This window comes from Luteolibacter pohnpeiensis (genome assembly GCF_016595435.1).
Classification (GTDB): Bacteria; Verrucomicrobiota; Verrucomicrobiia; order Verrucomicrobiales; family Akkermansiaceae; genus Luteolibacter; species Luteolibacter pohnpeiensis.
In genome coordinates this window covers 1-44,026 of sequence record NZ_JAENIJ010000032.1, presented here as the reverse complement: position 1 = coordinate 44,026, position 44,026 = coordinate 1, and the positions used below count along the sequence as shown (strand labels likewise).

The 44,026-nt window shown below is 54.5% G+C and carries 47 protein-coding genes and 1 tRNA gene; 37 read left to right on the top strand and 11 right to left on the bottom strand.

Annotated elements, in window-relative coordinates; all coding sequences use genetic code 11:
• The first annotated feature begins 282 nt into the window (after positions 1 to 282).
• The 10 genes from JIN85_RS16525 (at position 283) to JIN85_RS16480 (ending at position 6,171) form a co-directional block, all read left to right on the top strand.
• The gene (locus JIN85_RS16525; protein WP_200272808.1) at positions 283 to 528 is read left to right on the top strand and encodes a hypothetical protein; all 246 of its coding nucleotides are present in this window, start codon (positions 283 to 285) and stop codon (positions 526 to 528) included.
• An 18-nt stretch (positions 529 to 546) separates the two neighbouring features.
• A complete protein-coding gene (locus JIN85_RS16520; RefSeq protein WP_200272806.1) occupies positions 547 to 1,029 on the top strand; it encodes a hypothetical protein in 483 nt (160 codons plus the stop codon).
• Positions 1,030 to 1,329: 300 nt separating this feature from the next.
• Positions 1,330 to 1,656, top strand: a complete 327-nt coding sequence (locus JIN85_RS16515) for a hypothetical protein (protein WP_200272804.1) — start codon at positions 1,330 to 1,332, stop codon at positions 1,654 to 1,656.
• 230 nt (positions 1,657 to 1,886) lie between these two features.
• A complete protein-coding gene (locus tag JIN85_RS22320; protein ID WP_425494633.1) occupies positions 1,887 to 2,057 on the top strand; it encodes a hypothetical protein in 171 nt (56 codons plus the stop codon).
• A gap of 97 nt (positions 2,058 to 2,154) precedes the next feature.
• Positions 2,155 to 2,826, top strand: a complete 672-nt coding sequence (locus tag JIN85_RS16505; RefSeq protein WP_200272800.1) for a hypothetical protein — start codon at positions 2,155 to 2,157, stop codon at positions 2,824 to 2,826.
• Positions 2,827 to 2,878: 52 nt separating this feature from the next.
• Positions 2,879 to 3,334: a hypothetical protein gene (locus JIN85_RS16500; protein ID WP_200272798.1), complete on the top strand. Its 456-nt coding sequence runs from the start codon at positions 2,879 to 2,881 to the stop codon at positions 3,332 to 3,334.
• 34 nt (positions 3,335 to 3,368) lie between these two features.
• Positions 3,369 to 3,812, top strand: coding sequence for a hypothetical protein (locus JIN85_RS16495; RefSeq protein WP_200272796.1), 444 nt, complete (start codon positions 3,369 to 3,371; stop codon positions 3,810 to 3,812).
• Positions 3,809 to 4,159 carry a MotA/TolQ/ExbB proton channel family protein gene (locus JIN85_RS16490; protein ID WP_200272794.1) on the top strand — a complete coding sequence of 117 codons (351 nt, stop codon included), beginning with the start codon at positions 3,809 to 3,811 and terminating at the stop codon, positions 4,157 to 4,159. The genes JIN85_RS16495 and JIN85_RS16490 overlap by 4 nt, the downstream gene beginning before the upstream one ends.
• A 683-nt stretch (positions 4,160 to 4,842) precedes the next feature.
• A complete protein-coding gene (locus JIN85_RS16485; protein WP_200272792.1) occupies positions 4,843 to 5,313 on the top strand; it encodes a hypothetical protein in 471 nt (156 codons plus the stop codon).
• Positions 5,314 to 5,742: 429 nt separating this feature from the next.
• Positions 5,743 to 6,171, top strand: a complete 429-nt coding sequence (locus JIN85_RS16480; protein WP_200272791.1) for a hypothetical protein — start codon at positions 5,743 to 5,745, stop codon at positions 6,169 to 6,171.
• A 317-nt stretch (positions 6,172 to 6,488) separates the two neighbouring features.
• Here JIN85_RS16480 and JIN85_RS16475 read toward each other — a convergent pair.
• A tRNA-Tyr gene (locus JIN85_RS16475) sits at positions 6,489 to 6,574 on the bottom strand.
• 303 nt (positions 6,575 to 6,877) lie between these two features.
• On the opposite strand from JIN85_RS16475, the gene JIN85_RS16470 reads away from it, so the two are divergent.
• Positions 6,878 to 7,627, top strand: a complete 750-nt coding sequence (locus JIN85_RS16470) for a hypothetical protein (RefSeq protein ID WP_200272789.1) — start codon at positions 6,878 to 6,880, stop codon at positions 7,625 to 7,627.
• 75 nt (positions 7,628 to 7,702) lie between these two features.
• On the opposite strand, the gene JIN85_RS16465 is transcribed toward JIN85_RS16470, so the two are convergent.
• The 6 genes from JIN85_RS16465 to JIN85_RS16440 form a co-directional block, all read right to left on the bottom strand.
• Complete coding sequence (locus JIN85_RS16465) at positions 7,703 to 8,086, bottom strand: hypothetical protein (RefSeq protein ID WP_200272787.1); 384 nt, start codon at positions 8,084 to 8,086, stop codon at positions 7,703 to 7,705.
• Between the two features lie 48 nt (positions 8,087 to 8,134).
• Positions 8,135 to 8,665: a GNAT family N-acetyltransferase gene (locus JIN85_RS16460; RefSeq protein WP_325109707.1), complete on the bottom strand. Its 531-nt coding sequence runs from the start codon at positions 8,663 to 8,665 to the stop codon at positions 8,135 to 8,137.
• A 25-nt stretch (positions 8,666 to 8,690) separates the two neighbouring features.
• On the bottom strand, positions 8,691 to 9,500 hold the full coding sequence (locus JIN85_RS16455; RefSeq protein ID WP_200272785.1) for an SDR family NAD(P)-dependent oxidoreductase: 810 nt from the start codon (positions 9,498 to 9,500) through the stop codon (positions 8,691 to 8,693).
• A gap of 26 nt (positions 9,501 to 9,526) precedes the next feature.
• Positions 9,527 to 9,958 carry a DUF6941 family protein gene (locus JIN85_RS16450; RefSeq protein WP_200272783.1) on the bottom strand — a complete coding sequence of 144 codons (432 nt, stop codon included), beginning with the start codon at positions 9,956 to 9,958 and terminating at the stop codon, positions 9,527 to 9,529.
• A 125-nt stretch (positions 9,959 to 10,083) separates the two neighbouring features.
• Positions 10,084 to 12,207 (bottom strand): penicillin-binding transpeptidase domain-containing protein, encoded by a 2,124-nt coding sequence (locus JIN85_RS16445; RefSeq protein WP_200272781.1) that lies wholly within the window; start codon positions 12,205 to 12,207, stop codon positions 10,084 to 10,086.
• Positions 12,208 to 12,250: 43 nt separating this feature from the next.
• Positions 12,251 to 12,919: a hypothetical protein gene (locus JIN85_RS16440; RefSeq protein ID WP_200272813.1), complete on the bottom strand. Its 669-nt coding sequence runs from the start codon at positions 12,917 to 12,919 to the stop codon at positions 12,251 to 12,253.
• Between JIN85_RS16440 and JIN85_RS16435 the strand changes: the two genes are divergently transcribed.
• The 4 genes from JIN85_RS16435 to JIN85_RS16420 all read left to right on the top strand — a co-directional run bounded on the left by JIN85_RS16435 (position 12,918) and on the right by JIN85_RS16420 (position 16,793).
• Positions 12,918 to 14,153 (top strand): M48 family metallopeptidase, encoded by a 1,236-nt coding sequence (locus tag JIN85_RS16435; protein WP_234047481.1) that lies wholly within the window; start codon positions 12,918 to 12,920, stop codon positions 14,151 to 14,153. The genes JIN85_RS16440 and JIN85_RS16435 overlap by 2 nt on opposite strands.
• Positions 14,154 to 14,214: 61 nt before the next feature.
• Positions 14,215 to 15,210, top strand: a complete 996-nt coding sequence (locus JIN85_RS16430; RefSeq protein WP_200272777.1) for an aldo/keto reductase — start codon at positions 14,215 to 14,217, stop codon at positions 15,208 to 15,210.
• A 37-nt stretch (positions 15,211 to 15,247) separates the two neighbouring features.
• Positions 15,248 to 15,766: a hypothetical protein gene (locus tag JIN85_RS16425; RefSeq protein WP_200272775.1), complete on the top strand. Its 519-nt coding sequence runs from the start codon at positions 15,248 to 15,250 to the stop codon at positions 15,764 to 15,766.
• A 172-nt stretch (positions 15,767 to 15,938) separates the two neighbouring features.
• On the top strand, positions 15,939 to 16,793 hold the full coding sequence (locus JIN85_RS16420; protein WP_200272773.1) for a transglutaminase family protein: 855 nt from the start codon (positions 15,939 to 15,941) through the stop codon (positions 16,791 to 16,793).
• Positions 16,794 to 16,800: 7 nt separating this feature from the next.
• On the opposite strand, the gene JIN85_RS16415 is transcribed toward JIN85_RS16420, so the two are convergent.
• On the bottom strand, positions 16,801 to 17,529 hold the full coding sequence (locus tag JIN85_RS16415) for a uracil-DNA glycosylase family protein (RefSeq protein ID WP_200272771.1): 729 nt from the start codon (positions 17,527 to 17,529) through the stop codon (positions 16,801 to 16,803).
• A gap of 35 nt (positions 17,530 to 17,564) precedes the next feature.
• The gene (gene cyoE, locus JIN85_RS16410) at positions 17,565 to 18,449 is read right to left on the bottom strand and encodes a heme o synthase (protein ID WP_200272769.1); all 885 of its coding nucleotides are present in this window, start codon (positions 18,447 to 18,449) and stop codon (positions 17,565 to 17,567) included.
• 259 nt (positions 18,450 to 18,708) lie between these two features.
• Here cyoE and JIN85_RS16405 point away from each other — a divergent pair, with 259 nt between their 5' ends.
• From JIN85_RS16405 to eutC, 10 genes are all read left to right on the top strand, one after another.
• Positions 18,709 to 19,563, top strand: a complete 855-nt coding sequence (locus JIN85_RS16405) for a hypothetical protein (RefSeq protein ID WP_200272767.1) — start codon at positions 18,709 to 18,711, stop codon at positions 19,561 to 19,563.
• A gap of 3 nt (positions 19,564 to 19,566) precedes the next feature.
• Positions 19,567 to 20,091 (top strand): hypothetical protein, encoded by a 525-nt coding sequence (locus tag JIN85_RS16400; RefSeq protein WP_200272765.1) that lies wholly within the window; start codon positions 19,567 to 19,569, stop codon positions 20,089 to 20,091.
• Positions 20,088 to 21,260, top strand: a complete 1,173-nt coding sequence (locus tag JIN85_RS16395; RefSeq protein WP_200272763.1) for a hypothetical protein — start codon at positions 20,088 to 20,090, stop codon at positions 21,258 to 21,260. Before JIN85_RS16400 ends, JIN85_RS16395 begins: the two co-directional genes overlap by 4 nt.
• A gap of 57 nt (positions 21,261 to 21,317) precedes the next feature.
• The gene (locus tag JIN85_RS16390; RefSeq protein ID WP_200272761.1) at positions 21,318 to 22,505 is read left to right on the top strand and encodes a M48 family metalloprotease; all 1,188 of its coding nucleotides are present in this window, start codon (positions 21,318 to 21,320) and stop codon (positions 22,503 to 22,505) included.
• 52 nt (positions 22,506 to 22,557) lie between these two features.
• Positions 22,558 to 23,268, top strand: a complete 711-nt coding sequence (locus tag JIN85_RS16385) for an HAD family hydrolase (protein WP_200272759.1) — start codon at positions 22,558 to 22,560, stop codon at positions 23,266 to 23,268.
• Positions 23,269 to 23,283: 15 nt separating this feature from the next.
• On the top strand, positions 23,284 to 24,396 hold the full coding sequence (locus JIN85_RS16380) for a DEAD/DEAH box helicase (RefSeq protein ID WP_200272756.1): 1,113 nt from the start codon (positions 23,284 to 23,286) through the stop codon (positions 24,394 to 24,396).
• Positions 24,397 to 24,490: 94 nt separating this feature from the next.
• Positions 24,491 to 25,825 (top strand): hypothetical protein, encoded by a 1,335-nt coding sequence (locus JIN85_RS16375; RefSeq protein WP_200272755.1) that lies wholly within the window; start codon positions 24,491 to 24,493, stop codon positions 25,823 to 25,825.
• 92 nt (positions 25,826 to 25,917) lie between these two features.
• Complete coding sequence (locus JIN85_RS16370) at positions 25,918 to 28,146, top strand: NADP-dependent isocitrate dehydrogenase (RefSeq protein ID WP_200272753.1); 2,229 nt, start codon at positions 25,918 to 25,920, stop codon at positions 28,144 to 28,146.
• A 113-nt stretch (positions 28,147 to 28,259) separates the two neighbouring features.
• Entirely contained in the window at positions 28,260 to 29,651 is a 1,392-nt protein-coding gene (locus tag JIN85_RS16365; protein WP_200272751.1) for an ethanolamine ammonia-lyase subunit EutB, read from the top strand.
• Positions 29,648 to 30,406 (top strand): ethanolamine ammonia-lyase subunit EutC, encoded by a 759-nt coding sequence (eutC, locus tag JIN85_RS16360; RefSeq protein WP_200272750.1) that lies wholly within the window; start codon positions 29,648 to 29,650, stop codon positions 30,404 to 30,406. The genes JIN85_RS16365 and eutC overlap by 4 nt, the downstream gene beginning before the upstream one ends.
• Here eutC and JIN85_RS16355 read toward each other — a convergent pair.
• Both JIN85_RS16355 and JIN85_RS16350 read right to left on the bottom strand, forming a co-directional pair.
• Positions 30,388 to 34,104, bottom strand: a complete 3,717-nt coding sequence (locus JIN85_RS16355) for a LamG-like jellyroll fold domain-containing protein (RefSeq protein WP_200272748.1) — start codon at positions 34,102 to 34,104, stop codon at positions 30,388 to 30,390. The genes eutC and JIN85_RS16355 overlap by 19 nt on opposite strands.
• 371 nt (positions 34,105 to 34,475) lie before the next feature.
• Complete coding sequence (locus JIN85_RS16350) at positions 34,476 to 34,886, bottom strand: DUF3127 domain-containing protein (protein ID WP_200272746.1); 411 nt, start codon at positions 34,884 to 34,886, stop codon at positions 34,476 to 34,478.
• A gap of 104 nt (positions 34,887 to 34,990) precedes the next feature.
• Between JIN85_RS16350 and fabG the strand changes: the two genes are divergently transcribed.
• The 12 genes from fabG (at position 34,991) to yidC (ending at position 43,868) form a co-directional block, all read left to right on the top strand.
• Positions 34,991 to 35,737, top strand: a complete 747-nt coding sequence (fabG, locus tag JIN85_RS16345) for a 3-oxoacyl-[acyl-carrier-protein] reductase (RefSeq protein ID WP_200272744.1) — start codon at positions 34,991 to 34,993, stop codon at positions 35,735 to 35,737.
• 18 nt (positions 35,738 to 35,755) lie between these two features.
• Positions 35,756 to 36,223, top strand: a complete 468-nt coding sequence (sixA, locus tag JIN85_RS16340) for a phosphohistidine phosphatase SixA (protein WP_200272742.1) — start codon at positions 35,756 to 35,758, stop codon at positions 36,221 to 36,223.
• Positions 36,224 to 36,373: 150 nt separating this feature from the next.
• Complete coding sequence (locus JIN85_RS16335; protein ID WP_200272740.1) at positions 36,374 to 37,195, top strand: DUF4114 domain-containing protein; 822 nt, start codon at positions 36,374 to 36,376, stop codon at positions 37,193 to 37,195.
• A 109-nt stretch (positions 37,196 to 37,304) separates the two neighbouring features.
• A complete protein-coding gene (locus JIN85_RS16330; protein ID WP_200272738.1) occupies positions 37,305 to 38,426 on the top strand; it encodes a phosphopentomutase in 1,122 nt (373 codons plus the stop codon).
• Between the two features lie 53 nt (positions 38,427 to 38,479).
• Positions 38,480 to 39,223 carry a GDSL-type esterase/lipase family protein gene (locus JIN85_RS16325; RefSeq protein WP_200272736.1) on the top strand — a complete coding sequence of 248 codons (744 nt, stop codon included), beginning with the start codon at positions 38,480 to 38,482 and terminating at the stop codon, positions 39,221 to 39,223.
• Positions 39,224 to 39,287: 64 nt separating this feature from the next.
• Positions 39,288 to 40,265, top strand: a complete 978-nt coding sequence (locus JIN85_RS16320) for an ABC transporter ATP-binding protein (protein WP_200272734.1) — start codon at positions 39,288 to 39,290, stop codon at positions 40,263 to 40,265.
• A gap of 122 nt (positions 40,266 to 40,387) precedes the next feature.
• Entirely contained in the window at positions 40,388 to 40,600 is a 213-nt protein-coding gene (locus JIN85_RS16315) for an addiction module protein (protein WP_200272732.1), read from the top strand.
• Positions 40,600 to 40,899 carry a type II toxin-antitoxin system RelE/ParE family toxin gene (locus JIN85_RS22130; RefSeq protein ID WP_343225494.1) on the top strand — a complete coding sequence of 100 codons (300 nt, stop codon included), beginning with the start codon at positions 40,600 to 40,602 and terminating at the stop codon, positions 40,897 to 40,899. The genes JIN85_RS16315 and JIN85_RS22130 overlap by 1 nt, the downstream gene beginning before the upstream one ends.
• Positions 40,900 to 41,061: 162 nt before the next feature.
• Entirely contained in the window at positions 41,062 to 41,247 is a 186-nt protein-coding gene (gene rpmH, locus JIN85_RS16305; RefSeq protein WP_200272728.1) for a 50S ribosomal protein L34, read from the top strand.
• A gap of 42 nt (positions 41,248 to 41,289) precedes the next feature.
• Positions 41,290 to 41,655, top strand: a complete 366-nt coding sequence (gene rnpA, locus JIN85_RS16300) for a ribonuclease P protein component (RefSeq protein WP_267906680.1) — start codon at positions 41,290 to 41,292, stop codon at positions 41,653 to 41,655.
• Positions 41,652 to 41,957 carry a membrane protein insertion efficiency factor YidD gene (gene yidD / locus JIN85_RS16295; RefSeq protein ID WP_325109686.1) on the top strand — a complete coding sequence of 102 codons (306 nt, stop codon included), beginning with the start codon at positions 41,652 to 41,654 and terminating at the stop codon, positions 41,955 to 41,957. Before rnpA ends, yidD begins: the two co-directional genes overlap by 4 nt.
• An 18-nt stretch (positions 41,958 to 41,975) precedes the next feature.
• Complete coding sequence (gene yidC / locus JIN85_RS16290) at positions 41,976 to 43,868, top strand: membrane protein insertase YidC (protein ID WP_200272724.1); 1,893 nt, start codon at positions 41,976 to 41,978, stop codon at positions 43,866 to 43,868.
• Positions 43,869 to 44,026 lie beyond the last annotated feature (158 nt).

Here is a 44,026-nt window from a genome sequence, read left to right as displayed (position 1 = left end):
TGGATCTAAGATGCTGCTCGGACTTGAAGGCCGTGGGAGCCGCGTGATGCCTGATCTTGTTCACAGACTCATCCGTTGGAGCGGAGGTCTTGGCGTCACATCAGATTGCATCACGCGGCCGTTTTGAGTTCCATTTGGGAACGAGTGGTGTAGCCTTTGTTGTGGCTGAAATCTAACTTATGAGATGTTACTGCCAACGACGAACAAGCCCGATGATTCGCTTCGCTCTGGTAGCTCGACACCGCCGTTGGCGCCGCTTTAACGTTAGGCAGAAACAAGACCATGGGACGCGAATACAAGATAAAGTGTGCACCATTCAAAGACTCGGACCTTGCGAATCTGCTGCATAAGCTCCCTTCGCCTATCGCCAGGCCGAAACTCCAGGAAATCTACAATTATCGGATCGATAACGACGGGTATTACCTGATCGATCACTTCGTGAATCGGTCCGTCGCAGCGCAGGCGTTGCAGTTATTTCTCGATGCCGCGCTTTCGAGTTCTGATTCCGTCAGCATTGAAGAGCCCTAAAAGTATAATACACAGGAAATGAAAACTGTCATCTGGCTCATCGCCGCCCTATCAACTTTCATTCTTACGGCATGCGGACAGGAAGGCGCTACTGCCCCAGAGAAGACAATGACGTTGACCGGCTATCCAGTTTACAAGTTTGTCAACCTTTCTGGAATCGATCAGAAGGCTCTAAAGGCCAACGAGAAGAAAGCTCGCGAAGCTCTGGGCGAGAACTACGATGGCTACGTGAAGTATCACGAAGCGATGGTGGCGGCTGGGTTTGATCAACACGAGGCGCTCCGCGTTATGGGTCGCGATGCTAAAGAGATTGAAATCTACATCCCGAACGCCGACTACAAGAAGCTGTGGGAAGTGAACCCCCGCGACCTGAGGAAACAAGGCAAGTCGCATCTCGTCACAATTGAATACGAAGCGATTGTGGTGGGCGAGCAGATCGTCAACCGCGCAACTTCTTTTAAAGCCGAATTGGTGGACCACGAGCCGACCATAAGGAAGTAAGAAGCAAAGCAGAACAAGATGCTGCAGTCAACGCGGGCAAGCCGCGTGAATGACCTCGACGTTCATGACAAAATGAAGAAACTCACCGTTCATCTCCATTAGCCCAACATGTTGAAGCGCCGAATCGTTATCATTGTGATCCTGCTATTGGGAGTCCTCGGGCTTCTACGATTCATGTCTGGGCCTCAATTCCATCGAACTGTCGAACCCTCCTCTGAGGCAAGCAGAGGCCAAGGCGGAGCTGTGCGATCTCTAGATGCACACGGGGCGACCCTAGGCACCAAAACCCGTGAACGGGAGATGAAGAGGACGGTTGGGGTCGATGAGATGTTAGCTGCCTTGAACACACCCCTCCCGGGGCTAACCGAGTTCCCGGAGCAGACCCTGCAAGAGCGCATCCTCGCGACGAACGCCTCTTTAAAAAAGGCTGGCAATTTCGTTCGCTTCAACGTTGACGAAAAGATGTACCCTTCACAAATCCTTCTCGAAAAGACCTTGCCTGCATTCTCGCAAGAGGGAGCTACCCCCAACGACATCATCCACCACGCACAGCGTACGTTGAAGCAGCATCACGTTCTGGATTCGGATGGGGGCAGAGTATTGTTCCAAGAAGGAAGTGGTGGATGAGTTTTCTCCCCTTCCCCGGCCATGGAGCCGGCCAGTGGCAGCGGATATTTCTGACAACAGGGATTTCGGAAGCCACCACCACAAAACAGAAGAACACGAACAAGACGCTCAAATTGAGTTCGGGCTTCCTGCCCCGCCGTGGATGAGCTAGATGTTCGGCAGAAAATGAAGATGATCTCACGTCTATTTGCTGAATCTGCCATCCAGATTCGAGATGGTCGGCGCACCGCTTGAAGGGAAGAGCAATGAGCCGCCTTTTGCGTGAGATTTCCACCTTGGCCGATGATGCCGGGATTGTCACTGGCGAGATTTGGATCGAGCATTCAGGGAGAGTCCGATTCTCAAGAGAGATCCCAGAAGCGCTTCACCAGAGATTCAGGAATGTGATTTTCTCGCAGTGAACATGTGACGGATTTATCGATATAAATCGAACTTATGGGATGTTACAGGCAACGGGCAATCGCCCGTGCCTGAACTATGAACGTTAGCCGAGAAATCATGAAACGCTTCCTCACAGCAATCGCATCAGCTCTTGGACTCACAGCAGTCGCCGCGCCCGAGATAAAGATGATCGATCCCAAGACGATCTATTTTTCTCTGGCGACGATTAATGACACGCTGCCAGAACTCGATCAAGTCGCGGAGCGCCGTGAGACTGATTTCGTGCTGCACGAAGACGATTGGCGACAGTTTGAGGCGGTATCACATGCTTTCGACGCCGAGATCAAGGAAGAGATTTCTGGTGTGCAACGTATCTTCAGTGAGAGGAGTAAGCCATCAGGTGAGTATAGAATCTTTAGCGAGATTCACATTCGAAAGCAGATCACTCAGCCCTTGCCTTCGCCTCTGGAATGGAGCGAATTATTGGCCGCGTGTAGAGTGCCGCCTGCGAGTGTTGCGCGCGTCGGTCTGCAAGGACAAGGACTGATTAAGGACGGCTTTTCGTTTCGCGTCGGCAGCCTGACACTGTTCGGCATTCGGCATGACAGCAAAGTCGAGATTCTATGTTTTGATCTCACTAGCACTCCTAGTCTCAGCGACGCAGAAGCGCAGCGCTTGGCATCCTTCTTCGACAAGAGCCACCTTGTTGCCGTGCATTGGCCGAGCGCGACAGTGCTCGCCGAAAAGCAGGCATTGGTCAGCTTCCTTATGCAGACGGATGCAAAATAGGGCTAACCAGGCGCTATTGCCAAAGAATTGTCGCTGCACGGGCTAAAACGAGATGAATCCGAAATTAACTTTCAGCAAGGTGGACGGTTGGAGAGATTCCGTTTGGATCCACGGATCGCACGATCTCGAGCTTCCTTTATGTGGGAGAGTTTTTGCGACCAACATGTCAAAATGGGAATCCTTCAATGCAGATGCGCTCCTAATGAAGCGAATCGCTGGGACGGAGGGCTGGGGCGTCTATAGTTGGTGCTTCCACCGATCACTCAATTCGGAATGGGTTGAATGCCATCGGGTCTTAGATCTGGTGAGCGCCGTGGGCGAGATGACGCACCCGGGCAAATCAGTTATTCGAATCTACGCCAACCATGAAGTGAGCGTTGAGGTCCACGATTATGACGAGAATATCGAGAGACTTAGCACAATGGTTCAGAAGGGTCTTTTTGGTTCGGATCGACTCTTCGGGATAAAGGGAAGTGGCGAACAAGACGCACCATCCAACGGCGGGTAACGCTCTAGTTTGAGTTCGGGCTTCCTGCCCCGCCGTGGATGAGCTAGATGTTCTGAAAAATATGAAAGTTAACCTCCTAATAGGTGCGTTCTGCTTCGCCGCAGTCGCTACAATTCCTGCTGAGGAAATCGTTATTCCACCGAGCGCTGACTGGCAGCAGCCAATACTATCTAGCGTAAAGTTTTCTGCTGAGACCAAAAGCGCGGACGAGCTGCTCGGGACTCACATCAAACAACCTAGTGGCCGCTGGGTCGGCTTTGTCGTTTTCACATGTGAAGCGACTAAGAATTTAGGTAAAAGACTGATGTGGATTGATGCCGACGTGACTTTTTCAAACGGTTACGTGCGAGAGTTCACTGGAGTCAGTTTCAATATTCTCACGGAAGGGACAGAAATAGATATTCATAAGATACCCTTCGAAGCCCCAGCACCTGTTACAATCTCGAAGGTAGTGATTAAAAATGCAGTAATCAAATGAAGCCGAACCAGCCGCCTCAAGCACCGCTAACCTCAGGTGCGACCGACGAACAAGTGAGGCTACGCCGGAGGTTCTGGCTTCGAGCCATTTGGATTTCGATCGCTGGTGTGATCATCCCGCCGATGTTAGGTTTGGCTGGAACGGTCATAGGGATGCTCGGCGCATTCGGCGAACTTTCGGAGACTGGCGAAGCGGATCCCGAAGCCCTAGCCGGAGACATTTCGGTTTCACTGCTAACTACCGCGTGGGGATTGGTCGTTTCGGTGATTGCCTTACTTATTCTTATCGGAGTTCTGATCCGTTTCTTCACTCTTCCGAAGGCGGCAGGTGCACCAACCCAAAATTGAGATGCAACGGATTATTGGACCGTTTTTGGTTTAGTTAAGACAGAGAATGTTCACCTCGAATTGGAATGGGATTTGGTATCCGAGGGAGGAGTGCAGTATTGACTCAGACGCCCGAAAGTGCAGCATGGTTGGGGCATCCTCCTGATACAGGAAGCGCCCCCATCCAATAGGCTCGAGCCAAGGCCTACATCTCAGTCCTGTCTTAGCTTAGATATTCAGTAGAAAATGTCATTCTTACGCCATCTAATCACATTGATTCTACTTTTGTTCATCACTGGCGAGTCTGGATGGACATCAACATCAAGAACAGATCTGCAACATCATAATGATGGCAGAATAGCAATCATCGCACAGCTTATGGTAATTACACTTTACCTTGTTGGTGTAGCACTTGAGAACACAAAGATGAACTCAAATCGAAATTGGGCTGTGATTTGGATTTCAATCATTCTGACCATGATCTCTCTCCCCATGATATTAAAATTGTTGATCGGATCTACATTGAGAGTCCGTCACGAGTGTAGTTGTCCGAATTCAGACGTTGGGCATAATGAAATCGAGACTGACGAGCTGCGGCCTAGCTGTAAGATCGCCACCAGGATCAGGAATGCCTTCAATGCGGATACCGCTTCGTCAGCTAGCCGCAATCAGCACTGCTTTGAAAATCTTTAAATCATCTATATATGCCAACATCAATTAATGGAATCGGAACACGCTTTTACGGTGCAGCCTCTCCACAGGCCGACGGAAGTGTGATTACAACAAAGTGGTTTGCAGTGATCTTCATTCCGTTAATCCCTTTATCTTCATACCGTGTGAAGCGACATACCCATCGGGATCGGTTTTGGATTTTCGGACACTCGGCATCATATTCGATTATTAAGAAACTCCCAATCCAATGGAGGCAGGTGCTGAAGACTTACTCTTTTGCGCTGTTCTTCGCAGTTTGGCTTGGAACCGTGTGCCTTGGGTCTGGATTGGCGATCGATAAATGGCAACTTCCATTGTGGGTCATTGGGGTGGTTCCGCTGATTCTTGGAACGGTTCCTTTCATTGCGCTAGAGATCATCCGAGCAAAAGCAATGAAGCACGCGAGGAGCTATGGATCAGCCGAAGAAGCGCACCTAACCGACAGTGATAGCGCCATACTCTGAAATCAATTTTGATCCGCCGTCGACAGCAAAACTAGTTCTATTGCAATGGATTCTGGCACAGAATACCAATGATCACTTCCTCCAGCTCTTCGGGCGTAGCCACGAAGTTTGGAGGGGTGAGAGTTACAAGGTCTGGCATGCGGATTCTCGAAGGAGTACACCAGCTGCTCGGATCACGCAGCATCTAGATCCGCCTTGAATGCCTATAGGCCTCAGCCACTAGCTAAATGAGAATGGTGGAATCGTGATGCTCTTCGGGGTGAGTATTTGGACTTTCATTCCAGCATCAAAGAATCGAAAAGGCAGTGGTAGCAACAACGACGCTAATCCGCTTCATACTGGAAACTCGACTCCACCAAGCCACAACTCTACTGTTCCCCAATGATGAAGAACCTCACTCTGACTCTTCTTTTTCTCATGGCAGTACCGATGGCCCAATCGAAAGATGCCGGCAAAGCTCTCACCTTAAAATCGGTTTTGGGTGCTGGTTTCGGAGAGATCATTGAGATCGAAGGAAAAATGATTGATGACAGTGACACCCGAACACGCGCCCACCTAGGTAAGAAGCTGATGTCGGTCACAACCATCGGCGACAAAGAACTTGAGAATCCAGTGATGATCGAGCTTCAGGCGTTCTCATTCTCGAAGTTCAAGTTCCCCGAACATGGGGCGACGATGAGGATCAGAGGATACGAGACGGGAACCTTCGTTGGCATACCACAGCGAGCATTCGAGGATATTCCTCAAGTTGCGACCACCGATTACCATTTCGAAAGTCATTTCCAAGTCATCGCCTTACTCGCAAAAAATAACCCAGAACAAACCGACGCAGCCGAGCACGAGATCGCGCCAAATTGAAATCGAGCTGCTCAGAACCGCCGGATAGCCTAGAGGATTTTTCCAAAAGAATGACCTCTGATTTTCATCAGCGACGGACATCGAGCCATGACTCACCAACGAGGGTATTGAAACTTCGGAATCCGAAGAAGCGGTGCTCGAAGGGTGTCATTCCAGTTGCCAAATTCCCGCAAAGCCATTGTTAGGGGTCAGAGGATGCCTAATGTGGCCCTCTATCGAATTTCGCCTGAGGCAAGGCGGATCGGGGTCTGACGGAACGCGAAATCGGCAAAACAAAAAAGGGAGCCTTTCGGCTCCCTAAGTTGTTGAAAAAGAAATGGTGGGCAGAGCTGGATTCGAACCAGCGTACTCAAATGAGAGCAGATTTACAGTCTGCCGCCTTTAACCACTCGGCCATCTACCCATTCGCTTTCGCGGGGCGCGATGTATGTAGAATGGACCGGATTTTGACAAGGGAAAATCCTCAATTTTTTCGAGATTTCTTACATCACCCCCCTATCCTCCTCACTGGCATCTTGGAATCCACCCAATCCGCTGCAACTTTTTGCCGAAATACTGGTTTTCACTTCGATATCTGCCTTTTGTGCTGCCACGGGAGGCATTCTTACCTGCCAGCACGTCTGGAGATTGAAGTTCTGTTTTCAGGCTCGCCAACCATGGTTTTTTTGAAGAAACCCGCTGCAGGACACGTCAACTCAAACAACTCATGTTCCGCTCACTTCCCCTGCTCTGCTTTTTCTTTTCCAGCGTTCTACTCCATGCCGAGGTGCGTGAGTGGAAAAGCGCCGACGGCTCCCGCTCATTCAAGGGCGAATACGTCAGCCGTGATGGAGATGAGATCACCATCAAGCGAACCACGGGGGGCGAAATCACCTTTGCGATCGAAAAACTCCACTCGGACGACCAAAAATGGATCGAGGCCAACTTTCCCATCGCACCGAAAGTTCCTGAATCATCGAGTGTATTCGGGAATCTGAATTTCGGCGACACCCACGATGCGGTTTACGAGAAATTGAAGGACGGCACGCTGGTTGAGACGCTTCCCGAGGTTTCGGTATTTGGTTCGATGGGCTTGACTGATAATCTCAAAACCAAGGTCCAGCTCGGCGGACTTGATTGCTTCATCACCTTTGGATGGGCCGACGACGACACCTTAAACGAGATCAACCTGAAAACCTCAGCCATTTCGGCCCAGCTATACCAAACCAAGCTGAAAGAAGTCTGGGAAGAATGCACCCAGCTGATCTCCGCACTGCACGGCAATCCTGTTCAGGCCGCGGATTTACCAGACAGCGCCGCCATTCCTGCTGAAATGGCAGTCGGCACGCACCTTTGGAAGCTCGAGAATGGCGGCAGCGCGATGGTCGGGATCACCCGAAAGAACAGCGGATTTGCAATCTTGATCCGCTTTACCCAAGAATCGATGATTCCCGCTTCGGATTCATCAGAGGAATAGTCTTTCTTTAGAACCGTTAATGCCCAACCACGAGCTTTTGCTGGTTTCATGCGATGGGTTCACGATTTTTTTAATTCAAAAAATTATGGTGGCTGCGAAAATTATGTCACCATCCATCAATTCAAAATCCTTGGTGTTGGCATGCAGTAGCTGTTCGACATTAATACTGAATGTCTTGATCTCACCAGCAACAGAGCGTTGAATTTTGAAACGCTTTGGGGGAATTCCTCCAAAATCCCCTTCAGGTCCATTACCTCCACATATTCCGTAGAAAAATTTTAACCCTACGCCTTCCGGAACAAAATATACCCCTTTGAAGCGAAAATCTCCTTGAGCTTCTACTCGGATCTTTCCGACACCAGGCTTTCCGTGTTCAACCTGTTGCCTATCATCGTCGCCACTCCCCAACGCGAAGAATGAACTAGCGATAATGATTAATGAAATAAGAGCGATACGCATTTCTAGACGGGTGATTGCCAATCGTTAGAATCATTTTATCCGATCCACTCAATCAATCATCAAGCGCATCGGGATCATCGTGGAATAGGTGAACCCGTGCTTGGCGAAAAACTGTTGCGATTCCTCGCTCAATTTATCGGTGAGCAGTGTGATCCGCTTGAAATTCTTTTGCTGGGCAAATTCCACCACGTGCTTCAGCAGCATCGTGCCGTAACCAAGGCAACGATGGCTTGGATGGACGATGACGTCTTCCATCATAATCACAAATCCGCCCCGGGCGGTGGAAATGGTAAAAAGTAAATTCACCATGCCGAAAATCCGGTGATCGTTCCTCAGAACGAAAATCCGACCACGACTGGGCTGCTCCAGAATAAGCTGAAGCCCGCGCTCCTGGACCGCCCGATCCGGAGTAAAGTCGCCAGAGTCGCTGAACAACTCGACCACCAACTCCGTCAGGGCAGGCAAATCCTCAATGGTTGCGGGCTCAACCCGGGGATGATCGCTTCCTAGCTCGTGATTCGTTTGATCGGCTAAAATATCCACGTAGGAAAACCTGACACGATTCCGGGGCAGGATCACGAAATTTCCCGAACATTACAAAAATTCAGCTTCGCCGTGGCCGAAAACTCATGCCGATGCGCAAGAGAACGATCGGAATCGCACTCACCAGCAGCGCCGCAGCGGCCATTTTCATGCTCGGGTAAACCCTGGCCCGGTTTCTCGTCAACGCAGTCAGAGATTCGCTGACGACCTGCTCCTTCGGCACATACAAGAACTTCGGACTGGGCAATGCCTGATTGTCCGAGCTGCGGCGTGCGACGTCGCCAAATCCGGTTTTCACCGGTCCGGGGCAAACTGCAAGCACCGGGATTCCGTAATCGCTGAGCTCCACCCGCAACGCCTCGGAAAAACTCGTCACGTAAGCCTTTGAGGCCGCGTAGACCGCGAAATCCGGCATGGGCATCAAGCTCGCCACCGAACTGACATTGATCACCGCGCCGATTCCACGGCGGATCATGCCAGGCACCAACGCATGGGTCAGATGGGTTAGCGCCTCGATGTTGAGGTGCAGCATGGCTTCGATGCGGGACCAATCCGCTGTGGCAAATTCGCCGTAGTCACCGAGGCCGGCATTGTTGACCAGCAGGTCTGGAAGAAAATCCGCAGATTCGAGCGAAGCGATCAACGCGTCACGCTCGGCGCGTTGGTTCAGATCGGCGGCAAATACCGCTACCGCCACGTGGGGGAATCGATTGCGGATGCGTTCGGCGATCTGGTCTAAAAGAGACTCGCGCCGGGCCACCAAAACCAGTTTGGAGACAGACGGCGCGAGTTGAAATGCGAATTCCTCACCTAGACCGGATGAAGCACCGGTGATGAGAGCGCAGGAATAGTAACTGGGGAAATCGGACATGGCGGCAGCTTACGCCACCTTGTCGATCAGGCCAGTTGAGATTCGCCATTGGCGTTCTGATTCACCTGCACCACGCGGAGTGGCAGGCGGACAAGCACTTCACCATCGCAACCGATGTCGACGGAGTAGATGCCAGCGCTTGGGAAACGAAGGCCTTGGAGGTTGAGAATGATGTTCCGGGTAAGGAATGGAACATTCTTTGGAAGTTGGACTTCGAACTCAGGCTCGATCGGCATGTTGTTTGGATCCAATGCCTCACCGTCTTCGTTGATGATGGTGATCGAAAGTTTGTGACGGCCGCCATCTTCAGGCATGAAGCAGAAACGAAGCGCCAGAGCGCAGGATGGATGGACCACTGGCAACGTGCGAGCAGCAAGGGTATCAAAGGTTCCAGAAATGACGAGCTTGCCGTTATAGTCGGCTGCAAAGTCGGCGAGAGTGGCGATTTGGATATCCATGAGGTTATTGATCTGAATGCGATTTTATTTCTGCATGGCATGAGCCAGCAGGCATTGCCCTTGTCTGAAGGGATCGTCCGAAGAGGTCCAGCGCAAAGCGAAAATCCGCGACTGCGAGCTGCAACTCACGGTTCTTCAGTCCCGTCATCAATGATTTCGTCCGGATCAACCGGTAGAGCACGGGGCGGTGCTTCTTCTGCCGGTTGCGCAACCGGCACATCAGGAGTCTGGGCCGGGTCAGCAGGCGGCACATTCAATGGCTCGACCGGCAAAGCGTGGAGAGGTTCGCCGTCTGTCCCTGATTGGTCGAGTGGCGCGGCTTGCAGGGCCGGGTCCGACTCATCGACCACCACCACTGCGCGTTCCGGCGGTTTGATGGTTTCTTCAATATCCTCACGAACCCCTTCGAAAAACTTGCGCACCATGGGAGCGGCCATCCGCCCACCCGACACGGTTTCGCCGGGACGACCTTCGTAAACCACTGCAAAGGAATAACGAGGATTGTCGTGAGGGAGAAATCCAGCGAACCAAGCCAGGCGTTGATTTTTGGAAGTCGGCCCCCATTGTGCGGTTCCGGTTTTTCCGCAAAGTTCCGTGTAATCCAGGGCAGCACCCCGGCCGGTTCCGTAGCCGGAATTGACCACATCACGCATCCCGTCCCGAACTGCCTGCAAGGCGATATCACTGATGCCAAGCCAATTGCGACGCTCAGGCATCGTAGCATTTACCACCCGTCCCCGGGTATCCTGGATTTGACGGATGAGATGCAACTCGGGCAACACACCACCATTGGCGATGCCAGCCATTGCCTGCGCCACCTGAAGTGGCGATGCCAGAAGCGGCCCCTGGCCAATCGACATGTTCGCCGTATCCCCGTCCAAGATCGGCCGTTTGTGAACTCGCCGCATGTAGGCATCATCTGGAACTAACCCAGAAGACTCGCCGATCAGCGGCAAGCCGGTCACTTTACCAAATCCCAATCGTTTCGCGGTCGACAAGAACGCCGCCGGGCCGGTCTTGACTCCGACTTGGTAGAACCACGAGTTATTGGAGCGGGCCAGGGCTCGCTCGACGTTGATGTCTCCTTCCGGGATTTTGCTCCAGTTTTTGAAGACATGGTCACCGATTTGCACCGCAGCCGGGCAATAAATCGTCGAATCGGGAGTCACCACGCCATTGTTGAGAGCCGTAAGGGCGACCACAGGCTTGAAGCATGAAGCCGGTGGATACACGGACTGGAATGCTCGGTTAAACAATGGGGTCGCCGGATCATCGTTCAGAGCCTTGTAGTCTTTTTCTCCGATCCCGGGGATGAACATGTTGAGGTCAAAGGACGGGCGGGATGCCATCACCAGAACCTCCCCTGTGGCGGCGTCCAAAACCACAAACGCGCCGCGCTGCGCGCCATCCTTGAGAATGCTTTCAGCCAACTTTTGCCATTTCAGGTCAAGTGTCGTCACGACCGTGCCACCCGGCAGCGGGCGTTTGAGTTGCTCCTCCAACAACTTGTTGCCGTTTTCGTCGAAAATCAGGCGTTTCATGCCCGGATCGCCACTTAGCTCCTTGTTGAAAAGTTTCTCAAACCCGGCGCGGCCTTCCGATTCTTCAAAAATCGGCTCGTTGTAGCTGATGGGGCCGGTAGGCAGTTTCCCGACGCTCCCGGAATAGCCGATGATATGGGCCGCCAGGTCATCGTTTGGATAATAGCGCTCGTAAAGCGCCTGCAAAATCAGACCGGATGGCAGCTTCGGCTCCAAGGCCCGAGCCTCTTTTTCCTGAAGCTCACCGGTTGCCAGAAGTGGCAGCCAGCGGCGATTTTCGTAGTGATCGTAAAGCTCGTCATCCGTGAAAGTCCGAATGTTCTTCTCAATCGCCTGCAGGGCGTCCAGGCGTGTCCGCGCCCAGTTGACAACAAAATCCCGATCCGCGTTTTCGAACTGGCTGTATTGCAATCCGACCTGATAGGCCACGCGATTTTGCGCCAGAGGTTCCCCCTCCCGATCGACGATTTGCCCGCGAGGCGCAGGGATTTTCAGCGTAATCGTTCTGGCATCCCGCCGGGTAAAAATTGATCCATCGTTCACCGACCGCCCTGGGACCATTGGCTCCGGGGTGACCAGATGGGTCGGAGATGAAGGCGTGTCCGCGACCGCGAGATCTTTGGCAGCACCGAGATCCTGAGCCTGCAAAAGCGCACCGCTGACCGCCGCCAGCGCAAAGAATTGGGAAATTGGACGCGGATTCAGCATGTGGAAGTCACGATCGTAGCGCAATTGCGGCAACCGGCAACGCTCAATCCCAATCACTTTCCCCCCAATCTTCCGGCGATTGGCCGATGCCTTTGACGATCTCGGTAGGAACGAAAATAAATTCATTCTGCTTTTTCTTCGATGGCTCCAGTTTGAACCGGACCGTTTTACGCACACTCTTCTTCGCTGCCACCACCGTCAGATCCGCCAAAACTTCCAGCTCACCATCCTCCTCCGGTTTCACCACGAGCAGACCCGGTATGTCGTAAACGGCGCGGACTTCCCCATCCGTCCCCTTTTTCCGGACAAAATCGACCCGATTGCCAAGGCGTTCCACCGGATACCACTCATCCCTCTTGGTCTTGCTCGTCTTGGTGCGGAGTCGATGCAGAACCAGCTGCTCCTGCTGGCCCAGTTTTCCTGTCGCTTCCATGCGCCAGCGGAATGGCCCGTCCAGTTGCACCACCGCAGCGGAGTAGACCATGGCTGTCAACGCATAGGCCCCGCTGCGGGTTCCCTCCGGCTTGAGCTGGAGGCGGATTTTCGCACCATTCACCACCGCTGCGGGTGACGAGGCTTCCGGAGCGTAGCTGTGCTTGGTCGATACAAAATTGGCACAGCCGCACAGCAAAATCGCGATCATCAAAAGCACTGCTCTTGTCGGTCGGTTAGAGACATGCATGATGCTCGAAATGAGCGAGGGGAATTTCATGACAATCGTTGTTCTAATCAGTTTATTCGTGCTGTGGAAGCTGGAAATTGTCGCCACCATTTTGAATCTGAAGGCCTTCCCTCGCGCCGTCCCGCCGCGCCTTAGCGACGTGATGGATCAGGAAAAGCTGGATCGCGCACACGCCTACTCACGCGTCAGCGCCAAGTTCAACATCATCCAATCCACCGCAAGTCTCGCACTGCTGCTCACCTTCTGGTTCTGTGGGGGCTTTGCCTGGCTGGACGGTTTTGCCCGCTCCTTTTCGGATCAGGGAGTCGTGGTCGGGTTGATTTTCCTTTCACTTCTGTTTCTCGGGCAGTCGCTCTTTTCCCTGCCATTCTCGATTTACGACACGTTTGTCATCGAGCAGCGATTTGGATTCAACAAATCAACACCTGCGGTCTTCCTGATCGATCGCCTGAAGGGCCTGCTGCTGGCCGCAGTCATCGGGCTACCACTCACCGCCGGAATTTTGTGGATTTTCATCAACGTCCCGAATGCCTGGTTGTGGGCCTGGGCGTTTGTCACGGTTTTCCAGTTGGTTCTCACCTATCTTGCGCCCTCGTTGATCATGCCGCTGTTCAACAAATTCACGCCGATGCCGGAAGGTGATTTGAAAAACGACATCGAATCCCTCGGCCAGAAATGCGGCTTTCCGCTTGATGAGGTGTTTGTCATGGATGGCTCGAAACGCTCCACCAAGGGCAACGCGTTTTTCACCGGCCTCGGAAAGCGCAAAAAAATCGCGTTGTTCGACACCTTGATGGAAAAACACAGCCGCAAAGAGCTGCTTGGGGTTCTCGCCCATGAGATCGGCCATTTTCGTTGTGGCCATATCAAGCAACGGCTCATGGTCGGCATTCTGCAAATGGCAGCGATCTTTTTCCTTCTGGGCATGGCAACCGATCCCCATGGCCAGTTTGCCCGCCTGCTATTTGATGGATTCGGCGTCTCTTCAATCTCGCCTCATGTCGGACTGGTCCTGTTCGTCATCCTTCTCGAACCCGTCAGCAAGCTTCTCGGAGTCCTGGCACACGCCTGGTCTCGTAAGCATGAATTCGAGGCAGACGCTTACGCCGCCAAGATGACCGGGGAAAGCCAGCCGCTGTCTGAAGCCTTGAAAAAACTTTCTGCGGACCATCTGTCTCACCCGACCCCATCCGCGTTGCGAGTCTGGCTCGACTACTCACATCCTCCGCTTCTGCAGCGCCTGGATGCCTTGGAAAAAGCCTGATTCCTCCATTTGTCACAATCTCGCCCTTTTCATTTCCTTCGCATTTTTCCATCCTCCAGCCATGTTCGACCCCAACCGTTACGACGGCCGCATGCCTTATCGCCGCTGCGGTGACTCCGGCCTCCTCTTCCCTGCTATTTCACTCGGCTTCTGGCACAACTTCGGTCACGTCGACAATTTCCAGGAATCCCGCAAAATGATGCATCGCGCGTTCGATCGCGGCGTCACCCACTTTGACCTGGCGAACAACTACGGCCCGCCGGCTGGCTCCGCCGAAGAAAACGTCGGTCGCATCCTGATCGAGGATTTCGTCTGCCACCGCGACGAGCTACTCATTTCCACCAAAGCCGGACACGACATGTGGGCCGGTCCTTACGGAGAATGGGGATCGCGCAAACACCTCCTTTCTTCCCTCGATCAATCCTTGCGCCGCCTGCGCCTGGATTACGTGGATATCTTCTATTCGCACCGGCCAGATCCGGACACCCGCTTGGAAGAAACCATGTCCGCGCTCGCCACCTCGGTCCATTCCGGCAAAGCGCTCTACGTCGGGCTTTCCAAATATCCGCTGAAAAAGCTCAAGAAAGCGGTGAAAATTCTCAAACAAATGGGCATCCGCACGCTCATTTACCAACCACCTTACTCCATCCTCAATCGCTGGCCGGAAGCCAATGGCATCCTCGATTGGCTTCAGGAAGAAGGCATCGGCTGCATCGTATTCAGCCCGCTTGCCCAAGGCATGCTGACACCGAAATACCTGGACGGCATCCCGGCTGATTCCCGCGCCGCACGTCCGGAAGGTTTTCTGCAAACCGAGCAGGTCGAGGCTCAACAGGAGAAAATCCGCTCGCTCGGTGACCTCGCAGCCGCTCACGGCATGCCGCTCCACCATTTGGCCATGAAATGGTCCCTGCGCTCATCCGCCGTGACGTCTTCGATCATCGGCGCGCGCAATGTGGCTCAACTCGACGACACGCTGGATTCCCTGAAATGCCCGGACCTCGAGGGCGGATTGCTGGAAGCGATTGATGCGATTGCCCCGATCGACAAAAAATAAAGATGCCGCTTGGTAAAATCCATCGTATTGCAAACTTATGACCTGGAACGATCAATTTCTCACCCTGTTCGACCGCTGCGTTGCCGCCTATCAGGGTGGCGACAAGGATTTTGAAAATTACTACAGCGAGGTGGACCTCAGCTTCCTCGCATCCATCGGCTATCAGCCGCGGGAATTCTTCGATTTTGTCGAAGACTACTGTGAATACGGGGTTCCTTCCATCTCCACCGCATTGCTGGTGGCGGCTGCTCGCCGCGATTTCTTCCTCACCGTGCAACACGGGGTTCCAAGCACGAACCGGGTAACTGCAGACGATGTTCCTGCAAAGACTGCGGAATTTCACGGCATCCCCTACTTCGCCCGCATTATCCCGAAAGCTAAAGCAAAACTGCGCGGCGAACTGGATCCGGACCTCATGTTTGGCTGTGGTGGTGACCGCCGTTTCCTTGCCAACAATGGTGATATTCCACTCGCCGATTTCCTCCGCAACGTCTGGGCCTGCGGGGACGACGACGAAAAACTCGCCACTTGGGTGAAAGACCAGATCAAAGCCTGAGGCCACAGACGCTGTGAAATTTACCGGAGGCTCAAACTACGACTTTTCTCGTAGTTTTTGAGCCTCCTTCTCACACCACCTTCCCCGGTTTGAACCAGCGTTCACGACACGCTCCAACCGGGCTGATTCTTGACGATCCGGGGATTAAGTTTAGGCTGAAGTCGTTCCGCAAATGCCAACTTCACCCCTTCCACCCGCCAGCGATGAACTCGACGCATTGCTCCGGCTGATCGATGACGATACGCCGGAAGTCAGGCGCTGGGTAGCGGATCGTTTCGCAGATTCCACAGGCGATCTGAGCGAGTGGTTGGCAACCCGACCGCATAAGCTGGATCACCATGAGCGTGAACTGCTCACCACCATGCTCGCTCCACCGCGTCGTGCGGCTCTTGCACGCGAATGGGTGGTCCCGACAGGTGGAGCCAAGGCAATGCGTGAAGACTGGGATTCATTCGAAGCCCTGCTGCGTGCTCTATCGGATTTTCTCCACGATGGCATCACCCTGCGCCAGCCACTCTCGGACGCCTTGGATCTTCTCGCCGAAGAAGCAACGGAGGAAGGTGTGTACAGCGAAAACGAACTGCGGGGATTTCTTTTTGAAAGCAAACGACTGGTGGGAAATCGCGCCGACTACTACGATCCCCGTAACTCTGACCTCGCGTGGGCAATTTCAGAAGGAAAGTCGAATCCACTCGGGCTGTGCCTGATCTACATTTTGCTCGCCCGCAGACTGGATCTGGAAGTGCAAGGCATCAATTTCCCGGGACATTTCCTTTGCCGATTTTATGAGGACGGCTTGGCCTACATCGTCGATTGCTTCGATGGTGGCCGACTTCACCCGCAGGATATTTTGCTGGCCAATGCAGATGAACTCACTTCGTCCCAAAAACAGCAACTCCGGCAAACCACAGATCCCGGAACGATCATGATCCGCTTGCTGAACAATCTGATCGGTTCACTGCAAAACGCAGGCCGCTCTGAAGACGCCGGATTGATCGAGTCGCTGCGGTCGACCCTCGGTCAATAAACCGCTCTCAGGCCCAAACGCCTTGGGCGAGCAATTGCTTCGTGGCAGCTTCCGCCCAGCCGCGATTCGCCGCCGGTGATGCGGGTGACGGATGCAGCACCTTTCCGATAGATGCTTTGCTTCCGACCGTTTCAGCAGCCGTGCGGATTCGTTGTTCGGCAAAGGCACCGACCCCGATGAGAAACTCCGGCTGCAATGCCAGGATGGTGCTGGCAAGATGCCGCAGACAGGCGCCCTCGACTTCCACCATACTTGCCGCCGCAATTTTATCCGGTGTTAGATTTGCCCCGGTGGCGCTCATCCAGACGAGCGGGCAATAATTGGTGACGAAATGATCTTCAAAAAAAGCGTCTGCGGTGCCGAACCGATCCTGAAACAATCCCCACAGCCTCCGGCCGCTCACTTCAGAACGCTGGCAGGCAAATCCTTCGATCGGCCGTTTCGGATGCTCATGAGCGGGCTTGCCCACCTCACCTTGAATGCCCATCCAGTCTTTGACCGCCGCAATCTCACCAAACGGAACGCCAGTCTGGGCCATGCCGAATGGGCCTGGATTCATTCCAAGAAACAACACCCGCTTTTTGCCGGAGCCGAATTTTTTCAGGTAATCCTCGTGTGGCTTCCAGGCGTATTCCAGAGGCAAATAGGTATAGGCCACCGGTGCCGGAAATTCCAAATCCCGCAATTCATCCGTCAATACCCGTGCCGCTTTGATCAGTTTGCTCACGGCGCGCATCCAAGCGGATCACCCAGTGCGTCAAAAGCGATTTCTCAGTTCTTCCACGAAATCAGCAACACCGCGAGGGCGATTGGCAGATAGATGAGGGTGGAGAAAAACAAGCGTCGGGCTGAGGGTCTATCACCTTCATTGCGGAACTTCATGGCTAGCACAGCCATCACCACGCCAAGAATCGGGCCGATGATTGCCCACAGGATATTGGAAAATCCAAGTGCCCAAGGAATCAGGGAAACTACCCCTAGAACGATGGAAAAGATCGCTGCCAAAATGCCACTTTTGCGGCCTGAAACATCTCCATTCGACCACATCTGATAGCCGGCGCTTTCGTATTCTTCACGGCACAGCCAACTGATGGCGATGAAGTGTGGAAGCTGCCAAAGAAACAGGAGTGCGAACAAAAACCAAGCCTGCCAATCGAGGTTTCCGCCCGCGCCCACCCAGCCGATCATCGGCGGGATCGCCCCGGGGATGGCACCGATCAAGGTATTGGTGGAGCTGAATCGTTTGAGCGGCGTGTAGATAAAGACGTAAATGGCGATCGTTCCAGCCGCGAGGTAAGCCGTGTGAACGTTGACCTTTACCGCGAGGTGAATGATCCCGACCGCTGAGAGAAGCCAGCCGATGCCGAATGCGACCAGCGGATCCATCCGGCGTGATGGCAATGGCCGGTTCGCGGTGCGGCGCATCCGGGCATCCAAATCCACTTCCATCAATTGATTGAATGCCGCTGATCCAAATGCCGCAGCTGCCGTTCCGATCAAGGTGTTGATGAGCTGAACCCATTGCATGGTTCCGCCTTTCGAAGCCAACAAGAATCCGAACAGCGTGGTGACCAACACGAAGGTGTTCAGTCGCACTTTCATCAAAACCGCCAAATCCTGACGCAATCCCGGAACAACTTCCGCAGCTTCGTTCATCAAGATCGGCTCATTTGTATCCCGCTCATCCATGTTTCCGGGGGAATAGTGCCCGGGATTTCAACCAATCCAAGCGGCGACTTCAGAAACCTGCATTTCGAGCCCGTTTTGAGGGATATCGACAATTCAGTTTTCGGCTCATCACAAAATTGACTCTACCATTTATTGAACGTTTGCCACCTCGGTGAAATGTTCAGTGTTACTTTCAAACGAGCAGTCCCGAGCTTGTGTGAGAGCCAAATTCCCACACCCAACCGCCATGAGCACCCGCTCACATCTTCAGGCACTAGCTTTCGCGCTGGTATCGCCATTTTTCATCCCATCCGCCACAGCCCAGGTATCCTGCTGGGCCCCCGGAATGTCGTCTCCTGTCACCTTGAAAGGTGATGCAGGCTCTACCTCAGTTTCTCTTGGGAAACCGTATCGCTATGAAATCCATGGCGTTGCTGGAAGAATCGAACTGGGAAACAGTGCCTCAGGTGCCGTTCTGGTGGATGGGCAATTTCGTCAAAAATACCTCGTGGGATATGGTCCGGTCGTGAGTTCCACGGCATTTATCAAGCTGCAGACGAATCTTCTGAACGTCTATCCGAAGTATATCGGCGTTACCGGCACCAGCCCGGGAAATCCAGCAAGCCCGGTTGAAGATTACGGTCCAACCTGGACTCTGGCTGACCCAAAAAATCCGGCATCGGTCAATCTGACCTTCCATTCCGCATCATCCGGGCTTCTTGGAAGCCTACTTCCCGGCGTGCTGGCTCCCGCCTACTACAATATCAATCCGACCGGGTATTTCTATGTTTTGGGAATTTGCCACTGGTCTCCACCACCGGTAACCGGCACGCTGGAATTTTCAGCATCCGAAGTGCTGAACGGTTATCCCGTCAATGTAAGTTACTCGATCCAAAGAGACTCAGACGACGTCTACCGGCCTCCTTTCATCCAGGCGATCCTCGGCAATACCAGCGTCACCGTGCTGGGAACTCCACCCTCATCCGGCTCGGCCCCAACGGTATCGCCAGCTCCGACACCGAACTCCGGATCCGGACTCTCGGTAAATGTTCAAATCGACCTCGCGGCAAATTCCGGCACCGGATGGACGCGGATTCCCTGAATCATGAAAACCATGCTCTATTTCCCGTTTATCGCACTCACGATGACACGCATCGTTTGGGCCGAGGAAAAAGCCGCATCTGCCGCGCATGCAACTGCAGATGCCATCACCGATCAGGAGTTCATCGCGCGTCGCAATGCCAGCCGTAAAAACCTTCCTGCTCCTACCCATCTGCCACCACAGAAATCGAAGTTCAGTTTGATGAATCTCTCCACCTTCGTCGGTGATGGAGAACACTTCGCCATTCTACCCCAAGGCTCGGTGCTTTACTGCCCGGAGCCACTCGCTACCCGAATTCTCGCGTCACCAGGTGGCAAGCTGATTTCCTTCCAGGAATTCCTTTCCCGCAACCGCCAATGGATCACCCACGCGGATGTCACCTCAGACCAAGTTTCAGGAAAAACACCGATCTCCGATGCAACCCTCAAGGCGTTCGAAAAGAACGCCCAGATCGTCATCGCAACATACCAAGGTGCGCCCATCACCGTGCTCAAGGGCAAGTCAACAGCTTCGGTTCCACAACCATGAAATCCCTAGTTTTATTCATCTTTACCGCAGGCTTGCTGGTTCAGTCAGCCGCTGCGGTGGACTTCATTCGTCAGGTTCAACTGATCGAAGACCAAACCATTGTCTACGACACTCCAGTTGCTTGGGAAACGGGTGAAATTCGATCACAACCCGTCTTCGGCACCGGCGCGATTTTTCAGCTCTATGCTTATAACGATCCTGCTTATAGCCCCTATTCAATCCTGGATGCCCAGGCTGGATCCATTCTGAGTGCGAATGTTTCATTGGACTCTCATTTGGTCGATCTCGACCTGTTAGGAATTCATTTGGACATCACGCTCGGCAGTGACAGCACGGAAGATTCCCTGCCGAATCTGGTTTATGAAAAAACCGTGGGAGCCTATTTGCCGGAAGCGACGGTGACACTCAGCTCTGAAGACACCTATGTTCCAATCAGAACCCGGGCCGACCAACCTTATGGCGTTTCGGTCGCCATCAGCCGCTTGCCGGATGCAGATGCCGATGTCCCGGAAACGGCTCCGACCAGTGTGCGGCTGGCCAAAAGTTATAAGCTCTATCACCCGACTCTTCACGTCCCATCCGATAATGGCAGCGGCCAGGGAGTGTATGGCGGGGCCTATGAATTAAGCCGCAACGGCACCTTCTCCATTCCAACTGTGTATCAGGAACTTCCTGCCGAAAGCCCAACCCGGGCGATTGGCGAAGAAACGCACTTTGTGCAAGTCGCTGTCGGTCCCGACAAAGCACTGGCAACGATTGGTTCCGCCACGATCCAAATCTGGCCGGTGGCGGTTGCGAAAATCGAAGGCATCCCGGAGCCTGCCAAATTCACCGGCATCCCGGCCAATCTCACGATGGAGGTGACCGATCCCTATCCTCAAAGCCAAACTTACGCTCAAATTTACAAAGGTGAACCCGAGCTTGGCCGCAGCGGCGCAGTCATCACCTCGTCTATCATCGTGTTGAACGATTACGCTCCACCATCAGAGCCGGTCAAACTGCCATTGCTCGATCTCGACAGCCTGATCGACGATGATGGGATTTACACCATCGAGATCGTGACCGTCACTCCGTTCAATGGTGGAGAGCCGGAACGGATTGCTTATACCAGCTTTGAATTGGATCGCAGTGTGAAGGTGCGGTCGCTGGCGACGACGTTGAATCCGTAAAAATTCACGAATCCAGCGACTTGTCTCCGGCTTGTTCCATCGCATAGTCCGGGTGTCGTGAACTATCATTTGGGTCTTTATGTCATGCTTTTCCCAGTCTTGGGGAACTTGCATGCGGAAGTAACGGTGAATTCCCCCGTCACCCTGACCCATCGCGTCCGAGTCCAACCGATCCGCGTCGCGAATTCCGATGGAACCTACGCCACCACCTTTGGCAGCGCCAATCAGGAATCCTATATCAAGGAACAGGTGAACCGGATCTGGGCGCAGGTCGGCGTGAGAATCGACTGGCTCCCGGTGGTCGATTATGCCGACGATTTTGTATTTGATGGTTCCCCTGGCGATTATTCCACCGCAACTCGCCCGGGGAGTCACTTGGACCGGATCATTGCCGAAACCGGGGCTCCGCCAAAACGCACCAGCGCCATCGAGCTCAACATGTTCTTCGTGCAGATCGTTCCGAACTATTCTTACACCAGCGCGAATACGACCAACGGCTACTCCTTCGTCGATGCAAATGGTCTAACCGTGTTTGTGGGCTCCGCGCTTCCCACCTTCGTCAGCGGACAGGACGCCGTGGCAAGAATTCTAGCCCATGAGATCGGTCACAATCTGGGACTGAGCCACGTCTCCAGCACCAGCAATCTGATGAACGCGTCTCCCACTTCCGGGCTGCTCACCACGACCCAGAAGTCCACCCTCTTCAGCAATCAAAGCGGAATCGATGGCTACGAATTCCTGCAGCAATTGCCCGTCCCCAGCAATTTCAGCGAATGGGCCGCCGCCTACGACCTGACCGGTGCCCCAGAGGATGATGATGATCACGATTCCATCCCCAATGTGATCGAGTTCATGCTCGGCCTTGACCCAACTGCGCCAAGCCAGTTGCCGGCATTGGTTTCCGATAGCAATGGGACTACGTGGACCTTAACCAAACAGTCATTGGCGCTCGACGATGGATTGGTCTATCAAGTCGAAGTTTCAGATGATCTCGAGAACTGGAGCCAAATCGGTGCCAGTGGAAGCGGCAGCAGCATCGTCGAGGATACCAATCAGGACCTGGTGGTTCGGCTGGCTGCGGGTGCTTCATTCCGCGGCATGCGGATGTTGGTTAGCATACCAACCGATCTCACTGCAGTTGCGGTCTCAGCTTCGGCGTCTTCGATAAAGTCCGAATCCACACGTTCCGTGACAACGCCTCAGCATCCCATCGGCACCTGCAGCATCGAAATTCATCCGGAGTGATTGCCCGGTTTCCCGCTTGCCAGGATCGCCACAGCTGCTTGCAATCCAATTCATGGCAGCTACCGCGCTCAGCATCGCGTTCGATGCAGACGACACCCTCTGGCATAACCAGCCGATTTTCGAACGCTCCTACGAGAAGTTCCGTAGCTTGCTGTCCCGATTTCACGAACCAACCGCAGCGAGCGACACCTTGATCCGTAATGAAATGCGGAACTTTGATCTATATGGCTACGGCATCAAGGGATTCACGCTTTCCGCCATCGAGACCGCCATCCAATTGTCGGATGGGGCCATCAGCGCCGATGAAATCCGCCAATTGCTGGATGCGGCAAAAGAAATGCTGGCCCATCCGGTGGAACTGATCGAGGGCGTGGAAGAGGTGCTCAAGCAGCTTTCAGCCGATCATCGATTGCTGGTCGTCACCAAGGGCGACCTGCGGGATCAGGAGCGCAAGCTTGAGCAATCCGGCCTGCTTGGATATTTCCAGCAAATCGAAATCGTTTCGGAAAAAGACGTTGCCTCCTACCGCCGGATCTGCGAGCGGCACGAAATTGACCCGGCTCAATTCCTCATGGTCGGCAACTCGCTCAAATCAGACATTCTCCCCGTGCTTGAGTTGGGCGGGCGTGGCGTCCACATTCCCTATCACATCACTTGGGCGGCGGAACAGGTCGACGAGCCGGCGGCGGTTCCGGGTCGGCTTTTCAAAATCGCCGAAATGCACGAACTGCCGAAGCTGGTGCAGCTGCTGACCACTGCCTGAAACTCCTTTCTCATTTTGAATACATTTAAAGAACTTGGCGTCAGCCCCGACCTGATCAAAGGCCTGAACGAACTTGGCATCGTCCAGCCGACCGAAATCCAGCAACGGGCGATCCCGTTTCTGATCGAAAGCGGTGGCGATCTCATCGCCCAAGCCCAGACCGGGACCGGCAAGACCGCCGCGTTCGGCCTGCCGTTGCTGATGACGGTGAAACCGGAAGTGAAGGAAATTCAGGCTGTCATCGTTTCCCCCACCCGCGATCTGGCGAAGCAAATCGGCAAGCAGCTTTTCCGCTTCACCAAATACTCCAGCCGCATCTTCACCGAGGTGCTGTGTGGTGGTGATTCATTCGATCGCCAGGTCGCCGCGTTGCAACGGCCGACTCATATCGTGGTCGTCACCCCTGGCCGATTGATCGACCTGCTGAAGAAAAAAGCGCTTTCGCTAACTCATGTGAAGCACCTGGTGCTCGATGAAGCCGATGAAATGCTGAGCATGGGCTTCAAAAAAGAGCTTCTCTCCATTTTCAATCACACCCGCAGCCGCAAAAGCACCTGGTTGTTTTCCGCCACCATCCCCGACAGCATCAACCTGCTGGCCAAGGACTGCATGATCGGCAAACCGCAGACGATCCGCGTGGATAAATCGCGCGTGGTCAATCGCAACATTTCCCACAAATACGTCGTCTGCGGCAAAGATGACAAACTGCAATGCATCATCGACTTCCTGAAGCGCCAGAATGGCGACCGCGGAGTCATTTTTTGCCGCACCAAGGACACCACGGCCATGGTGGCCAAAAAACTCAAGGCCACGGGATTTTCCATCGATGTCATCCATGGCGATCTGATGCAGACCGATCGGGACAAGGTGATGCGTTCATTCAAAAAAGAGCGCACCCAACTCCTGATCGCCACCGACATCGCCGCACGCGGCATCGATGTGGAAGGTCTCGCGTTCGTGATTCATCACCAGTTGCCGGAGCAGACAGAATACTACACGCATCGTAGCGGAAGAACTGCCCGAGCCGGTAAAAAGGGAATTTCCATCGCTTTCATTGAAGCCCGCGATCGTCCGAAAATCGAGAAGCTGGAGAACGAACTGGGGCTGACCTTCACCGAAACGGAATAGCATTTCCACACAGTTGGCGTGCGGTGAAATGCCACCAATTCGGTAAATTTGACCGGCAGCATGCGATCTGATAGGGATCGCGCATTCAAATCCCATGGATGATTCTGCCAACCCCTATGCTTCCCCTGTTACCGAGGAAGTCACCACCACCACGGCCGCAGCGTGGAAAGTCGACGGTGCCAGCATTTTGCTGAAACACGCCACCGTGTTACCTGCGGTTGACTTGGTAAGTGGCGAAACGGATGGGGAAATGGTGACGATGCGAGTCGTTCGAAGGCCCGTCGCTCAAGCGATTCCGTTCTTAGTGATCACATTTTCAGCCATATTCTTGGCGAGTTTTTTCGATCTCGAACTGAAATTCGCAGAGCTTTTTCCACTGGTCTTCCTCATTTTACTAGCGCTTCGAATCTTCAGTTCAATCAATCCTAGATCAGCGGCAGCTGTCGCTTGGGTTCACCGGAACAAAAATCAGCTGAACAAGGAACGGAAAATCAAACGAGTTGCAGGCTACCTCGGCATAGCACTCGCCGCCTCGATTACCCTGCTAGGTTTTTTCATCGATCAAGTAGGACTTAAGCTAAGTTTGGAATTAAGCGCCGCCTGCCTCTTAGGTCTCTTCGGACTGGTCGTATGGAGAATGATCAAACGGTCGCCGCTTCGAGTCCGCCTGGCCTCGCCAGGATGGTTGCGAATTTCCGGTATCCACCCGAACGCATTAGCCCAGCTTGCGAATCTGGACCGCGAACAGCAGCAAAAATTTGCCCAAACTGAAAAGTTCACGCGCAAGGTCTTCACCGCATATTACCACCGTTACCCCATGTGGGCGATCACCCTGAAAAATCGCAATCCATTGGTTTTTGTGATTATTCTGCTGATGAAGCTCCTCCGATCCAAGCAGCTCGAACAAGATCTTTACCATCATTCCGAGGCCACTCCGATCGAACTGGAAAAGCTCCCGGAATTGCTGCAAACCACGATTCGCGATTGGCTGGCAAATCATCCAACTTGGCAGGTCATTCAAGCAGCTCGAGCTCTGCGACCCAATGGAGTTGTGGTGAGTGACAACATACTCCTCTGCTCAGAGGACCGAGCCCATGTGCTTGGCATTCAACATGTCATTGTGGTTCCAAAACCCAAAAGCGCGTGGGTCAGCTTCTCCTTTTACTCACGCACCAACGAAAATCTCACTCTGATGACCTCAAGTGACCGGTTACTCGTTTCGAAAATGGCCGATTTTGTCGGGCGCACTCGCAAAGGCACGCCAGATGAGCTTTTTGCCCAGCATCTCGCCTGGTGCAGCGAATTCCCGCCCTTGCTTGCGGCAAAAGACGACTCCGAACTGCTGCTCCATCACCGGAATCACCTGGAAATGATGGCCGCTCACTTCGAAAAAATCGGCTGGCACGGCCCGGTTCGGGAAGTTTTCTGAAGATTGGGTCACCGTGGCAGGTCCATTTGCTTTTGACCGGCCCGGCTGCACCCCTTACACACACCGTTTCCGAATTTTCACCACGAATCATCATGTCCGAGGTCCCTACCATCATTTACACCAAAACCGACGAGGCTCCGGCGCTCGCGACTTACTCGTTTCTTCCGATCGTTCAGGCATTTACCAAACATTCGGGCATCACGGTGGAGACTCGCGACATTTCCCTGGCAGGACGCATCATCGCCAATTTCCCGGAATTTCTGACCGATGAGCAAAAAATCGGCGACGCACTGGCGGAACTCGGAAAAATGACCCTCACCCCTGAGGCGAACATCATCAAACTGCCGAACATTTCCGCTTCGGTCCCCCAGCTCAAGGCCGCCGTTGCCGAGCTGCAAGCCAAGGGCTATGCTCTGCCAAACTACCCGGAAAACCCTCAAACCGACGCCGAAAAGGACATCAAGGCCCGCTACGCCAAGGTTATGGGCAGCGCCGTGAACCCGGTTCTGCGCGAAGGCAACTCCGATCGCCGCGCGCCAAAAGCCGTGAAGGCCTACGCCAAAGCGCATCCGCACTCGATGGGTGCCTGGGCGGCCGATTCGAAAACCACCGTCGGCACCATGGGCGGCCAGGGCGATTTCTTTTCTAATGAAAAATCCGTCACGGTCGATGCCGCCACGGAGGTCAAAATCGAATACGTTGGCGCGGATGGCACCACCAAGGTTCTGAAAGACGCATTTCCGCTCAAGGCTGGCGAAATCATCGACGGCACTTTCATGAGCAAAGCGAAGTTGCTCGATTTCCTCGCCACCCAGATCGCCCAAGCGAAGCAGGACGACGTCTTGTTCTCGCTGCACATGAAGGCAACGATGATGAAGGTCTCGGACCCGATCATTTTCGGCCACGCGGTCGAAGTTTTCTTCCTCGATTTGATCGCGGAGCACGCCACCGAAATCCGCGAACTCGGAGTCGATTTCCGCAATGGTTTCGGCGACCTCGTTTCGAAACTCGACAAGCTGCCCGCTGAGAAAAAGGCCGCGATCGAGGCCGCGATCCAGAAGTGCTACGACAATGGCCCGTCGCTCGCGATGGTGAACTCGGACAAGGGCATCACCAACCTGCACGTGCCATCGGATGTGATCATCGACGCCTCGATGCCGGCGATGATCCGCGTCGGCGGCAAAATGTGGGACAAGGCCGGCAACACCGCCGACACGCTCGCCGTGATTCCCGACAGCTCCTACGCCGGGGTTTACCAAGCGGTCATCGATTTCTGCAAAAAGAACGGCGCGCTCGATCCAAAAACCATGGGTTCGGTGCCAAACGTCGGTCTGATGGCACAAGCCGCCGAAGAATACGGTTCCCACAACAAAACCTTCGAATCTCCAGGCCGTGGTGTGATCAAAATCACCGACGCTTCCGGCACGGAGCTGTTCTCGCACGAAGTAGAGGAAGGCGACATCTGGCGCGCTTGCCAAACCAAGGACGCTCCGGTTCAGGACTGGGTCAAACTCGCCGTTTCGCGCGCCCGCGCCACTGGTGATCCCGCCGTTTTCTGGCTCGATGAAAACCGTGCGCACGACGCGCAAATCATCGCCAAGGTCAACACCTACCTCAAGGATCACGACACCACCGGGCTCGACATCCGCATCCTCGCACCGGCTGACGCTTGCACCTTCTCGCTGGAGCGCATTGTCGAGGGCAAGGACACCATTTCCGTCACCGGAAACGTGCTCCGCGATTACCTCACCGACCTGTTCCCGATCCTTGAGGTCGGCACTAGTGCGAAGATGCTTTCGATCGTTCCGCTGATGAACGGCGGCGGCTTGTTCGAAACCGGTGCTGGTGGTTCCGCACCGAAACACGTCGAGCAGTTCGTGAAGGAAAACTACCTGCGCTGGGACTCGCTGGGCGAATTCTTCGCGCTGGCTCCAAGCTTCGAGCACATCGCCGAAACCTTCAGCCTGCCGAAGGCCAAGGTTCTCGCCGCCACGCTCGACGATGCGACCGGCAAGTTCCTCGAATTCGACCGCTCACCCGGCCGCAAACTTGGCACCATCGACAACCGTGGCTCGCACTTCTACCTGGCGCTTTACTGGGCCCAGGCGCTCGCCAACCAAACCGATGACCTCGAATTGCAAGCGGTGTTCTCCCCCGTTTCGGAGAGCCTGGCACAAAATGAAGCGAAGATCGTGGAGGAACTGATCTCGGTTCAAGGCAAGCCAGTCGACATCGGCGGCTACTATCAACCCGACGACACCCTGGCCAGCGCCGCGCTTCGCCCAAGCGCGACCTTGAACCAAATCCTCGGCGCGATCTAACAGCTGCCGTTAGATTTTATTCCGCTCCGCCCGCCTTGGTTCCTCCTTGGCGGGCGGTTTGCTTTGCAGGGCTTTTCCCATTTCGGCGTGGCTTCTGCTTCTGATATCCGACGATGCCCTGGACCACCCGATTTACCGGTAAAAGCCACACCTTTGCGGATCTCCGCGAGTTGATGGCGAAAGCAACGCCGCACCGCTCCGGCGATGTGCTGGCTGGGCTTGCCGCAGAATCGGCGGAAGAGCGGGTCGCCGCTCAAGCAATTCTCGCCGACTTGCCACTGGCTCATTTTCTCGAGGACCTGCTCATTCCTTACGAAGAGGACGAAGTCACGCGCCTCATCATCGACCGCCACGATGCGGATGCCTTCGCGTCAGTCTCCAGCCTGTCGGTCGGCGAGTTTCGTGATTGGCTGTTAGATTATGAAACGGACTCCGCGATGCTCGCGGCACTCGCGCCCGGCATCACCCCGGAAATGGCGGCTGCGGTGAGCAAATTGATGGCGAATCAGGACCTGATCCTGGTCGCCTCGAAATGCAAGGTGGTCACCAAGTTCCGCAACACGATCGGATTGCCTGGCCGGCTTTCGGTGCGATTGCAACCGAATCACCCGACCGATGATTTGAAAGGCATCGCCGCCTCGATGTTGGACGGTTTGCTGTTCGGTTGCGGCGACGCAGTGATCGGCATCAACCCCGCGACTGATCAGGTATCGACCACCACCGCGATGCTGCAGCTGATGGACGAGCTGATTTCACGCTACGAAATCCCCACGCAATCGTGCGTGCTCGCGCACGTGACCACCCAGCTCCAGGCGATCGCCAAAGGTGCGCCGGTCGACTTGGTTTTCCAATCGATCGCCGGAACCCAAGCCGCCAACGAGAGCTTCGGCATCGATCTCGCCATGTTGCGTGAAGCTCGCGAGGCGGCCTTATCGTTGAAACGCGGTACCGTCGGAGACAACGTGATGTATTTTGAAACCGGCCAAGGCAGCGCGCTTTCTGCAAACGCGCATCACGGCATTGATCAGCAAACGCTGGAAGCCCGGGCCTACGCCGTTGCGCGGGAGTTCAAACCGCTGCTCGTCAACACCGTGGTCGGCTTCATCGGGCCGGAATACCTTTACGATGGAAAACAAATCATCCGCGCCGGTTTGGAGGATCATTTCTGCGGCAAGCTGCTCGGCCTGCCCATGGGCTGCGACGCGTGCTACACCAATCACGCCGAGGCGGATCAGGATGACATGGACAATTTGCTGACCTTGTTAGGAGTCGCGGGCTGCAACTACATCATGGGCGTTCCCGGAGCGGACGACATCATGCTCGGCTATCAATCCAGCTCGTTTCATGATGCCCAATATCTGCGCCAGGCTTTGAGCAAAAAGCCCGCACCGGAGTTCGAGCGCTGGCTGGAAACCCACGGCATCAACGACGAACATGGCCGTCTCTGTGAAAACCCGGCCGTTTTGTTAGATGCGGTTAGAAACCTTGGACTCTCGAACGCATGAGTGAATTGCCAAGTCATCCGCTGAAACATTGGACCAGCGCAAGGGTCGGCCTGGGTCGCGCAGGCGGTTCGCTGCCATGGCCCGCCGCCCGTGATTTCCGACTCGCCCATGCGCGCGCCCGCGATGCGGTGCATCAACCCTTCGATGCAGTTTTGCTGCAACACGATCTGGAACCACTTGGATTGCCAATTCTCAAAATAGAGACCGAAGTTCACGATCGCGCGACCTATCTGCAACGGCCAGATTGGGGACGGAAAATATCCTCAGAATCGCAGGCGCTACTCAGTGAGCAGCAGACGAACCAAGGTTTCGATCTGGTCATCATCCTGTCCGATGGGCTATCGGCCGCTGCCGCGCAGCTGCAAATCCCGCCGCTTCTAACAGCTCTGCTTCCCCTGCTTGGTTCTTGGTCACTAGCCCCGTTGGTCATTGCACCTTTCGCACGGGTTGCGGTGCAAGATGCGATCGGTCAGGCCATCGGCGCGAGTAACGCACTCATGCTTTTAGGTGAACGGCCAGGCCTAAGTTCGCCCGATAGTCTGGGCGCCTACTTGGTTCGTGATCCAAAATCCGGCAATACAGATGCCAACCGGAATTGCGTCTCTAACATCCGCCCTGCCGGGCTTGAGCCAGCAGCTGCAGCGCATCGGATTTCCTGGTTGCTGCATGAGTCGCGCCGGATTGGCACGACGGGTGTCGGGCTCAAGGACGACAGCGACTCATTGCCAATCGCGGATCAGGGACGTGTGATGTAGATCCGCCCAAATCCTGTTTTCTGACTTCCTACAGGCTCCGCGCTGCGGCATTTCATGGTTTCAGTGCCATCACCGTTGTCCACCGGATAGCCATCCAGCGCGACTGCCGCCGACCAATTCTCGCCCGACAAATCGGAGGAAAGCTCCTCCATGTAACTGATTCCAACCAACTTCGGTGTAGGGCGCCGGTAGGTAATTGTTAGATAATTCGAGCCACCGATTTCCTCCAGCGCAACTGTGGCCGCAGCAGCCACATCTGGCACGGTGGGATTCAAACCAAAGGCAAACTCCAACAAGGTAGAAGATCCATCGTGATCCACATCGGCGTCGTCATTGGCGACTTCTGATTGGGCTGTCGCCAGGTCGCCAAACTGCTCGATCTTCCATTGGTTCAGCGGTGAATCCGCCAGCGCGACGATCGCTGTTGCATCGTCTCCAACTGCATAACCATCGCCTTCATCCACCGTCACGGTCACAGACAGCGGCCCGGTTGGCTGATCCAGGTAGAGCGGATTGACTGAGAGCGTGGCAGTCGAACTGCCAGCAGGAATGGTTAGAACCGGAGGCAATGGTGTTAGACCAAAATCGGTTCGATACACTCCCTGCCCTGCGCCGGTTGCCAAACTAAAATTCACCTTCAACTCATCCGCAACGGAGCCACTGCGCGAAAATGTGAACAATCCTTGATCTCCTGCTTTCTGGGCGGTCGGGTCGGTTGCAACCACGGAGACCACACCCGTTTGAGATGCCAAGGCCAAGATCTCCTGGGCGCTCAATGCCCGACCATAAATTCTGAGATCATCAATCAACCCGACGAAATGATCCTTGCCATTGGAAGTCACATTTTTCGTTGAAATCTGAAGTGCATCGTCCGTGACAGGTATATTCCCCGAGGTGCTCAACTGCGAAGCAAGCACGCCATTGAGATAAAATTTCATACTAGATCCATCGTAAGTACCGGTCACATGACACCAAGTCCCCAGGGTCGGTTGCGGGATGGTCACGGTTCCGATATTCCGAATGTCCCATTTGAACACACCGCTCTCGGCACACATTCGGTATTGATTGTCCGAGGTGCCTTTTTGAATGATTCTCCGGTTTGCGTTGTCCCCCCACTGCTGTGGTAGCATCCAGGCACTGACCGTAATCGCGGACGTCGGGTTCAAAGAATCAGAGGAAGGCACGCTGACAGATTGATTGGTCGTACCATTGAATTCCAGCGCCCCACCCAGCCAGCCATCAGTGGTATGGACCGGTAGAGGCGGGCCGACGAGCGTTCCGTCGTTGCCATTTCCAGAGCTGTCTTTGGCAATCACACCCTCCGTTTCGTTGAACTTGAACCAGGCTGCAAGATCCTGCAGCACTCCGCGCCCTTGAATGGCAAAGCTGAATTCACCTTCATCCGCATCGTTGTTGGTGATGGTAACGAGTGCCTCTTTCAACCCGCCTTCGGTGGTGCTGAAGGTGATTTGAAATTCTGCAGATGAGTCCCCGGCGATGCTTGCGGTGGGAAACTGATTCACCTCGAAGCTGGATGCCCCTTCCCCCGTAATCGTCACCACAGGATTCCCGGAAAGCAACAGGTCCGAGTTGCCTATGTTCTTGATGGTGAATGTTTGTGTGACAGCCGCCCCACCCGGTAGAACGATTGCGCCAAAGTCCGTGCCGTTGGTGGCATCTGGGGTCACTGACCCCGCCTCAATCTCCGCGCCGTTGCCAGTGATCACTATTTCTGCGGCAGGATCGCCAGCATTTGTGAAAGCAGCGGAAACGTTGCTAAATTCGGATGAGCCACTCGAAGTGAATCCACGAACACGGTATTCATAGTGAACAAAGGGTTGCGCTGTTAGATCGCTGTATGCCGTGACATCAGCCTCCACCGTGGTAAGCAAGGCAAAATCCGAACCCTCCACCGAACGCTCGATCCTATAGCCCGCTTCATTGTCCGCAGCATCGACCCATGCAAGATCCACCTGAGTTTTGGATGCCGCCGTAGCCTGCAAATTCGTTGGCGTTTCAGGAACAACCGGGCTTTCGATCAGTCCATAGATAGCGACCTGATTCGAAAATGTCGGCAGGAACACCTTGCCTTTTACCACCGTAGGCGGATTGAACTTGGCATAGTTTCCGAAGTCGTCCCGGGCGCTGTTCATTTGCGAATTCCACAATTCCTCGGTTGGATCTTCCGCGTTGAATGCCCGGAAATAACCGGGAACCACCTGCTGGTTGGCGTTCGCGGTCGGACACATCGCCCAGATGATTCCCGTCCCTGCGGCATCGCCATTCGCGGTCACCGACAACATCGCCCCTGGATTTGCGGTCGTCACCGAACTCGCCACCGGTGGCAGGTTCAACTTCCCAGTCGAGGGATTATAGGTATATGCCTTCAGGGAATCGTTCGCACACCAGACATAGATTCGCTGGGTTCCGTCCGGGCCTTTCCAATACACCGGAGAGCCCATGATTTTATTGTTCAGCTTCACATCGATGCTTTGGATCACATTGGTGTCCGATGAACCTCCGGCGTTGTATCCGCCCATGTTGTCGCGATTCACCACATACATGCGGCCCTGTTTTCCCGCCCCAATCGCAATTTTCGGATTGGTGTCAGGAACCAGCAACAGGCCTGTCGAACCAAGATCAACATCCCCGGCCTCAAGGGTGTTGTAATTGTAAGGCGTGAAAAACGTCGCCATGTTCAAGGTGGAGCCCGAGCGCGTGAGTTTGGCGAAACTCATGCCACGATTCCGAGTCCCCTGCAGATTCGAGCCGGTGCCGATGGTTCCGTTGCCACTGTTGATGTAAAGATTCCCCTCTTCGTCGGCAGAGGGTGCCTGGCCTCCCATCCAGATGCCGCCGTTCACTCCGTCCGGGGTCAGGTTGAAGACGACTTCCTGCTCCAGAGTGGTCGCGTTGTAACCCATGAGCCAGCCGTGATACGGGCCGAGATCGCAATGAGACGCCCAACCGATGTAAACCACACCGTTCACCAAGGCCAAACCCGGCCGCTGGTTCTCGGTGAATGAATTGAACGGCACGATGCCGTCGACACTGCCAGAACCGGTTCCCTCGACCGCCCCTTGGATCAACATCGGACTGTTAGGCCGTGATTCTCCGTTCCGAATATCGACCGCATGGAAATACTGATCATAAATCCCGTTGGCCTTGGTTCGGGTTACGAAATAAATGGTTCCCTGATCGCCCTCATCCGATCCTGGGAAAGGAGTTGGATCGATCACCGGTGTCCCAACAATTCCGATGTTCCCGGAAAAATCCTGATAGTTACCGCCGCAAGCCCCACCTGCTGACAAATCCGTATTTCTCACCGGCCTCCCATTTGCCGGGTTGAAATTGCGCACCCAGAGTGGCGCCGATTCGTCAGGATAATCGGCATCATACGCATAAACCGTGTTATTCACCGTGGCGACGTAGATCACATTATGAGTGCCGCGCCCGGGAATTACTACATTTGAGACATAAAGGATCTGAGAATAAATCTCATCATCCACCGGCCTATTGAATCGCATCCCGAAAGTATCCGGGTTCACATTTGAGGTATTTAGAGTGACCTCATCCAGTATCGCTCCCGTTCTCGACAGATTATTGTGGTAGGTCAATAAATCCGACCCCTCGGATTTTACTGCTACAGCAATCAAACTTAACACCGCCACGCAACACCTCGCGACATTGAATTTCATTTCGCCATTCCATAAAAAATGACTTATCGAATCAATTTACAATGTTCTCACCGACTCACTAATGACTGTGATTCCTCGGCAAATCCCTGTATTACCAAGCCTTTTAACAGCAGAAACTCCGGTAATTATTTTAATCACCGAGCCCCTAAACAAAAAGCCCATAACCAACCATTCTCAATTTGAGAATTATCATGCCAATACTAAATTTTTAAAGTGCCTTTTTCGTCACTTATCTTCACATCATTTTATCATCTAACTATCCTCCAACTAATAAATCCCCGGTTCACCCAGTCCCTTTCCCACTCGATTTCAAGATGCTTAAGAAACCGGCTTTCCGCAATGAAAGCCAGCCCTTGGATCCAGCAAATGATTCAGAATGGAATATCATCGTCATCGAAGTCGTCCTCGTTGCGCAGCTCCGCAGCGGAAGGCTCGGCCTGGCTCGATGGCGCGGGGCGTTGCCGCATCGGTGGCTCCTGCGAGTATTCGTCGCGCCCGCTACCTCCTGATGCGCCACCATCGGCCGGCTGGATTTTCCAGCAGGCGAGGTTCACGTAGTAGCGGCCGTTGTATTCGTTGCCGCGAATGTCGAAATTCACCTGCACGTCCTGTTCGGGTTCGAATTGATCGAGCATCGAGCACTTGTCCTTCACGACCTCGAACTTGAGATCTTGAGGATACTTGTCGTGCGCGGTGGTCACGACGAATTCACGCTTGGTGAAACCGCTCGGGAACGATTGGGTTTCGTTGATCAGTTTGATTTTTCCGACGACCTCGTACATGCCGCCGAGTTTTCCCGAACGGCGCAACTTGTCAAATGCTTGGGACCTTGAGTTCGAGTGATTCCGCGCTTTCCTCCGGCGCGACGAGCATTCAAACTCCGTGAATGCAGCGTTTTGCAAACAAAGTAGCGGTGGTCACCGGCGGTGGCCGCGGGATCGGTCAGGAAGTCGCGAAGAAACTCGCCTCGGAAGGAGCAAAGGTTGCGGTCGTCAGCCGCAGCGAGTCGAGCTGCGGAAAAGCAGCGGAAGCGATCAACGCCGAATTTCCCGGTTCCGCCAAAGCCTACGCCGTCGACGTGGCCGATCACGAAGCAGTTCAAGCGCTGGCCAAACAAATCGGCGACGACCTCGGCACCGTCAACATTCTCATCAACAACGCCGGAGTCACCCGCGACGGTTTGCTCATGCGCATGAAGGAGGAGGATTGGGACACCGTTCTCGACACCAACCTCAAGGGCGCGTTCAACACCGTCAAAGCGTTCATGCGGGTGCTGATGAAAGCCGAAGATCCACGCATCATCAACATCGCCTCTGTCATCGGCTTGATCGGCAACGCCGGCCAGACGAACTACGCCGCCTCGAAAGCCGGCTTGATTGGATTCACCAAATCCGTCGCCCGCGAGCTGGCTGGCCGGAAAGTCACCTGCAACGCCATCGCACCCGGCTTCATCACCACCGACATGACGGATGAGCTTTCGGACGCGATCAAGGAAGGTGTGATCAGCAAAATCCCGCTCGCCGTTTTTGGTGAAACATCGGACATCGCCGAAGCCGTGGCATTCCTCGCCAGCTCCCAAGCCCGTTACATCACCGGCCAAGTGCTGGCGGTCGATGGCGGCATGACCATGTGATCCCAATTCCTGAATTTTATGGAACTCATCATCCTCCGGCACGGCAAAGCGGAAGCCCACGGCCACCCGCTGGGGGATGGTGCGCGTGAGTTGATCGATCGCGGCCGCAAGCAAGCGCGCCACGCGGGGAATTTGCTCAAAAAAGCCGGAATGGTGCCGGATTTGGTGCTCACCAGCCCTCTGGTGCGCACTCGCCAAACGGCAGAGGAATTTTGCAAAGCGGCAGAAATCGATGAAGCGCTGGTGCAACCGTGGCTTGCGTGCGGCATGCAGCCGGAACGAGCGATGAGCGAGCTGGCGGGCTTTTCAGAATTCCAGCGAGTCGCCATCGTCGGCCATGAACCGGATCTTTCGGAATTGATCCGCTGGCTGCTGGGGGCATCTGGCTTGATTGAGTTCAAAACCGGCACCCTTGCCTGCCTCGAAATTCATCCGCCAAGTCGGGCTGGAACCTTGCTTTATATGGTTCCACCTAAATTGGCATAATTGAAAGACTTACCGATCATTTCTGGGTTTTTCCGAACCAAAAGCTGCATCGCAAACGCTTGCAACTTCCCAGGAAGCCACTGCTACGCAATCACGTAGGAAAGCCGATTCAGTTTGAAATCTGTCCGAAATCCGGGCTAATTTGATTTCATGAAGGCCACCTTCTTTCCTATCGCATCCACCCTCCTTGCGCTGGCTGCTACCTCCTTCGGCCAAACCGAAAGCCCAGTCCAATCCGCCGCTCGTCCATACAATCTGGACATCGTCGACACCGTTCAACTCGCCGGCTCTGATGAAGCGTCCGCCGATTTCCAAACCAACGTTCTCCCCGGCATGTTGGAAATCATCAACAGCAACTTGTCCGAGGCCACATCGGTCCAAAACGTAGCTGCCATTTCGGTCGATCCAACGAATCTCACTCTCACCAGTGATGCTACCGTTCGCGTTTACTTCCTTGGCGAAGGTGCCGGTTACCACAACACGCTGGGATACTCGACCACCAATGGCAGCGCCATCACCTCGGACGCAGCCCTGATTTTCCCCGATGCCTCAAGCTCCCAAGGCTTGTATGGCTCCGGCAGTGATATCCGCAGCTCAAGCGAACCACTCGCTCCAGGGGACTTTGTCGATCTCGGCACGCTGACCGCCGGCACTTCGCTTGATTTCTTCCTCATCGCCGACGGTGCCAATGGTGGCCAAAACTACTACTCCACGCAGGACAGCCTGAATGCCGACGGCATCGTCCACGCGGTCAGTCTCGCCGCCGATGGATCGGCCTACTTGATCATCGGATTCGAAGACCTTTGGGGCGGTGGCGACCGCGACTACAACGACCTCGTTTTCGCCGTCTACATCGGCCAATCCAACGTTGCCAATCTTGCTGCCCTTGGCGCACCGGAACCGACCCTGGCAGCAGGCGCACTTCTCAGCTGTTGCGGACTTGCCTTCAATCGCCGCCGCAAGCGGGCGTAAAGTCGGCATCCATTCAGCATTCATGGTAAAAAAAGCCCGGGAGATGATCCCGGGCTTTTTTGTTTCCCCGGAGTTGCAGGAAGAACCCGGTTTGTGAAAAACTAGCCCGATGAAGCGGGTTCTCTGCATCGTATTGGATTCCGTAGGGTGTGGGAACGCGCCTGACGCCTCGTCGTATGGCGATGCCGGGGCGGATACCCTCGGCCATCTTTACCAACGCATTCCCGGGTTTCGTCTGCCCGCCCTGGAATCGCTCGGACTGGCGGAACTGCTGCATCTTGAGCGCACGGTCGAAATCCTACCAAATGCGTCCTTCGCCAAGCTGACGGAAAAATCAGCCGGAAAAGACACGACCACCGGCCATTGGGAATTGATGGGCTGCGCGCTGGAACAACCCTTTGCCACCTATGAGTCATTCCCGGCTGAACTGGTCGACGAGCTGGCGGCACGCGGTGGTGTCGAATTTCTCGGAAATTTCGCCGCATCCGGGACCGAAATTCTGGAACAGCTCGGGGCCGAGCACCTCGCGAGCGGAAAGCCGATCCTCTACACCAGTGCGGATAGTGTGCTGCAGATCGCCGCGCATGAAGAGATCTTCGGTTTGGAAAGATTGTGGGATCTCTGCAAAACCGCGAGGTCACTGCTGGATGAAAAAGGCATCCGCATCGGTCGGGTGATCGCCCGCCCCTTTCTCGGCTCCGGCCCCGGCGATTTCCAGCGCACCGGAAATCGCCACGATTACTCGCTCATGCCCGGCGAAACCGTTCTCAACCAACTGCAGCGGGCAGGCGCCCAAACCATCGGCGTCGGCAAAATCTCCGACATTTTCGCCGGATCGGGAGTCAGTGATTCCTATCCGACGAAATCGAATGCCGAGGGCATGGCAGCGATTGAAAAACTTTGGTCGGCCAAGCAAACACGCGATCAGCTGATTTTTGCCAATCTGGTGGATTTCGATTCGTTATTTGGCCATCGCCGCAATCCTGCTGGCTATGCCCAATGCTTGGTGGAATTTGATGCGTGGCTGAGCAGATTTTTACCCAAAATCTCCGCCGATGACCTCGTCATCCTCACCGCTGACCACGGCAACGATCCCTATGCGCCGGGAACGGATCATACGCGAGAACAGGTGCCTTTGTTGGTGCTGAATGCGGATCGACCGATCCATGACGGAGACTTTGCCTGTGTTTCCCGCCTCATCGCGCAACGGCTGATCCCGGGAGCGAACTAAATTTTTGCAATCCAGCGTCAGTTCCCGTTGATTTCCACCGTATCCCAACCCTCATGATGATTCCCAAGATCGCCAAAAAGTTCCTGCTTCTCGTTTTCTCGCAATCCTTACTACTAGGCACCACCGTGTATGCCGGAGATCAATCTGACGTTTCCACGACCCCTGCCGACCGCCTGTCCGAAGGTGGCTGGAAAGCACGCTGGGAAGGTGAAGTCAAAGCCATCGAGGAAAACAAGGACACCCAACTCGTTTTCCTGGGCGACTCGATCACCGAAGGGTGGGACAGCCGCGGCAGCCATGTCTGGAAGAAAGAATACGAGGCCTATCACCCGATCAATTTCGGCATCGGCGGCGATCGCACGGAGCACCTGATCTGGCGCATTCAAAACGCGGACCTTGCCAGCCTTAAGCCAAAGGTCGCGGTCATCATGATCGGCACCAACAACACCGGTCACCAGCAACGTGACCCAAGAGAGACCGCACGCGGGGTAAGAACCGTGGTCAAAGATCTGCGCAAACTGTGGCCGGACACGCAGCTTCTGCTGCTCGCCATTTTCCCGCGTGGCGAAACCCCTGATGACAATCTTCGCAAAATCAACGCCGGTGTGAACAAAATCATCTCACGCCTGGATGACGGAAAGCACATTCATTACCTCGATATCAATCAGGCATTCCTCACCGAAGACGGCACCCTCAGCAAAGACATCATGCCTGACCTGTTGCATCCGAATGAGAAAGGCTACGAAATCTGGGCTGAACAGATCAAACCAGAGCTCGAAAAGCTCGGACTCAAATAAACTCGACCCACCAATCGGGAACCGGGACGCTTGATCTTTGTTCCCAAATCGACACCATCCGGGCATGCCGTTGCTTGATGTCAGAAATCTCACTACCCGATTCCACACCCGGAATGGTGTCACCCACGCTGTAGAAGACGTCTCATTCACTCTGGAAAAAGGCAGCTCGCTCGGCATCGTCGGCGAATCCGGCTCGGGGAAATCCGTCACCTGCTACTCCCTTCTCGGCCTGATCCCCCAGCCTCCCGGTCGGATTCACTCCGGTCAGGCGATTTTCGACAAGATCGACCTGCTCAAAGCCACCGAATCCGAATTGCGGAAAATTCGTGGCAAACGGATCTCCATGATTTTCCAGGATCCGATGACCTCGCTGAATCCCTACATGCGGGTCAGTGCCCAATTGATGGAGCCTTTGGCCCTGCACGAAAATCTCACCGGCAAAGCCGCCCTGCACCGTGCGATCGATTCCCTCGCAGAAGTCGGCATCCCATCGCCGGAAAATCGCATCCATTCCTACCCGCACGAATTCTCCGGCGGCATGCGCCAGCGCGTCATGATCGCCATGGCGCTGATCACCCGGCCGGAATTGTTGATTTGCGACGAACCGACCACCGCACTTGATGTGACGGTGCAAAAGCAGGTGCTTGATCTGATCCGCGATCGCCAGCAAAAGCTCGGCACCGCCGTGATTTTCATCACCCACGACCTCGCCGTCGTCTCGGAAGTTTGCGATCACATCAACGTCATGTATGCCGGGCGCATCGTCGAGAGCGCTTCCAAAGTGGACCTGTTCAACCGCCCGTTGCACGCCTACACCCGCTCGCTGCTGAAATCGATCCCGGCTGCCCAGCCAAAAGGTCAACCGCTTTACACCATTCCGGGCCTGCCGCCCGACCTCACCCATCCACCTGCCGGGTGCTCGTTCAAAGTGCGGAATCGTTTGGGAAATCCCGACCTTTGCCTGACCTCGCAATCTCCGCCACTCGCCGAAATCGAGCCCGGCCACTATGCCCAGAACTGCCCGGGTTGTTTGGCATCCTAAAGATGAGGCTTCATTTCCTATCGAACATTGCTTGAGACCTTATCTGATCTGAAGCTCCCGCTGCCCACGGTTTGTGGATCCGCGTTCTTGCTCACTCCACGATTATCGATTATCTTCCCTCCATGGTAACGTTGGCGGAAATCGAAAAACAGGCATTTTTGCTCCCCGACGATCAGCGCGCCATTCTCGTCGCCCATTTATTGGACTCTCTTCCCTCGGTTCTTCACGATGACGATGCCGGAATTGCCGAAGCAGCTCGACGGGATGCCGAATTGGACAGCGTTCCATCAAGCTGCATGACCTTGGATGAATTCAAAGCCGCTTTTGGTCGCTGATGCAGCCAGAAGTCATCTTTCACAGACTGGTTCAGCAAGATATGAACGCGATTTTGGATTATTACGGACGAGAAGGATCCCCATCAGTCGCAAATCGCTTCTTCGAAGCATTTCTCAACACCGTCGCCCGGGCGGCTGCCAATCCCTCCGGCTTTCATGTTATCGCGGCAAGGTATCGAAGAGCCAATATTCCCGGATTTCCTTACCACTTTCTTTATCGTTCTACCGTGAAAGGCATCCGAATCTTGGTACTTCGGCACGATCGGCGACATCCGGATTATGGATTGCGTCGAGGTTAAATGACTGCCGGGAAAGCCATGATTCGTAAAATTTCCACATTTCCCACGACTGTCGGGTTGACAAGCGCTCGACTGTTTCTAAAGTCCCGCCCCCGCGCCATGTAAAATGTGTGCGACTAACCCCTTCAGACAACTGGCCCCGGCCACTACGCCCGACACGCAATGAGCAAACGCACCTATCAACCTTCCAAGCGCACCCGCAAGCAACAATTCGGCTTCCGCGCACGCATGGCCACCAAAGCTGGTCGTGACATCCTTCGCCGCCGTCGTCAGAAGGGCCGCAAGCGCCTCGTTCCGAAGGGCGTTGAGATCCACTTCAAGCGCCACACTCAGCAACACGCTGCCTAATCCGCATCTCCCGGGTCGCCAAGATGCTACCGCATCTCACTTATGCGCCTCCCTCGGACATGCAGCATGACCCAACGCGCTGATTTCACGCGCGTCAGAACGACCGGCCGGGCCAAACCAGGCCGGTTTGTCATTTTAAGCACTCTTGAGGACCCGGAGCTGGATTCCATCCGGACCGGGTTCATCACCACCAAACGAAGCGGCAAGGCTCATGAACGAGTCCTTCTGCGACGCTGGTTCCGTGCTTTAGTTCAGGAAAACGTCCCCAATTTCGAAAATCCGCAACGCTATCTGGTCACCATTGCCAGACCAGGCGCCAACAAAGCCAGCTACGCGGAGCTCGCCAAGGACTGGATCCAACAAGCACGCCGCCTCGGGCTTTTTGCCCCCACCGATAAAAAACAGTGATCTCTCGTAGCGTTACTTTTCTCGTCAGATTGCTGATCCGTTTTTACCAACGGTTTCTCAGTCCGATGCTGAAAGTTCTCGCCGGGCCGGCGGCAGGTTGCCGCTACACGCCCACCTGTTCCCACTATTTTCTCGAAGCCGTGGAGTCTCACGGCCCCATCCGGGGTGGATGGCTCGGTATTTGCCGGATTTTCCGCTGTCATCCTTGGGGTGGCTGTGGTTATGACCCCGTTCCGCCACCGGGAAATCCGCGGCAATCTTCCACCAACTGCTCCTGCCACGGAAATCATCCCCACTCATAAAGTCTTTTCCCAGTCTCCATGTACGATCGAAAAACTTGGATAGTTGTCAGTCTTTGCGCCGTGATGATCGGCGCGAACATTTTCATTACTTCGAAAAATCAGACGCAAATCGCGAAAGAAGAAGCAGAGAAGCAAGCACAAGTCGAAGCCGCAAAGCCGACACCAGCCGAAGTCGCTGCTGCGGCACCGGATGCTGGCTTAACTGTCGACCCGCCACCACCACCTACCGAAGAAACACTGGTCACGCTTGAAAACGACCAGATGGTCTTCACCCTCACCAACATCGGGGGCGGGGTAAAATACGCTGAATTCAAAAACCAATTCGAAGTCGGCAGCAATACCGCGCGCGTCCGGATCAACCGCTTCGCAAGCGGCCCAATCGGGGCATTTTCCGATGCCAGCCGGAATCTTGAGAGCGCGGTTTACACCTACAAGCCGGAGCTATCCATCCCCGGAAAAAAAGCAGTCTATGTCGGCAATCTGAACTCCGGACTCATCGCGAAAAAAACTTACACCCTTGAGGAAGATCCAGCCCCCGGCTCGCCTTACCTGCTGAACTTCGATCTCGCGTTGGAAAACACCAGCGCCGATTCCATCAATCTCAAGCAATGGAGCATCTTCGCCGGTGAAGCATCACCCTTGTATGAGGCAGAGGTTGCCCAGCAAACCGGATTCTTCTGGCGGGAAAATGGCAGCATTCACTTCGAACACGTTGGCGAATTCAAAGAAGGATTCATGGGCTTTAAAGCCGCCAAGCCGATCATCACCAGCCCGGCCGACAAAACGGTGGAATACGCGGGGGTTACCGATCAGTTTTTCTCAACGGTTTTACGTCCAAAAAATCCATACACGGCTTCAGTCTGGGCCAAATCGGCTCCCATCAATCTGACCGAGGGTGGACGCGAGCTTCACTCGGTCAGCGCCGGCTTGGACCTACCGGCGGCAACACTCGCTAGCAACGAGCAGAAATCCTTTTCCTATCGGATTTTCATCGGCCCCAAAAACAACTCCATGCTTCGCAAAATGGATAACCATTGGGGCGATGGCTGGGGCGATCTGATGCAGTATGGCTGGTTCGGAGTTGTCTCAAGAACCCTGAACTGGGTGCTCAACAAGCTGCACCTGATCTTCAACAAAGTATCCACCAACTGGTCATGGGGGCTTTCGATCATTTTCCTCACGATCATCGTTCGCGGTTGCATCTGGCCACTCCACGCCAAATCGACCCGCACCATGAAGCGGATGAGCAAGCTCCAACCGGAGATTGCCAAACTGAAGGAAAAATATCCGGACGATCCGAACAAGCTGAACCAGGAAATGATGGGGCTTTACCGGAAATTCGGCATCAACCCACTCGGTGGGTGCTTGCCAATGGTGATTCAGATTCCGGTGTTCTTCGGCTTCTACAAAATGCTCCAGTATGCCGTGGAACTGCGCCACCAAGGCTTCATGTGGGTGCCTGACCTCTCCCAGCCTTACACGCTCTTCACCATTCACCTTCCATTTGCCCTTCCGATTCTTGGCGCGAATTTGCCGATCAACCCGCTGCCGATTCTGATGGGAATCACCAGCTTCGTGCAAATCGCGATGACTCCACGAACCGGAGACAAGGCACAACAGCGCATCGTGATGTTCATGCCGCTGATGTTCTTCTTCTTCTGTTATAACTTCGCATCAGCCCTGGCGCTCTACTGGACCACCCAGAACCTCTTCTCCATCGGTCAAACCTGGCTGATGAACAAGATTCCCGAGCCAGAGCTGAAAGCCCGTAAAGACGGCGGCAGCAAATCCTGGGTGCAAAAAATGGCAGAGCGCCAAGCGGAACTGCAAAAAGTCAAATCCGCCGGAGGCAACATGCGCGATGTGACCCCTGAGAAGAAAAAGCCACGCGGCCCAAGAACCGGCGGCTGATCGCTCACCGACAACTCCATGGACAAGCCCGATGATCTCACGGTCATCGGGTTTTTCTTTGGCTAGACCGTTTGCCAAAAATAATTGCCGAAAGATCTCATAAAAAGCTGGTACGACTATTTGAAGCCTATTAGCTTTCCTCATCTGCCGTCCCCGTC

Excerpts from the sequence above, each read along its gene's own strand:
- JIN85_RS16515 (WP_200272804.1), top strand. The coding sequence starts at position 1,330 with ATGAAGAGGACGGTTGGGGTCGATGAGATGTTAGCTGCCTTGAACACA.
- JIN85_RS16445 (WP_200272781.1), bottom strand. The coding sequence starts at position 12,207 with ATGCTGAATCCGCGTCCAATTTCCCAATTCTTTGCGCTGGCGGCGGTC.
- JIN85_RS16465 (WP_200272787.1), bottom strand. The coding sequence starts at position 8,086 with ATGCGTATCGCTCTTATTTCATTAATCATTATCGCTAGTTCATTCTTC.
- JIN85_RS16470 (WP_200272789.1), top strand. The coding sequence starts at position 6,878 with ATGTTCCGCTCACTTCCCCTGCTCTGCTTTTTCTTTTCCAGCGTTCTA.
- JIN85_RS16320 (WP_200272734.1), top strand. The coding sequence starts at position 39,288 with ATGCCGTTGCTTGATGTCAGAAATCTCACTACCCGATTCCACACCCGG.
- JIN85_RS22130 (WP_343225494.1), top strand. The coding sequence starts at position 40,600 with ATGCAGCCAGAAGTCATCTTTCACAGACTGGTTCAGCAAGATATGAAC.
- JIN85_RS16370 (WP_200272753.1), top strand. The coding sequence starts at position 25,918 with ATGTCCGAGGTCCCTACCATCATTTACACCAAAACCGACGAGGCTCCG.
- JIN85_RS16355 (WP_200272748.1), bottom strand. The coding sequence starts at position 34,104 with ATGAAATTCAATGTCGCGAGGTGTTGCGTGGCGGTGTTAAGTTTGATT.
- JIN85_RS16395 (WP_200272763.1), top strand. The coding sequence starts at position 20,088 with ATGAAATCCCTAGTTTTATTCATCTTTACCGCAGGCTTGCTGGTTCAG.
- JIN85_RS16450 (WP_200272783.1), bottom strand. The coding sequence starts at position 9,958 with ATGGATATCCAAATCGCCACTCTCGCCGACTTTGCAGCCGACTATAAC.
- JIN85_RS16420 (WP_200272773.1), top strand. The coding sequence starts at position 15,939 with ATGCCAACTTCACCCCTTCCACCCGCCAGCGATGAACTCGACGCATTG.
- JIN85_RS16325 (WP_200272736.1), top strand. The coding sequence starts at position 38,480 with ATGATGATTCCCAAGATCGCCAAAAAGTTCCTGCTTCTCGTTTTCTCG.
- JIN85_RS16315 (WP_200272732.1), top strand. The coding sequence starts at position 40,388 with ATGGTAACGTTGGCGGAAATCGAAAAACAGGCATTTTTGCTCCCCGAC.
- JIN85_RS16455 (WP_200272785.1), bottom strand. The coding sequence starts at position 9,500 with ATGTCCGATTTCCCCAGTTACTATTCCTGCGCTCTCATCACCGGTGCT.
- JIN85_RS16485 (WP_200272792.1), top strand. The coding sequence starts at position 4,843 with ATGCCAACATCAATTAATGGAATCGGAACACGCTTTTACGGTGCAGCC.
- JIN85_RS16500 (WP_200272798.1), top strand. The coding sequence starts at position 2,879 with ATGAATCCGAAATTAACTTTCAGCAAGGTGGACGGTTGGAGAGATTCC.
- JIN85_RS16400 (WP_200272765.1), top strand. The coding sequence starts at position 19,567 with ATGAAAACCATGCTCTATTTCCCGTTTATCGCACTCACGATGACACGC.
- rpmH (WP_200272728.1), top strand. The coding sequence starts at position 41,062 with ATGAGCAAACGCACCTATCAACCTTCCAAGCGCACCCGCAAGCAACAA.
- fabG (WP_200272744.1), top strand. The coding sequence starts at position 34,991 with ATGCAGCGTTTTGCAAACAAAGTAGCGGTGGTCACCGGCGGTGGCCGC.
- rnpA (WP_267906680.1), top strand. The coding sequence starts at position 41,290 with ATGCGCCTCCCTCGGACATGCAGCATGACCCAACGCGCTGATTTCACG.
- JIN85_RS16405 (WP_200272767.1), top strand. The coding sequence starts at position 18,709 with ATGAGCACCCGCTCACATCTTCAGGCACTAGCTTTCGCGCTGGTATCG.
- JIN85_RS16490 (WP_200272794.1), top strand. The coding sequence starts at position 3,809 with ATGAAGCCGAACCAGCCGCCTCAAGCACCGCTAACCTCAGGTGCGACC.
- JIN85_RS16375 (WP_200272755.1), top strand. The coding sequence starts at position 24,491 with ATGGATGATTCTGCCAACCCCTATGCTTCCCCTGTTACCGAGGAAGTC.
- JIN85_RS16350 (WP_200272746.1), bottom strand. The coding sequence starts at position 34,886 with ATGTACGAGGTCGTCGGAAAAATCAAACTGATCAACGAAACCCAATCG.
- JIN85_RS16425 (WP_200272775.1), top strand. The coding sequence starts at position 15,248 with ATGACCTGGAACGATCAATTTCTCACCCTGTTCGACCGCTGCGTTGCC.
- JIN85_RS16330 (WP_200272738.1), top strand. The coding sequence starts at position 37,305 with ATGAAGCGGGTTCTCTGCATCGTATTGGATTCCGTAGGGTGTGGGAAC.
- JIN85_RS16520 (WP_200272806.1), top strand. The coding sequence starts at position 547 with ATGAAAACTGTCATCTGGCTCATCGCCGCCCTATCAACTTTCATTCTT.
- sixA (WP_200272742.1), top strand. The coding sequence starts at position 35,756 with ATGGAACTCATCATCCTCCGGCACGGCAAAGCGGAAGCCCACGGCCAC.
- JIN85_RS16525 (WP_200272808.1), top strand. The coding sequence starts at position 283 with ATGGGACGCGAATACAAGATAAAGTGTGCACCATTCAAAGACTCGGAC.
- JIN85_RS16365 (WP_200272751.1), top strand. The coding sequence starts at position 28,260 with ATGCCCTGGACCACCCGATTTACCGGTAAAAGCCACACCTTTGCGGAT.
- yidC (WP_200272724.1), top strand. The coding sequence starts at position 41,976 with ATGTACGATCGAAAAACTTGGATAGTTGTCAGTCTTTGCGCCGTGATG.
- JIN85_RS16440 (WP_200272813.1), bottom strand. The coding sequence starts at position 12,919 with ATGAAATTCCCCTCGCTCATTTCGAGCATCATGCATGTCTCTAACCGA.
- JIN85_RS16435 (WP_234047481.1), top strand. The coding sequence starts at position 12,918 with ATGACAATCGTTGTTCTAATCAGTTTATTCGTGCTGTGGAAGCTGGAA.
- eutC (WP_200272750.1), top strand. The coding sequence starts at position 29,648 with ATGAGTGAATTGCCAAGTCATCCGCTGAAACATTGGACCAGCGCAAGG.
- JIN85_RS16430 (WP_200272777.1), top strand. The coding sequence starts at position 14,215 with ATGTTCGACCCCAACCGTTACGACGGCCGCATGCCTTATCGCCGCTGC.
- JIN85_RS16480 (WP_200272791.1), top strand. The coding sequence starts at position 5,743 with ATGGCCCAATCGAAAGATGCCGGCAAAGCTCTCACCTTAAAATCGGTT.
- JIN85_RS16415 (WP_200272771.1), bottom strand. The coding sequence starts at position 17,529 with ATGCGCGCCGTGAGCAAACTGATCAAAGCGGCACGGGTATTGACGGAT.
- JIN85_RS16385 (WP_200272759.1), top strand. The coding sequence starts at position 22,558 with ATGGCAGCTACCGCGCTCAGCATCGCGTTCGATGCAGACGACACCCTC.
- cyoE (WP_200272769.1), bottom strand. The coding sequence starts at position 18,449 with ATGAACGAAGCTGCGGAAGTTGTTCCGGGATTGCGTCAGGATTTGGCG.
- JIN85_RS16505 (WP_200272800.1), top strand. The coding sequence starts at position 2,155 with ATGAAACGCTTCCTCACAGCAATCGCATCAGCTCTTGGACTCACAGCA.
- JIN85_RS16335 (WP_200272740.1), top strand. The coding sequence starts at position 36,374 with ATGAAGGCCACCTTCTTTCCTATCGCATCCACCCTCCTTGCGCTGGCT.